The 55,224-nt window shown below is 71.1% G+C and carries 54 protein-coding genes, 1 tRNA gene and 3 pseudogenes (1 of these 58 only partly in view); 24 read left to right on the top strand and 34 right to left on the bottom strand.

The genetic code is table 11. From position 1 onward, the window contains the following. The first annotated feature begins 291 nt into the window (after window positions 1–291). The 4 genes from ACFVYK_RS08200 to ACFVYK_RS08215 all read left to right on the top strand — a co-directional run bounded on the left by ACFVYK_RS08200 (window position 292) and on the right by ACFVYK_RS08215 (window position 3,269). On the top strand, window positions 292–1,320 hold the full coding sequence (locus tag ACFVYK_RS08200) for a Yip1 family protein (RefSeq protein ID WP_389770073.1): 1,029 nt from the start codon (window positions 292–294) through the stop codon (window positions 1,318–1,320). Window positions 1,321–1,582: 262 nt separating this feature from the next. Then, window positions 1,583–2,365, top strand: a complete 783-nt coding sequence (locus tag ACFVYK_RS08205) for a hypothetical protein (protein ID WP_389770076.1) — start codon at window positions 1,583–1,585, stop codon at window positions 2,363–2,365. Between the two features lie 70 nt (window positions 2,366–2,435). Then, entirely contained in the window at window positions 2,436–2,717 is a 282-nt protein-coding gene (locus ACFVYK_RS08210; RefSeq protein ID WP_389770078.1) for a CPCC family cysteine-rich protein, read from the top strand. 333 nt (window positions 2,718–3,050) lie between these two features. Continuing rightward, window positions 3,051–3,269 (top strand): hypothetical protein, encoded by a 219-nt coding sequence (locus ACFVYK_RS08215; RefSeq protein WP_389770081.1) that lies wholly within the window; start codon window positions 3,051–3,053, stop codon window positions 3,267–3,269. 153 nt (window positions 3,270–3,422) lie between these two features. Here ACFVYK_RS08215 and ACFVYK_RS08220 read toward each other — a convergent pair whose 3' ends face one another. The 3 genes from ACFVYK_RS08220 to ACFVYK_RS08230 form a co-directional block, all read right to left on the bottom strand. Next, window positions 3,423–3,962: a phosphoribosyltransferase gene (locus tag ACFVYK_RS08220; protein WP_389770084.1), complete on the bottom strand. Its 540-nt coding sequence runs from the start codon at window positions 3,960–3,962 to the stop codon at window positions 3,423–3,425. Continuing rightward, window positions 3,959–4,534 carry a dCTP deaminase gene (gene dcd, locus ACFVYK_RS08225; protein WP_389770087.1) on the bottom strand — a complete coding sequence of 192 codons (576 nt, stop codon included), beginning with the start codon at window positions 4,532–4,534 and terminating at the stop codon, window positions 3,959–3,961. The genes ACFVYK_RS08220 and dcd overlap by 4 nt, the downstream gene beginning before the upstream one ends. A gap of 92 nt (window positions 4,535–4,626) precedes the next feature. After that, entirely contained in the window at window positions 4,627–4,818 is a 192-nt protein-coding gene (locus tag ACFVYK_RS08230; RefSeq protein ID WP_389770089.1) for a hypothetical protein, read from the bottom strand. A gap of 274 nt (window positions 4,819–5,092) precedes the next feature. Here ACFVYK_RS08230 and ACFVYK_RS08235 point away from each other — a divergent pair. Continuing rightward, window positions 5,093–5,166, top strand: a tRNA-Gly gene (locus tag ACFVYK_RS08235). Between the two features lie 90 nt (window positions 5,167–5,256). On the opposite strand, the gene ACFVYK_RS08240 is transcribed toward ACFVYK_RS08235, so the two are convergent. Both ACFVYK_RS08240 and ACFVYK_RS08245 read right to left on the bottom strand, forming a co-directional pair. Continuing rightward, window positions 5,257–6,087: a tyrosine-type recombinase/integrase gene (locus tag ACFVYK_RS08240; protein ID WP_389770092.1), complete on the bottom strand. Its 831-nt coding sequence runs from the start codon at window positions 6,085–6,087 to the stop codon at window positions 5,257–5,259. Next, the gene (locus tag ACFVYK_RS08245) at window positions 6,080–6,565 is read right to left on the bottom strand and encodes a hypothetical protein (RefSeq protein ID WP_389770094.1); all 486 of its coding nucleotides are present in this window, start codon (window positions 6,563–6,565) and stop codon (window positions 6,080–6,082) included. The genes ACFVYK_RS08240 and ACFVYK_RS08245 overlap by 8 nt, the downstream gene beginning before the upstream one ends. 655 nt (window positions 6,566–7,220) lie before the next feature. On the opposite strand from ACFVYK_RS08245, the gene ACFVYK_RS08250 reads away from it, so the two are divergent. Continuing rightward, window positions 7,221–7,439 carry a hypothetical protein gene (locus tag ACFVYK_RS08250; RefSeq protein ID WP_389770097.1) on the top strand — a complete coding sequence of 73 codons (219 nt, stop codon included), beginning with the start codon at window positions 7,221–7,223 and terminating at the stop codon, window positions 7,437–7,439. Window positions 7,440–7,540: 101 nt separating this feature from the next. Here ACFVYK_RS08250 and ACFVYK_RS08255 read toward each other — a convergent pair whose 3' ends face one another. After that, on the bottom strand, window positions 7,541–8,248 hold the full coding sequence (locus tag ACFVYK_RS08255; RefSeq protein WP_389770098.1) for a cation transporter: 708 nt from the start codon (window positions 8,246–8,248) through the stop codon (window positions 7,541–7,543). Then, the gene (locus tag ACFVYK_RS08260) at window positions 8,248–8,583 is read right to left on the bottom strand and encodes an ArsR/SmtB family transcription factor (protein ID WP_389770100.1); all 336 of its coding nucleotides are present in this window, start codon (window positions 8,581–8,583) and stop codon (window positions 8,248–8,250) included. The genes ACFVYK_RS08255 and ACFVYK_RS08260 overlap by 1 nt, the downstream gene beginning before the upstream one ends. Window positions 8,584–8,938: 355 nt before the next feature. Between ACFVYK_RS08260 and ACFVYK_RS08265 the strand changes: the two genes are divergently transcribed. From ACFVYK_RS08265 to ACFVYK_RS08280, 4 genes are all read left to right on the top strand, one after another. After that, window positions 8,939–9,457, top strand: a complete 519-nt coding sequence (locus tag ACFVYK_RS08265) for a hypothetical protein (RefSeq protein ID WP_389770103.1) — start codon at window positions 8,939–8,941, stop codon at window positions 9,455–9,457. A gap of 80 nt (window positions 9,458–9,537) precedes the next feature. After that, window positions 9,538–10,386: a DUF4097 domain-containing protein gene (locus ACFVYK_RS08270; RefSeq protein ID WP_389770105.1), complete on the top strand. Its 849-nt coding sequence runs from the start codon at window positions 9,538–9,540 to the stop codon at window positions 10,384–10,386. Between the two features lie 75 nt (window positions 10,387–10,461). Further along, window positions 10,462–11,448, top strand: a complete 987-nt coding sequence (locus tag ACFVYK_RS08275) for an ATP-binding cassette domain-containing protein (RefSeq protein WP_389770233.1) — start codon at window positions 10,462–10,464, stop codon at window positions 11,446–11,448. Then, window positions 11,445–12,263, top strand: coding sequence for an ABC transporter permease (locus ACFVYK_RS08280; RefSeq protein WP_389770107.1), 819 nt, complete (start codon window positions 11,445–11,447; stop codon window positions 12,261–12,263). Before ACFVYK_RS08275 ends, ACFVYK_RS08280 begins: the two co-directional genes overlap by 4 nt. 232 nt (window positions 12,264–12,495) lie before the next feature. Here ACFVYK_RS08280 and ACFVYK_RS08285 read toward each other — a convergent pair. From ACFVYK_RS08285 to ACFVYK_RS08360, 16 genes and pseudogenes are all read right to left on the bottom strand, one after another. Beyond that, window positions 12,496–12,570, bottom strand: a pseudogene (locus ACFVYK_RS08285) (DNA-binding response regulator); the annotation flags it as partial. A gap of 132 nt (window positions 12,571–12,702) precedes the next feature. Then, complete coding sequence (locus ACFVYK_RS08290; RefSeq protein WP_389770110.1) at window positions 12,703–13,371, bottom strand: potassium-transporting ATPase subunit C; 669 nt, start codon at window positions 13,369–13,371, stop codon at window positions 12,703–12,705. A 5-nt stretch (window positions 13,372–13,376) separates the two neighbouring features. Next, on the bottom strand, window positions 13,377–15,503 hold the full coding sequence (kdpB, locus tag ACFVYK_RS08295; RefSeq protein WP_389770113.1) for a potassium-transporting ATPase subunit KdpB: 2,127 nt from the start codon (window positions 15,501–15,503) through the stop codon (window positions 13,377–13,379). Then, entirely contained in the window at window positions 15,500–17,164 is a 1,665-nt protein-coding gene (gene kdpA, locus ACFVYK_RS08300) for a potassium-transporting ATPase subunit KdpA (protein ID WP_389770116.1), read from the bottom strand. Before kdpA ends, kdpB begins: the two co-directional genes overlap by 4 nt. A gap of 7 nt (window positions 17,165–17,171) precedes the next feature. Then, entirely contained in the window at window positions 17,172–17,261 is a 90-nt protein-coding gene (gene kdpF / locus ACFVYK_RS08305) for a K(+)-transporting ATPase subunit F (protein WP_389770119.1), read from the bottom strand. Window positions 17,262–18,121: 860 nt separating this feature from the next. After that, window positions 18,122–19,213 (bottom strand): annotated as a pseudogene (locus tag ACFVYK_RS08310) (HTTM domain-containing protein); the annotation flags it as partial. Next, window positions 19,203–19,898, bottom strand: coding sequence for a DUF5819 family protein (locus ACFVYK_RS08315; protein WP_389770121.1), 696 nt, complete (start codon window positions 19,896–19,898; stop codon window positions 19,203–19,205). The pseudogene ACFVYK_RS08310 and the gene ACFVYK_RS08315, both read right to left, overlap by 11 nt. 160 nt (window positions 19,899–20,058) lie before the next feature. Next, window positions 20,059–21,468 (bottom strand): ice-binding family protein, encoded by a 1,410-nt coding sequence (locus ACFVYK_RS08320; protein ID WP_389770124.1) that lies wholly within the window; start codon window positions 21,466–21,468, stop codon window positions 20,059–20,061. Window positions 21,469–21,777: 309 nt separating this feature from the next. After that, window positions 21,778–22,461, bottom strand: a complete 684-nt coding sequence (locus ACFVYK_RS08325) for a hypothetical protein (protein WP_389770127.1) — start codon at window positions 22,459–22,461, stop codon at window positions 21,778–21,780. Next, window positions 22,458–22,826 carry an STAS domain-containing protein gene (locus ACFVYK_RS08330; protein WP_389770129.1) on the bottom strand — a complete coding sequence of 123 codons (369 nt, stop codon included), beginning with the start codon at window positions 22,824–22,826 and terminating at the stop codon, window positions 22,458–22,460. Before ACFVYK_RS08330 ends, ACFVYK_RS08325 begins: the two co-directional genes overlap by 4 nt. Before the next feature lie 294 nt (window positions 22,827–23,120). Then, window positions 23,121–23,549, bottom strand: a complete 429-nt coding sequence (locus tag ACFVYK_RS08335) for a DUF5994 family protein (protein WP_389770236.1) — start codon at window positions 23,547–23,549, stop codon at window positions 23,121–23,123. Between the two features lie 73 nt (window positions 23,550–23,622). Continuing rightward, window positions 23,623–23,955, bottom strand: a pseudogene (locus tag ACFVYK_RS08340) (DUF5994 family protein); the annotation flags it as partial. A 355-nt stretch (window positions 23,956–24,310) separates the two neighbouring features. Further along, the gene (locus ACFVYK_RS08345) at window positions 24,311–25,183 is read right to left on the bottom strand and encodes a helix-turn-helix domain-containing protein (protein ID WP_389770132.1); all 873 of its coding nucleotides are present in this window, start codon (window positions 25,181–25,183) and stop codon (window positions 24,311–24,313) included. A 740-nt stretch (window positions 25,184–25,923) separates the two neighbouring features. Beyond that, entirely contained in the window at window positions 25,924–26,256 is a 333-nt protein-coding gene (locus ACFVYK_RS08350; protein WP_389770134.1) for a MerR family transcriptional regulator, read from the bottom strand. An 833-nt stretch (window positions 26,257–27,089) separates the two neighbouring features. Then, a complete protein-coding gene (locus tag ACFVYK_RS08355; protein ID WP_389770136.1) occupies window positions 27,090–27,860 on the bottom strand; it encodes a hypothetical protein in 771 nt (256 codons plus the stop codon). After that, a complete protein-coding gene (locus ACFVYK_RS08360) occupies window positions 27,850–28,386 on the bottom strand; it encodes a SigE family RNA polymerase sigma factor (protein WP_389770138.1) in 537 nt (178 codons plus the stop codon). The genes ACFVYK_RS08355 and ACFVYK_RS08360 overlap by 11 nt, the downstream gene beginning before the upstream one ends. A 318-nt stretch (window positions 28,387–28,704) precedes the next feature. Between ACFVYK_RS08360 and ACFVYK_RS08365 the strand changes: the two genes are divergently transcribed. The 3 genes from ACFVYK_RS08365 to ACFVYK_RS08375 all read left to right on the top strand — a co-directional run bounded on the left by ACFVYK_RS08365 (window position 28,705) and on the right by ACFVYK_RS08375 (window position 32,317). Beyond that, on the top strand, window positions 28,705–29,775 hold the full coding sequence (locus ACFVYK_RS08365) for a sigma factor-like helix-turn-helix DNA-binding protein (RefSeq protein WP_389770141.1): 1,071 nt from the start codon (window positions 28,705–28,707) through the stop codon (window positions 29,773–29,775). Next, on the top strand, window positions 29,772–31,658 hold the full coding sequence (locus ACFVYK_RS08370) for a transglycosylase domain-containing protein (RefSeq protein WP_389770144.1): 1,887 nt from the start codon (window positions 29,772–29,774) through the stop codon (window positions 31,656–31,658). The genes ACFVYK_RS08365 and ACFVYK_RS08370 overlap by 4 nt, the downstream gene beginning before the upstream one ends. Window positions 31,659–31,849: 191 nt before the next feature. Further along, window positions 31,850–32,317: a DUF5990 family protein gene (locus ACFVYK_RS08375; protein ID WP_389770147.1), complete on the top strand. Its 468-nt coding sequence runs from the start codon at window positions 31,850–31,852 to the stop codon at window positions 32,315–32,317. 236 nt (window positions 32,318–32,553) lie between these two features. Here the strand turns inward: ACFVYK_RS08375 and ACFVYK_RS08380 are convergent, their stop codons facing one another. Continuing rightward, window positions 32,554–32,907, bottom strand: a complete 354-nt coding sequence (locus tag ACFVYK_RS08380; protein ID WP_389770149.1) for an antibiotic biosynthesis monooxygenase family protein — start codon at window positions 32,905–32,907, stop codon at window positions 32,554–32,556. A 110-nt stretch (window positions 32,908–33,017) separates the two neighbouring features. Here ACFVYK_RS08380 and ACFVYK_RS08385 point away from each other — a divergent pair, with 110 nt between their 5' ends. Beyond that, window positions 33,018–33,386 carry a hypothetical protein gene (locus ACFVYK_RS08385; protein ID WP_389770151.1) on the top strand — a complete coding sequence of 123 codons (369 nt, stop codon included), beginning with the start codon at window positions 33,018–33,020 and terminating at the stop codon, window positions 33,384–33,386. Between the two features lie 51 nt (window positions 33,387–33,437). On the opposite strand, the gene ACFVYK_RS08390 is transcribed toward ACFVYK_RS08385, so the two are convergent. The 3 genes from ACFVYK_RS08390 to ACFVYK_RS08400 form a co-directional block, all read right to left on the bottom strand. Continuing rightward, complete coding sequence (locus ACFVYK_RS08390; protein WP_389770153.1) at window positions 33,438–34,844, bottom strand: phosphatase PAP2 family protein; 1,407 nt, start codon at window positions 34,842–34,844, stop codon at window positions 33,438–33,440. A gap of 351 nt (window positions 34,845–35,195) precedes the next feature. Beyond that, the gene (locus tag ACFVYK_RS08395) at window positions 35,196–36,803 is read right to left on the bottom strand and encodes a sensor histidine kinase (protein ID WP_389770155.1); all 1,608 of its coding nucleotides are present in this window, start codon (window positions 36,801–36,803) and stop codon (window positions 35,196–35,198) included. Continuing rightward, a complete protein-coding gene (locus ACFVYK_RS08400; RefSeq protein WP_389770158.1) occupies window positions 36,800–37,555 on the bottom strand; it encodes a response regulator transcription factor in 756 nt (251 codons plus the stop codon). Before ACFVYK_RS08400 ends, ACFVYK_RS08395 begins: the two co-directional genes overlap by 4 nt. 230 nt (window positions 37,556–37,785) lie before the next feature. Here ACFVYK_RS08400 and ACFVYK_RS08405 point away from each other — a divergent pair, with 230 nt between their 5' ends. Then, window positions 37,786–39,138, top strand: a complete 1,353-nt coding sequence (locus ACFVYK_RS08405) for a ferric reductase-like transmembrane domain-containing protein (RefSeq protein WP_389770161.1) — start codon at window positions 37,786–37,788, stop codon at window positions 39,136–39,138. Between the two features lie 7 nt (window positions 39,139–39,145). Next, window positions 39,146–39,637, top strand: coding sequence for an FMN-binding protein (locus ACFVYK_RS08410; RefSeq protein WP_389770164.1), 492 nt, complete (start codon window positions 39,146–39,148; stop codon window positions 39,635–39,637). Between the two features lie 109 nt (window positions 39,638–39,746). Here the strand turns inward: ACFVYK_RS08410 and ACFVYK_RS08415 are convergent, their stop codons facing one another. The 3 genes from ACFVYK_RS08415 to ACFVYK_RS08425 all read right to left on the bottom strand — a co-directional run bounded on the left by ACFVYK_RS08415 (window position 39,747) and on the right by ACFVYK_RS08425 (window position 42,757). After that, on the bottom strand, window positions 39,747–41,204 hold the full coding sequence (locus tag ACFVYK_RS08415; RefSeq protein WP_389770166.1) for a jacalin-like lectin: 1,458 nt from the start codon (window positions 41,202–41,204) through the stop codon (window positions 39,747–39,749). Window positions 41,205–41,553: 349 nt separating this feature from the next. Beyond that, window positions 41,554–42,111, bottom strand: coding sequence for an MSMEG_6728 family protein (locus ACFVYK_RS08420; protein ID WP_389770168.1), 558 nt, complete (start codon window positions 42,109–42,111; stop codon window positions 41,554–41,556). 169 nt (window positions 42,112–42,280) lie between these two features. Next, a complete protein-coding gene (locus tag ACFVYK_RS08425; RefSeq protein ID WP_389770170.1) occupies window positions 42,281–42,757 on the bottom strand; it encodes an SRPBCC family protein in 477 nt (158 codons plus the stop codon). 166 nt (window positions 42,758–42,923) lie between these two features. Between ACFVYK_RS08425 and ACFVYK_RS08430 the strand changes: the two genes are divergently transcribed. Beyond that, the gene (locus tag ACFVYK_RS08430; protein WP_389770173.1) at window positions 42,924–44,171 is read left to right on the top strand and encodes a YihY/virulence factor BrkB family protein; all 1,248 of its coding nucleotides are present in this window, start codon (window positions 42,924–42,926) and stop codon (window positions 44,169–44,171) included. Window positions 44,172–45,287: 1,116 nt separating this feature from the next. Here the strand turns inward: ACFVYK_RS08430 and ACFVYK_RS08435 are convergent. After that, window positions 45,288–46,151, bottom strand: coding sequence for a polysaccharide deacetylase family protein (locus tag ACFVYK_RS08435; protein ID WP_389770176.1), 864 nt, complete (start codon window positions 46,149–46,151; stop codon window positions 45,288–45,290). Between the two features lie 490 nt (window positions 46,152–46,641). On the opposite strand from ACFVYK_RS08435, the gene ACFVYK_RS08440 reads away from it, so the two are divergent. The 4 genes from ACFVYK_RS08440 to ACFVYK_RS08455 all read left to right on the top strand — a co-directional run bounded on the left by ACFVYK_RS08440 (window position 46,642) and on the right by ACFVYK_RS08455 (window position 49,144). Next, window positions 46,642–46,845, top strand: a complete 204-nt coding sequence (locus ACFVYK_RS08440; RefSeq protein WP_030224351.1) for a cold-shock protein — start codon at window positions 46,642–46,644, stop codon at window positions 46,843–46,845. A 201-nt stretch (window positions 46,846–47,046) separates the two neighbouring features. Continuing rightward, a complete protein-coding gene (locus ACFVYK_RS08445) occupies window positions 47,047–48,555 on the top strand; it encodes a DEAD/DEAH box helicase (RefSeq protein WP_389770178.1) in 1,509 nt (502 codons plus the stop codon). A 240-nt stretch (window positions 48,556–48,795) separates the two neighbouring features. Further along, window positions 48,796–48,978, top strand: a complete 183-nt coding sequence (locus ACFVYK_RS08450) for a hypothetical protein (RefSeq protein ID WP_389770181.1) — start codon at window positions 48,796–48,798, stop codon at window positions 48,976–48,978. 37 nt (window positions 48,979–49,015) lie between these two features. After that, window positions 49,016–49,144: a hypothetical protein gene (locus ACFVYK_RS08455; RefSeq protein WP_389770184.1), complete on the top strand. Its 129-nt coding sequence runs from the start codon at window positions 49,016–49,018 to the stop codon at window positions 49,142–49,144. Between the two features lie 46 nt (window positions 49,145–49,190). Here ACFVYK_RS08455 and ACFVYK_RS08460 read toward each other — a convergent pair whose 3' ends face one another. Next, window positions 49,191–50,225, bottom strand: a complete 1,035-nt coding sequence (locus ACFVYK_RS08460; RefSeq protein ID WP_389770186.1) for a medium chain dehydrogenase/reductase family protein — start codon at window positions 50,223–50,225, stop codon at window positions 49,191–49,193. Between the two features lie 173 nt (window positions 50,226–50,398). Here ACFVYK_RS08460 and ACFVYK_RS08465 point away from each other — a divergent pair, with 173 nt between their 5' ends. Further along, window positions 50,399–51,124 (top strand): TetR/AcrR family transcriptional regulator, encoded by a 726-nt coding sequence (locus ACFVYK_RS08465; protein WP_389770189.1) that lies wholly within the window; start codon window positions 50,399–50,401, stop codon window positions 51,122–51,124. A 240-nt stretch (window positions 51,125–51,364) separates the two neighbouring features. Here the strand turns inward: ACFVYK_RS08465 and ACFVYK_RS08470 are convergent, their stop codons facing one another. Further along, window positions 51,365–52,033, bottom strand: coding sequence for a hypothetical protein (locus tag ACFVYK_RS08470; protein ID WP_389770192.1), 669 nt, complete (start codon window positions 52,031–52,033; stop codon window positions 51,365–51,367). A gap of 236 nt (window positions 52,034–52,269) precedes the next feature. On the opposite strand from ACFVYK_RS08470, the gene ACFVYK_RS08475 reads away from it, so the two are divergent. Continuing rightward, window positions 52,270–52,995, top strand: a complete 726-nt coding sequence (locus ACFVYK_RS08475) for a helix-turn-helix domain-containing protein (RefSeq protein WP_389770195.1) — start codon at window positions 52,270–52,272, stop codon at window positions 52,993–52,995. Between the two features lie 72 nt (window positions 52,996–53,067). On the opposite strand, the gene ACFVYK_RS08480 is transcribed toward ACFVYK_RS08475, so the two are convergent. After that, complete coding sequence (locus ACFVYK_RS08480; RefSeq protein WP_389770197.1) at window positions 53,068–54,651, bottom strand: carbohydrate-binding protein; 1,584 nt, start codon at window positions 54,649–54,651, stop codon at window positions 53,068–53,070. A 296-nt stretch (window positions 54,652–54,947) separates the two neighbouring features. Here ACFVYK_RS08480 and ACFVYK_RS08485 point away from each other — a divergent pair, with 296 nt between their 5' ends. Beyond that, a protein-coding gene (locus ACFVYK_RS08485) for a hypothetical protein (protein WP_389770199.1) crosses the window boundary here: on the top strand, window positions 54,948–55,224 show its beginning. It continues 773 nt past the right edge of the window; only the first 277 of its 1,050 coding nucleotides appear in the window; it begins with the start codon at window positions 54,948–54,950; its stop codon lies off the right edge, out of view.

A 55,224-nucleotide genomic window follows, 5' to 3' on the forward strand; every position in this document is an offset into this window, starting at 1 on the left:
GGGGCCGCGCCCCCGCCCTAGGGGCCGGGGGCCCCGCCCGCGTGTCTTCACCCGGGCGGGCCGACCCGCCCCCGCGGCGCCCGCCGGGGCGGGGGGGCCGACGCCGTTCCCGGGCCGCCCCCGCCTCGCCCCTGAGGACAGCCCTGGGACAGGCCCCTAGGTCAGGCCCCTGAACAACCACTGAATCCAGCACCGTTGCACCCCTTAGGGGATGTCACAGCTCGGCAGCAAAGCCGCGCGCGAACGGCGGCCCCGGCACACCACTCGGCAGGACCAGGTACGTTCGAAGGCGTGGCTGGATTCAGGATCGGACGCGGCGGCCGGGACAACCGCGCCCCGCAAACGCGACCGCAACACCCTCCGTACGGGCAGCAGGCGCCCCAGGGCCCGTCGCGGCCCTCGGGCCCGTCGGGCCCCTCGGGCCCGTCGGGCCCCTCAGGACCGTCGGGTCCCTCGGGGCCGTCCTACGGCTACCCGTCGGCCCAGCAGCCGTATCCGCCGCAGCGGCCTCAGTACGGCGGCGCCGGCGGCGGCCAGTGGCCGCAGGCCAACGGCGGCGGTCACGGCGGTCGCAACGGCGACGAGCCGGAGTACTTCGGCGGCGACGCCCCGTACGGGTCGCCCGGCGCCGGCGCTCCGGGCGGCGTCCCGCACGACCCGTACGCCGCGAACAACCCGGGCCACACCCAGGCCTTCTCGATCGACGAGCACCACCAGTACGACCAGTACAACCAGGGCGGTACATACCACGCCGGCTCGGCCCCGGCCGGCCCGGTCGGTCCGCGCCTGCACTGGAAGGAACTGCTGAAGGGCATCGTCCTCGCCCCCCGGCAGACGTTCCTGCAGATGCGGGACTACACGATGTGGGGCCCGGCCCTCGTCGTCACGTTCCTCTACGGACTGCTCGCGGTGTTCGGCTTCGACGGCGCGCGCGAGGACGCGATCCACGCGACGCTCTCCAACGCGATCCCGATCGTCCTGACGACGGCCGTCGCGATGGTGCTGAGCTCCTTCATCCTGGGCGTGGTCACCCACACCCTGGCCCGGCAGCTCGGCGGCGACGGCGCCTGGCAGCCCACGGTCGGCCTCTCCATGCTGATCATGTCCCTGACGGACGCGCCGCGCCTCGTCTTCGCCATGTTCTTCGGCGGCGACGCCTCCTTCGTCCAGCTGCTGGGCTGGGCCACCTGGGTGGCGGCCGGCGCCCTGCTCACCCTGATGGTCAGCCGCTCCCACGACCTGCCGTGGCCGAAGGCCCTGGGCGCGTCGTCGATCCAGCTGATCGCCCTGCTGTCGATCGTGAAGCTGGGCACGTTCTAGCCCCGCCGACAGACAGTCACCCGAGAGGGCCCCGCGGACGACCGCCGGGGCCCTCTCGCACGCCCGGTCCCCTCCCGCGAGGCGACCTGCGCACAGGGCGACGACCGGAACACAGGCGACAACCGGCAACCCGCGCGCACCCGAATAGGTCACATAAGCCGCATGTCGCATCACCGTGACTACCGAGCGTCAGATAACGTGACTGCTCGGTTCGACCTCCAGGACCTCTCCATGACCTCCATGACCTCACCTGGGAGTGCGCGTGAAAGCTCGCTTCGGCCTGCGACGGGGACCGGTGCTCGTGGCCGCCCTGCTCGTCGCCCTCATCTCCGCGATCCTTCCGGGATCGGCCTCCGCCGGCACGGACGACGGCCGGGCCCAGCCGGACCACTGGGGCGTGATCACCCGCAACACGATCGGCTCGCCCGTCGCCGCGCTCCGCAACGGCCCGTACGGCTCGTTCGGCGTGGCAGGCACCTCCGCGAGACCGCCGTACGGCCGCGGCAGCCTCGGCATCGAGGTCGCGGACGACTCCACCGTGCTGCCGACCCCCAGCGAGAAGGTGGACTTCGGCAACGAGGTGGACTTCTACGGCAAGTCGCTGCTCGGGCTGCGGCGGGTCGGTTTCCACGTGTTCCAGACAGGCGAGAACGTCTCCTACGGCGGCCCGACGAACATGCCGAACATCAGGCTCGAGATCGACCCGAACGTGAACTCCACCGACGACTACTCCACGCTGGTGTGGGTGCCGGCCGCGTCCCCCGTGACGAACGCCTGGAGCCCGTTCCTCGACGCCACGACGACCGGCTACTGGTACCTCACCGGCGACACCGGAACCGCGACCGGCTGCACCCAGGCCGCCCGGTGCACCTTCGCCGCGCTGAAGGCGGCGTTCACGTCCCGCAACGCCCGGCCGACCGTCTACACGGTCGCCGTGGGCAAGGGCCGCGACTTCATGTGGATCGGCGCGGTCGACGGCCTCCGTCTCAACGACTACGTCTACGACTTCGAGCCGGACGGCGTCAAAGCACTCAAGGCCAGGTGAAGCGGCCGTCCAGGGGAAGCGGCCTGTCTGTTCGGTCGCTTCTGGAGGCGCTGCCGGGCAGGATGGCGTGATGGTCGCTGACACCCAGGGGAACGCCGAGCCCGGTCCCTGCCGCTGTCCGTGCTGCGGCTTCCTGACGCTCGACCAGCGGGCGGGCTTCGATATCTGCCCGGTGTGCTTCTGGGAAGACGACGGCCAGGACGACGACGACGCCGACCGGGTGCGAGGCGGTCCCAACGGCCGGCTGAGCCTCACGGAAGCTCGCAGGAACTTCCGCCTTCTGGGGGCATGCGACGAACGGCGCGCCGCATACGTACGAGCGCCGCTGCCGCACGAACGCCCCGAGGCCTGACACCCCCAGCCGATGTCCAGGGCTTCCCCGGTTCAGGGCATCGGCCACCGGATATCCGGTGGCCACGCGACACGCGGGTTCTGTAGCGTGCCCGCATGAACGACGACCGAAGGGGCAGTGCCGCGTAGGCGCCCGTCAGCCCTGCGGGGCGACCTCCCTGTCCGCTTGAGGAGCCGGCGACGGCACCCGCCCATCGACCGCCTCTCAGGTTCCTGCACAGCCGACCTGCGCCGGCTGGAGCGGACCCGCTTCTGGCCCGAAGCCACCGAAGAAGCGTTCTGGCACTGGCAGGCCTATGCCCATGGCCCCCTCAGACAACTGGTGGACCCACTGATGGATCCACTCGCAGGTCTCGATTGCGGCATTTCCGAGTGCGGGTGCTACGGGTCCGGCTTCCGCGAGCACCTCGAAGCCGTGCTGCACGCGCTGCCCAGGAAGAGCGCGCGTGAGTTGCGCACCCTCGTGCGGGCCCTCGACAGGAAGATCCTGACCAGGGCCAGGGTCATCCAGGCTGACAGCCTTGACGTGCCATGGTGGCGAGGCCAGCTCTAGGCGCCGCAACGGAGAAGGCCCTGTGCCGTGCGGGGAGGTGATCGGCGTCCCACCTCCCCGGCGCAGGAGCCTTGTCGGTTCCACGCCCGTGAGACGGCGCCGGCACTGCCGCCACCAGTGCCCTCGTCCTGCCGGACGCAGACGGATCAGAGGTCAGAGTGCCTCGGTGGACGGCGTGACCGGCTCCCCCGACCGACGCACCACCGGCAGGACGCTCCACGGGAAGTTGATCCAGTCGCCGGTCCGCTTCCACACGTACTCGCACTTCACCAGCGACTGCGGCTTCTCGTAGACGACGGCGCTGCGCACCTCCGCGACGGCGTCCAGGCAGAAGTCGCGGACCAGCTTCAGCGTCTTGCCCGTGTCGGCGACGTCGTCGGTGATCAGGACCTTCTTGTCGGAGAAGTCGACCACGTCGGGGACGGGCGCGAGCATGACGGGCATGTCCAGCGTGGTCCCGACGCCGGTGTAGAACTCGACGTTCACCAGATGGATGTTTTTGCAGTCGAGGGCGTAGGCGAGCCCGCCGGCGACGAAGACTCCGCCGCGGGCGATGCTGAGGATGACGTCAGGGACGTAGCCGTCGTCGGCGATGGTCTGCGCGAGCTCGCGCACGGCCGTCCCGAACTGCTCGTACGTGAGGTTCTCCCGCGCCGGCTCCGAAGCGCCGCTGCCGTGAGCGCCAGCGCTCACACCTGGGTCCGGTGGAAGTTCAGGAAGGACCGCGAGGCCGTCGGCCCGCGCTGGTCCTGGTACCTGGAGCCGTACCGCTCACTGCCGTAGGGGGACTCGGCCGGCGAGGTCAGCCGGAACATGCACAGCTGGCCGATCTTCATCCCCGGCCAGAGCTTGATCGGCAGGGTGGCGACGTTGGACAGTTCGAGGGTCACGTGCCCGGAGAACCCCGGGTCGATGAACCCGGCGGTGGAGTGGGTGACCAGTCCGAGCCGCCCGAGCGAACTCTTGCCCTCCAGCCGGGAGGCGAGGTCGTCGGGAAGCGAGATGACCTCGTACGTGCTGGCGAGCACGAACTCCCCGGGATGGAGGATGAACGGCTCGTCGCCCTCGGGCTCGATGAGCCGCGTCAGATCGACCTGCTCGACGGAGGGGTCGATGTGCGGGTACCGGTGGTTCTCGAACACCCGGAAGTACCGGTCGAGCCGGACGTCGATGCTCGACGGCTGCACCATGGATTCGTCGTAGGGATCGATCCGTACCCGTCCGGCGTCGATCTCGGCCCGGATGTCCTTGTCTGAGAGAAGCACGTCCCGAGGATACGCAAGGCGCGCGGAGCGACCACCACCGGACGACTCCACGCGCCGAACTCCGGGCGCCTCTTACCGCCCGACCACCGCTCCTACCGCTCTCCCACGGCCACCGCTCCCTCGCGGTACCGTCCGCCCGAAGTCACCGGGACGACGTTGCGCAACCGGGTGCAACGAGGACACCGGACGAGCCGTCCGGGACCGAGCCGCTCGGCCTGCTGCATCGGGAACGAAGCGGTGCTGAACACGTGCCCATCGGCACAACGGACGACGGTGCGCTCCATCAAGTCCTGTAGTCCCTTCCCCAAGAGCCGCGTCCGGCTGCTGCTCGCCGGACACTGAAAGCCACATTACGGGATGAACAGGACGGTCCGACAGGCGGCACTCCGACCCCGCCCGACCCCACTTCCGCCGCACCACCGTACGCCCCAACTCCAGTCCCGGGTAGCCGGATCCCTCCCCTTGAAACGCCCACAGGCCCCGGGGCTTCAGCGCCCGAGGCCTGGCATGAGGTAGAGTTACGGAGCGTTCGGACACCGGTCCAGACCGGCGTCTTACGCGGGTGTAGTTTAATGGTAGAACATCAGCTTCCCAAGCTGAGAGCGCGAGTTCGATTCTCGTCACCCGCTCCATGCGAAACCCCCAGGTCGATGACCCGGGGGTTCTTTGTTGTCCGGAACGGTCAGCTGGGCGCGCACCACATCCGCACCACACGGGCGTGGCTAGCTGCCCGTGGGCTTCTCGTTGTGGTGCGCGGGGTCGTGATCCTTGCCCTTGTGGTGCTTCGCACGCTCGGCGCGGACCAGGTCGCCGAGGCCGGCCGCGAGGTCCCGCCGCCGCCCCTCGTCGGAGTGCTGATAGATCAGCGCGGCTTTTTCGGAGGACTGGCCGGCGCGGACCATCGTGTCCTTGAGAGTGGCGCCCGAACGGGTCGAGAGCGTGTGTCCGGTGTGCCGAAGGTCGTAGAAGCGGAAGCCATCCGGGAGCCCGGCCACGGTGCGAGCGCGACGCCACTTCCGGCCGAACGAGGTACGCCGGAAGGGGGCACCCTTCTCGCCGACGAAGGCCAACCCGTCGGGCCCCTTCTCGGCGAACCAGGCGAGGTGCTGCCGTACCTCCTTGTGGAGGAACGCGGGGAGGACGACGGCCCGGACACCCGCGTCGAATTTGGTCTCCCCGGGGGCGCGCTTGCCGTTGGTCCGCTCCGGTTCGGCGACGCGGACCCGGATCACCATGTGGTCGAGGTCGACGTCCCGGCGACGAAGGCCGGCCAGCTCCTCAGGACGCATCGGGCCGTACGAGCCGAGGTAGACCATGAACCGCCAACGGATGCCGATCGCGTCGGCGAGAGCGTCCACCTGGCAGCGGGTTGCGCGCCGGTTGTTGCAGCGGACGAGGAGTTGGCCGGCCGGGAGGGCTGTCGAGTCGAGGTGATGCAGGACGCGGCCGAACTCACCGGTTGCCGTATGGACGCGACGAGTTGGTCCGCCACTTGGAGCCGACGTCGGTCGACCTCCTGGACGTCGGGGACGACATGCGCCCCCGTCAATCACCTTCCGTTGTCAAGTTTTTCAGACTGAAGGAGACGTTGGCCCAATCATCTGCCCCGATGGCGACGTGGTTTACCAATGGCACCTCCCACGTGGTCGCGTGCCCTCCACCGCGAAATCGCGGAACGTTGAATTCGAAATTCTTCCAATCCGCCAGGTCAGTGGTGTCCTCCGATGTGCCCTCGTAGAACCGCGTCTGACCCCAGATCTGAATGTTCTGCTCATTACCTGGAGGCGGCCCCATGGGCGCGAGCTGGGCGTGCATGTCGACCTCCACCCTGCACTCCCCACCCCACCTGTAGTCGTGGACGAAGGGAATCAGAGTGTCTTGGTTTTCGAGGAGGATCCTGTCGCCTGCTTCTTCTCCGTTCGGGTCGCTCAGGTTTCGAGCCTCGTGGATAAATTGGTCATGACCGAAGTCTTCAGCATCCTTGCCGTCAACTCTGACGAACCCTGAGAGAGTGCGGGTTACAAGTGCCATGGCTTCCATCCTTACTCAGAGACCGCGTTTTGTGCCTTCAAGTCTCCTACTGCCCATAGCGATCCGCAAACGGGTGAATCACATCTCTCATCGCATGAACCGTCAATAGTTGACGGTTCAGCCGCGGAAAAATCCAAGGGAGTTGGGCATCATCCTGGAAATGCTGGGGCGAGAACACGGCCCGCAGCATGGCCCCCCTGGCGGAGGCCATTGCCCGATGGCCCATCAAAACGCGGCGCCGTGGCGTCCGCGCCGCAGGTATCCCGGAGCGAGCAGAGCCGGCGATCAGATCAGTCAAGTCCAGCCGGTCCACGAAGAACTTGACGGCTGATGGTCGAACGAGTTCCCACAAAGGACGGCGCTGAGAGTCTCCGCGCCGTCGTAACGGAAGGCGATTGGGCCCGCGCCTGAGCGATCGGGCGTCTCGAGACCGGCCGTCGACAACCCTCGGCGGTTCCGTGGCTGTTGTCGTTCCGATCTTGAGCGGTGTTGGCCGAACAGGAGTCTCGATCGGGCGACTTCGGTGAGTGCCGGGCAGAGCGCCGACGACAGTGCCGCCGCTGAGTCCGATGCCCGGCACCCCGTCGGTCACGCGTGCACCCAGCAGCGTCGCCCCGGCGGCGTCGGCTAACAGGCCGCACTGGTGTGCCCAGTCGTGCCGGTCCTCATCGGCGGCACCCCCACCGGCCGTACGGCCTTCGGTCTCATCGCCCGCGCCGGTCTCGTCGCGCATCTCGTCGAGCAGCCGGCGGTCGCCTCCGACGCGGCACGGTTCCGCATGCAGGCCATGGCGGATCACAGCGACGACGACGTCGACACCGCGGTCGACATCCTCGACACCTGCATCCGCGAGGCCCGGCAGACCGCCCGCTGAAACCTGCCCCCTGGTGCGAGAGGTTCCGGGAGGGTCGGCCTCCTCGCTTCGGCCCTCCCCGACAGGCCCCCCGCCCTCGTCCCCGTCCCCGCCTGCGCGGGTCAGCCGCAGCAGGTGCAGCCGGGGCGGCAGCCGCACTTGTCCGCTTCGGTCCCGGTCGGCGGCGCTGCGGCGGTGGGCGCGCAGCAGCCCTTGCCCTGCCAGGCGTCACGGCCTTCCTTGACCGCGATGGCGGCGATGACGAGGGCAGCGATCGGGTCGGCCCAGGACCAACCGAGCGTGGCGTTGAGAACCAGGCCCACCAGGAGCACGGCGGAGAGATAGGTGCACAGCAGGGTCTGTTTGGAGTCCGCTACCGCGCTGGCGGAGCCGAGCTCGCGCCCAGCCTTGCGCTGAGCCGCGGACAGGAACGGCATCACCAGCAGGGACAGAGCCACGATCACGATGCCGGGGATCGAGCGTTCGGCCTCGCCGGTGCCGGCCAGCGCGCGGACGGCGTCGACGCCGACGTACGCGGCGAGCGCGAAGAAGGAGACGGCGATGATCCGCAGCGTGGTCTTCTCGCGGGCTTCCCGTGCGTCGTGATCGCGTGCGGAGAACTGCCAGGCGACCGCCGCGGCGGAGGAGACCTCGATGACGGAGTCCAGGCCGAAGCCGATGAGGGCGGTGGACGACGCGAGCGTCCCGGCGGTGAGGGCGACCGCCGCCTCGGCGACGTTGTAGGTGATGGTCGCGGCGACCAGGAAGCGTATCCGCCGGGCGAGCACGTCGCGTCGGGCCGGGGACGGCCCGAGGGATATCGCGCTCATCAGCAGCACCCCTCCTCGTCGGCGTCGGCGCACGTCCGGTCGGTCTCGACGGCGACCACGGCGGTGCGCAGGTCGTCCAGCGCGTGGCCGAGGCGCTCGTCGGCCAGTTCGTAGCGGGTCCGGCGGCCGTCGGGCACGGTGACGACCAGGCCGCAGTCGCGCAGGCACGCGAGATGGTTGGAGAGCCGGGTACGGGAGATCCCGAGCGCGTCGGCGAGGTCGGAGGGATAGGCCGGGGCTTCGCGCAGGGCGAGCAGCAGGCGGCAGCGGATCGGGTCGGCGAGCGCGCGGCCGAACCGGGCCAGCACCTCGATGTCGGGGGCAACAGTCAGCACATCACGACAGTACAAGTTCACCTGAATTCAAGAAATCGTGGACTATCGGTTCGAGCCATGGGCCTGCAGCCGACAGGGAGGGCGGGGGCAGCTCACCTTCACGGCACGGCACGGCACGGCACGGCACGGCGTGGCGTGGCATGACATGGCGCCGAGTGGCACCGCTTGGCACTACTTGGCGCCATCCGGCATCATTCCGCGCCCTCCACATACACGTGAGCACGCATGGCCACCACCATCACCCGGGTCGCCTCCGTGACGTTTTCGCAGGTGAGATGCCCTATCAGCTCACCTCCTCCCCACAAGGCACCACCCGGACTTGCGCATGGCACCACACCGGTGCCATTATGGCGTCATGGACCTCACCCCGTATGTCGACTCTCTCCGCCGCGAACTCGCGGTGGCCGCCGAGGCCGGCGGCGACGAAGCCCGCGAGCTGGCCGAGAGGCTCACCTCTCCCCTGGAGTCGGCGACCCGGCTGACCATGCTCAACGTGCTGTCCGCCGCCATGGACGAGATCACCCGTGAACTCGCCCCCGGCTCGGTCGACGTGCGGCTGCGCGGGCTCGACCCCGACTTCGTGGTGACACCGCCGCCCACCTACGGCGGCGCCCCCGCCGAACCGGCCGCGCCCCTCGAACCGCTCAGGACCCCGGCCCCGGCCGACGGCGACGAAGGCGGAACCGCCCGCGTCAACCTACGTCTGCCGGCCCACCTCAAGACTCGCGCCGAGGAGGCCGCGACCCGCGAGGGCCTGTCGGTCAACGCGTGGCTGGTGCGCGCGGTGTCGGCAGCGGTCGACGGCGGCACCCGGCCGCGTACGCCGGAGAAGGCCCAGACCGTCGGACAGAGCTTCACGGGCTGGGTGCGCTAGCCGCGCCAGCCAACACCACGTCACCCACACCACGTCCCACCAGCGGGGACGACTCAAAGACCCAAGAGGACGGGACAGCCATGCCTTCTTTCGACACTCCCGAAGCGATCTCGGTCACGGCGCGCGTGGAGGCCGGTTCCATCCAGTTCACCGCGGGCGACCGCCTCGACACGGTCGTCGATGTGCGGCCCCGCGACCCGAAGAAGGACCTGGACGTAAGGGCGACCGAGCAGACCGAGGTCACGTACGCGGGCGGCGTCCTGACCGTAAGGACGCCCAAGGGCAATCTGCTCGGGCTCGGCCGCACCGGCACCGTCGACGTGACGGTCGAACTGCCCGCGAACTCGCGCATCGACATGACAGGTGCCTGGGCCCAGGTACTGGGCGAGGGCCGGCTGGGCGAGGTCCACGTGAAGACCTCGTCCGGCGACGTCCGCCTCGACACGACGGGCCCGCTCCAGCTGACCGCGTCGCACGGCTCGATCACCGTGGACCGGGTCGAGGGCCGGGCCGAGATCACCACCAGCTCGGGCAGCCTGCGCGTCGGCCTCCTCGACGGCCCCGCCGTCCTGAAGAACTCGCACGGCACCACGACGGTCGACGCCGCGATCGGCGAGCTGCGGGTGAGCGGCGCCAACGGCGACATCGAGATCCGGCGGGCCGAGGACTCGGTCACCGCCACCACCGCCCACGGCACCCTGCGGGTGGGCGAAGTGGCCCGCGGCACCGTCCAGTTGGAGACCAACCACGGCGCCATCGACATCGGCGTCCGCGAGGGCACGGCCGCCTGGCTCGACGTCAGCTCGGGCTCCGGCCAGGTGCGCAACACGCTCACCGCGTCCGAGACCCCGGAGCCGGCCGAGGACACCGTCAAGGTCCGCGCCCGCACCAAGTACGGCAACATCGACGTCCGCCGCGCCAGGGCCTGAGCACCACCTCGTCAACCGGCCCCTTCCTCCACTCGCTTCAGCCTTCGATCGGAGGGCCCCATGCCTTCATCTGTCATGCCCACGTCCAGGCGGAGCGACGGTCCGCAGTCGCCGGCCGCCGTCTCCACCGTCGCTCTGCGCAAGTCGTACGGCGACAGGACCGTCCTCGACGGCATCGACCTGCGCATCCCTGCCGGGTCCGTGTTCGCGCTGCTCGGACCGAACGGCGCCGGCAAGACCACCGCCGTGAAGATCCTCTCCACCCTTATCACCGCTGACGGCGGGCAGGCCCAGGTCGCAGGCCACGACGTCGCCACGTCACCGGGCGGGGTGCGCGCCGCGATCGGTGTCACCGGGCAGTTCTCCGCCGTCGACGGCCTCATCACCGGCGAGGAGAACATGCTCCTCATGGCAGACCTGCACCACCTGTCCAAGCGCGAGGGGCGGCGGGTCGCCGCCGAACTGCTGGACCGGTTCGACCTCACCGAGGCCGCGAAGAAGCCCGCCTCCACCTACTCCGGCGGCATGAAGCGCCGCCTGGACATCGCCATGACCCTGGTCGGCAAGCCGCGGATCATCTTCCTCGACGAGCCGACCACCGGCCTCGACCCGCGCTCCCGCCACAACATGTGGCAGATCATCCGCGAACTCGTCTCCGGCGGCGTCACCGTCTTCCTCACCACCCAGTACCTGGAGGAGGCCGACGAGCTCGCCGACCGCATCGCGGTACTCCACGACGGCAAGATCGCAGCCGAGGGCACCGCCGACGAGCTGAAGCGGCTGATCCCCGGCGGGCACGTCCGGCTCCGCTTCACCGACCCTTCCGCGTACCGGAGAGCCGCCTCCGCGCTACGCGAGGCCACCCGGGACGACGAGGCGCTCGCGCTGCAGATCCCCAGCGACGGCAGCCAGCGCGAGCTGCGCTCCATCCTCGACTGGCTGGACTCCGCCGGTGTGGAGGCCGACGAGCTGGCCATGCACTCTCCCGACCTCGACGACGTGTTCTTCGCCCTGACCGGCGGCACCGACCGAACCGACAAGAAAGGTGAGGCTGTCCGATGAGCTCCCCCCTGGCCCCCGCCCGCCCGACCCGGCTCTCCCTCGCCGTACGCGACTCGAACACGATGCTGCGCCGCAACCTCCTGCACGCACGGCGCTACCCGTCCCTCACCCTGAACCTGCTGCTGACGCCGATCGTCCTGCTGCTGCTGTTCGTCTACGTCTTCGGCGACGTGATGAGCGCGGGCATCGGCGGAGGCGGCGCCGACCGCTCGGAATACATCGCGTATCTCGTCCCGGGCATCCTGCTGATGACCATCGGCGGCACCTTGGTCGGCACCGCGGTGTCCGTTTCCATGGACATGACCGAGGGCATCATCGCCCGCTTCCGCACGATGGCGATCCACCGTGGCTCCGTGCTCATCGGGCACGTCATCAGCAGCGTGCTGCAGTCGGTCGTCAGCGTGGTTCTCGTCGGCGCCGTCGGCGTGGCCATCGGCTTCCGCTCCACGGACGCCACGGCCCTGGAGTGGCTGGCGGCGTTCGGGCTGCTCACGCTGTTCGCCCTGGCGTTCACCTGGATCGCGGTCGGGATGGGCATGGTCAGCCCCAGCGCCGAGGCAGCCAGCAACAACGCACTGCCGCTGGTCTTCCTGCCGCTCATCTCCAGCGCCTTCGTCCCGGTCGACTCGATGCCGGGCTGGTTCCAGCCGATCGCCCAGTACCAGCCGTTCACGCCCGCCATCGAGACGCTGCGCGGACTGCTGCTCGGCACGGAGATCGGCAACAACTGGTGGATCACCATCGTCTGGTGCCTGGGCCTCGCGGCACTCGGCTACCGCTGGTCGAAGGCGGTGTTCAACCGCGACCCGAAGTGACCGCGCGGACTGCCTCTCCCCAGTTCGTCCCGTCCGAGGGCGGCGTACTCCGACACCCCTTCGGAGTACGCCGCCCCGTCGGCGTTCTGCATCAGCCCTTGCCCCTCGACAGTCCTACGCGATCGCCCTTGCGAACGCGTTCGGTTCCGGTTCCGGCACCCGGGCCGAAGACGTGCTGCCGGCCCTCGAGCCGGAGCGCGCCGGCGCCGTCGGAGGCCGCGTCGACCCCTTACTGGCGTGCCTGGAGATTGATGATGAAGGCCCGTACGAGTCGCAGGTCGTCCTCCACCACCAGCACCCGTGTCATGGGCGTGCGCCTTTCCTGTCGTACGTCGGACTGTCAGCGCCGGGGCCGTGCAGCGGGCCTTATGGCTGCGGGAGTTGGCGGAACCCGGTTCTCCCCGGACCCGCCGACTCCCCTGTGGTTCGCGTAACGCCATCAGCTCTTCGAAACGAGTTCCTTGAGCGCGATGTTGAGTTCGAGGACGTTCACCCGCGGCTCACCGATGAAGCCGAAGGTGCGACTCTCGGTGTGGTCGTCGACCAGCTTCTGCACCTGGGCCACGGAGAGACCGTTCTTCTCGGCGATCCGGTGGACCTGGAGGTCCGCGTACTGCGGGGAGATGTCCGGGTCGAGGCCGGAGCCGGAGGAGGTGACCGCGTCGGCGGGAACGTCGGAGGGCTTGACCGTGTAGCCGTTCACCGAGTTGTCCTCGATGACGGCCTTCTTGGCGGCGGTCACCCAGTCGATGAGGTCCTTGTTGTCGGCGGACCGGTTGGTGGCGCCGGACAGGATCAGCTTGTACCGGGTGTTGACGCTGTTGCTGCCGAGGCCGTTCCGCGGACGGCCCTGGAACCACTTCAGGTCGGGCTCCGGGGTCTCCTGGCCCTTCTTCAGCGGCAGGTTGTACGACTGCCCGATCAGGGACGAGCCGACGACCTTGCCGTCCGACGTGATCTCGGAGCCGTTGGCCCTGCCGGGGAAGATCCCCTGGGCGATGCCGGTGACGACCAGCGGGTAGATGACGCCCGTTACCAGGGTCAGCACGAGCAGCGCTCGCAGGCCGGCCCAGAGCAACCGGGCAGTGTTCGATACCGAGTTGTTCATGGGGATCAGCCGATTCCGGGGATGAGGGAGATGAGCAGGTCGATGAGCTTGATGCCGACGAAGGGGGCTACCAGGCCGCCGACGCCGTAGATCGCGAGGTTGCGCCGCAGCATCTTGTCCGCGCTGACGGGCCGGTACTGCACGCCCTTCAGCGACAGCGGCACCAGCGCGATGATGATCAGCGCGTTGAAGACGACCGCGGACAGGATCGCGGAGTCCGGCGAGGCCAGGCCCATGATGTTGAGCTTGTCCAGGCCCGGGTAGACCGCCGCGAACAGCGCCGGGATGATCGCGAAGTACTTCGCGACGTCGTTGGCGATCGAGAAGGTCGTCAACGCGCCCCGGGTGATGAGCAGTTGCTTGCCGATCTCGACGACCTCGATCAGCTTGGTCGGGTTGGAGTCGAGGTCGACCATGTTGCCGGCCTCCTTGGCGGCCGACGTACCCGTGTTCATCGCGACGCCGACGTCCGCCTGGGCGAGGGCCGGGGCGTCGTTCGTGCCGTCGCCTGTCATCGCGACGAGCTTGCCGCCGGCCTGCTCCCGCTTGATGAGCGCCATCTTGTCCTCGGGGGTGGCCTCCGCGAGGAAGTCGTCGACGCCGGCCTCCTCGGCGATCGCCTTGGCCGTCAGCGGGTTGTCGCCCGTGATCATGATGGTCTTGATGCCCATGCGGCGCAGCTCGTCGAACCGCTCCCGCATCCCTTCCTTGACGACGTCCTTGAGGTGGATGACGCCCAACACCCTTGCGCCGTCGGTGTCCTCGACCGCCACGAGCAGCGGAGTGCCGCCCGCCTCGGAGATCCGGTCGGTGAGCGCGCATGCGTCCTCGGACACCTCGCCACCCTGCTCCCGGACCCAGGCGACGACCGAACCAGCCGCACCCTTGCGGATCTTCCTGCCGTCGACGTCCACACCCGACATCCGGGTCTGCGCGGTGAACGCGATCCACTCGGCGCCGGTGAGTTCGCCTTGGCGGCGCTCGCGCAGTCCGTGGTTCTCCTTCGCCAGGACGACGATGGAGCGGCCCTCGGGCGTCTCGTCGGCCAGCGACGACAGGTGGGCGGCGTCGGCGAGATCGGCCTCGGTCGTCCCGCTCAGCGGCACGAACTCGGACGCCTGACGGTTGCCGAGCGTGATGGTGCCGGTCTTGTCGAGCAGCAGGGTGGAGACGTCACCGGCGGCCTCGACCGCCCGCCCCGACATGGCGAGCACGTTGCGCTGGACCAGACGGTCCATGCCCGCGATACCGATCGCGGAGAGCAGCGCGCCGATGGTGGTGGGGATGAGGCAGACCAGCAGCGCGACCAGCACGACCATCGTGAGACGGGTGCCCGCGTAGTCCGCGAACGGCGGCAGGGTGGCCACCGCCAGCAGGAACACGATCGTCAGCGAGGCGAGCAGGATGTTCAGCGCGATCTCGTTCGGCGTCTTCTGCCGGGCCGCGCCCTCGACGAGGTTGATCATCCGGTCGATGAAGGTCTCGCCCGGCTTCGTCGTGATCTTGATGACGATCCGGTCGGACAGGACCTTCGTGCCGCCGGTCACCGCAGACCGGTCGCCGCCGGACTCCCGGATGACGGGCGCCGACTCGCCGGTGATCGCCGACTCGTCGACGCTCGCGACGCCCTCGACGACGTCACCGTCGCCGGGGATGATCTCGCCGGCCTCGCACACGACCAGGTCGCCGATCTTCAACTCGGTGCCGGGGACGCTCTCTTCGGAGTCCCCGACGAGCCGCCGGGCCACGGTGTCGGTCTTGGCCTTGCGCAGGGTGTCGGCCTGCGCCTTGCCACGGCCCTCGGCGACCGCCTCCGCCAGGTTGGCGAAGACCACCGTCAGCCACAGCCAGGCGCTGATGGTCCAGCCGAACCAGTCGCCGGGCTCCTTGACAGAGAAGACGGTGGTCAGCACCGAGCCGATCCACACCACGAACATCACGGGCGACTTGACCATCACCCGCGGGTCGAGCTTGCGGCAGGCGTCCGGCAGGGACGTCACCAGCTGCTTGGGGTCGAAGAGGCCCGCGCCGACGCGGCTGTCCTTGTGACCGGTCGGGACGTCCTCGTGTGGTGCCCGGGTCGGGGTGGCTGTGGACATCGAGTCCTCTTGCTTCTGCGTGTCGGTCGTCATGACGCCAGCCCCTCGGCGAGCGGACCCAGCGCGAGGGCCGGGAAATAGGTCAGACCGGTGATGATCAGGATCGCGCCCACCAACAGCCCGGTGAACAGGGGCTTCTCGGTGCGGAGCGTGCCAGCGGTGGCCGGCACCGGCTTCTGCTCGGCGAGCGAGCCCGCCAGCGCCAGCACGAACACCATCGGCAGGAAACGGCCCAGCACCATGGCCAGCCCCAGCGTGCTGTTGAACCACTGCGTGTCGGCGTTCAGACCGGCGAAGGCCGAACCGTTGTTGTTCGCGGCCGAGCTGTAGGCGTACAGGATCTCGGAGAATCCGTGTGCGCCGCTGTCGGTCATCGAGTGGCCCGGGGTGGGCAGGGCCATCGCGGCGGCGGTGAAGACGAGCACCAGCGCCGGGGTGATGAGGATGTAACAGGCCGCGAACTTGATCTCGCGGGTGCCGATCTTCTTGCCCAGGTACTCGGGGGTACGGCCGACCATGAGACCGGCGATGAACACCGCGATGATCGCCATGACCAGCATGCCGTAGAGACCGGAGCCGGTGCCGCCGGGCGCGATCTCGCCCAGCTGCATGCCGAGCATGGTGATGCCGCCGCCCAGGCCGGTGAAGGAGGAGTGGAAGGAGTCCACCGCGCCGGTCGAGGTGAGCGTGGTCGAGACCGCGAAGATCGACGAGGCGCCGACTCCGACGCGCTGCTCCTTGCCTTCCATCGCCCCGCCCGCGATGTCGAGCGCAGGGCCGTGGTGGGCGAACTCGGTCCACATCATCAGCGCGGTGAAGCCGACCCAGATGGTGGCCATGGTGGCGAGGATCGCGTAGCCCTGCTTGATGGAGCCGACCATGATGCCGAAGGTGCGGGTCAGCGCGAACGGGATGACCAGCAGCAGGAAGATCTCGAAGAGGTTCGTGAACGGGGTCGGGTTCTCGAAGGGGTGGGCGGAGTTGGCGTTGAAGTAGCCGCCGCCGTTGGTGCCGACCTCCTTGATGGCCTCCTGCGAGGCCACCGCGCCGCCGTTCCACTGCTGGTTGCCACCCAAGAACTGGCCGACCTCGTGGATGCCGGAGAAGTTCTGGACGGCGCCGCAGGCGACCAGGACGATCGCGGCGACGACGGAGAGCGGCAGCAGGATGCGGGTCACACCACGCACCAGGTCCGACCAGAAGTTGCCCAGCTCACCGGTACGCGAGCGCGCGAACCCTCGTACGAGCGCCACCGCCACCGCGATGCCGACGGCCGCCGAGACGAAGTTCTGCACCGCCAGACCCGCCGTCTGCACGACGTGGCCCATGGCCTGCTCGCCGTAGTACGACTGCCAGTCGGTGTTCGTGACGAAGGACGTGGCGGTGTTGAACGCCTGGTCCGGGTCGATCGCCTTGAAGCCGAGCGAGCCGGGCAGGTGGCCCTGGAGCCGCTGGAGCAGGTAGAGAAAGAGGACGCCCACTGCCGAGAAACCAAGGACACCGCGCAGGTACGCGGGCCAGCGCATCTCGGTGTCGGGGTTGGCGCCGATGCCCTTGTAGATCCACTCCTCCACCCGCCAGTGCTTCGTGGAGGAGTAGACCCTGGCCATGTAGGTGCCCAGAGGGACGTAGGCGAGTGCCAGCGCCGCTATGAGCGCGAGCAGCTGGAGCACGCCGGCGAGTACGGGACCCATCTGTTTCTCAGAACCTCTCTGGGAAGATCAGCGCGAGGACGAGATAACCCAGCAGGCCGACGGCCACGAGCAGGCCGACTACGTTTTCGACGGTCACAGCTTCGTCACCCCCTTGGCGACGAGGGCCACCAGCGCGAACACCGCGACCGTGGTGACGACGAAGGCCAGATCGGCCATCGCGAACTCCTGGTGAGGTTCGGGTGGAACGGACGATTAGAGGAAACCGCCCTTCTGACCGGACGCCGTGGTCGTTGACGCCTCTCTTACGGCCACCGCCGCACCGTTGACGGGACTCATACGCCGCCGGAGGCGAGGGTCACAGCAGCCGGAAGCGCAGGCGGCAGACAACGGCGTCGGTCTCCCGCTCAGTCCGCCGGTGCGGTCAAGCTGCTGAAGAACCACGGGATGGCCCAGCGCACCCGCGCCGCCGGTGAGCGCATGGACCGGGTCAGCCTGAACCCGGACAGCCGACAGCCGCAGAACTTCGACGCCGCCCTCCACCACGAACATGCCGCGCTGTTCCGAGAGGGCTTGGCGACAACAAAACGGCATCCATGCAGGTCAACGACCATGCGGCCGCCCAAGCGCCGTCGCTTCCCAAGCTGAGAGCGCGAGTTCGATTCTCGTCACCCGCTCCATGCAGAAGGCCCAGGTCGTCGACCCGGGCCTTTTCGCTGTGCTCGACGATCACTCGTCGCGTGCCGGATTCGTGCCAGAAGGCTCGCCCGACGCTCCCTTCGCTGCGGCGGCCCTCGCCTTCCGTACGGTGGCGTCGAGGCCGGCTGCGACTTCCTGCTGTCGGTCGTCGTCGGAGGGCTGGTGGATCAGCGCGGCCTTCTCGCAGGACTGGCCAGAGTGGCCTGCCGTGGACGCCGAGCCGCACGGGGACGCGGAGGCGGACGCGGTGTCCTTACGCCCTGCCGGGAGGACGACTCGGTGCTTCGTGCCGGGTGTGCCGCCCGGTCCGCCTTGCGCAGGCACGGCTCCGGGGCCCGCCGCCCGTGAGGGCGCCGGGCGACCGCTGTCCGTCCGCCGCAGCACGCGTCGGCAGAGGCGGGGCAGGAAGGCGTAGAAGCGGTCGGGAAGGAACACGGCGTCCGCGACGATCATCGCGCCGGAGAAGAGGGGCAGCCCCATCAGCACGGCGATGCCGGTGTGCATGCCCAACAGCATGGTCAGGACGGGATATTTGAGCCTGCCGAAGAGCACGAACGGGAAGGCCACCTGCAAGAGCACGGTCAGGTAGCCGGCGACGGCGACCAGGAGCGTGTGCTCGTCCACGAAGTGGGAGAGGGCGGGCCAGGGCCGGAAGAGTTCGAGGTTCAGCACGTAGTGGAGCGCGGTGCCGCCGCCCCAGGAAGCTCCCTGGACCTTGTACAGGCCGGCTGAACCGTAGAGAAAGCAGACCTGTGCCGCGATCAGGAACATGCCGCAGTTGTGCACCACCGTGATCAACGTGGTGCGGGCATCGTGGAGTCGCCACGCGAAGTGGCCCCTCGCCGAGGCAGGCGCGTCGGCCGCACGAATCATCGTCTTCAGCCGGTCTCTGCGCGCGTCCAGGGACCAGCGTCGGCCGCAGGCCGTGAGGACGAGGTAGAGGGACATCAGCAGGATCAGGTTGTCGCCCCCGTCCGTCATGAAGATCGCCCGGCTGTGGAACGAGGTCACCACGACGGCGAAGAGGACCGACAGGACACGAGTACGCCATCCCAGCAGGAACAGCGCGGCCGTGACCAGCGCCAGCACATAGCAGAGTTCGAAGTAGACGCGGCTGTCGGACAGGACCAGGATGCTGAACCAGCCCGTCTGCTGGAAGAGCTGGTGTGCCAGGGCGGGCGTCCACGGAGAACCGGGACCCCAGATCTCGTCACGGTGCGGGAACTCGCGCAGCAGAAAGACCAGATAGAGCAGTCCGTAGCCGATGCGCAGCACCGCCGCCCCGTACAGGGACAGCGGGCGGCCCGTCAGGAGGTCCCACACGGCGGTGATCCGCTCGGCGAGCCGCGGGACGACGCCGAGGGACGGGGCCGTCTGTGCCTCATTTTCCATGGCGGGTCACCTTCCACCAGGGCAGGAGCCGGCTCTCCACCGGCGTCGGCGGGCGATTGCCGGCGGCCGGTCCGGGCACGGGGATGGGGATGGGCAGCGTCACGACGCGGAGCTGAATGAAGTCGAAGGCGCCGTCCTGGCGTGTGGCGGCCCGGTCCGCGGCGATGTTGCTCAGGTACTTCTGCATCATCAGCGCGCGCTCCGTGCGCGCCTTGTCGTCTGCTCCGTGCGAGTCGACGTAGCCGGCCCAGGCACGACGCAGCATGTTCTGTGCGGTGTGGCTCGGGAACGGATGATGCTCGACCGCTGAACGGTCCACGGCGGTGAGGTCGAACCAGGGACTCACCTGAACCGATCCGTCGGAGCCGGTGTGCGCGGTTCTCGCCAGAATCTGCCGGTTGACGGATTCGGGATCCGGAGCGAAAAGCCGCCAATTCTGTTCGAAGAAGGGATACACCCACGCATTGATCAGCGGGCTGTAGCGTTTCGAGACGGTGTTGGCCGGCGCCACGTGGAGGAACACCAGAATCACGTGGATGCAACTCGCCGCCAGACACAATGCCACGGCGGTGTACAGCCCTGCTTTCAGTGCACGGGCGCTTATCGGCAGCCCGGGAGGAGCGGCCATGGCATCAGGGGATTCCTGCGTGGCCGGACCGGAGTCGGACTGCTGGATTTCCTCCACGTCCGCTGAGTCGATTCCGCTCGACACCGCCTACCTGTCTTTCTCTATCAGCTGTTCGCGCCTGGCTTCTCGCTGACTGCCACCGACGGCGCGCGGCGGACTCGATGAGAATTCCGCCGCGCGCCGTCATCCGGTGTGCGGACCGACCGCCGGTCGCTGCCTAGCCCTCGTAGCCCTTCGGCGCCCCGTCGTAGCCGTAGTTCTCGTCGGACTGCGGACCGTGGTCGTCCTTGCCGTGGTCGTCCTTGCCGTGGTCGTCCTGACCCTTGCCGTGGTCGTCCTTGCCGTAGTCGTCCTGACCCTTGCCGTGGTCCTCCTGGCCCTGGCCGTGGTCGTACTTGCCGTGGTCCTCCTGACCCTTGCCGTGGTCCTCCTGACCCTGGCCGTGGTCGTACTTGCCGTGGTCCTCCTGACCCTGACCGTGGTCCTCCTGGCCCTGACCGTGGTCGTACTTGCCGTGGTCGTGCTTGCCGGGGCCGCCCTCGTGGTTCGGTCCGCCCGGTGCATGGTCGTGCCCGCCGGCGCCCTGTCCGCCATTGGTGTTCCCGGCGGTGTTGCCCGCGGTGTTGCCGGTGTTCCCGGCGGTGTTGCCCGCGGTGTTTCCGGACGAGTTACCGGCGGTGTTCCCGGCTGTGTTGCCGGCCACGTTGCCCGAGGTGCCGCCGGTCCCGACGATCGGCCCGCCCAGGAGGCCGCCGCTGACGAGGCCACCGGTGACGAGGCCACCGCCGAGAAGGCCGCCGCTGGTGGACGGGGCGTTGGGCCCGGTCGTGGTACCGGTGGTCGTTCCCGCGGTGGTGCCGGTGGTCGTTCCCGTGGTGGTGCCGGTGGTGGTGCCGGTGGTCGTTCCCGTCGTCGTTCCGCCGGTGGTGGAGGTCGCACACCCGCCGAGGAAGATCCGGTTGTTGTCCAGCGTCACGGAGCCGTTGCGCGCCAGCGCCCGCCCCTCGATGTTCGTCCCCGTCGTCACGGTGATCGAGGTCAGAGCCATGATGGTGCCCACGAACGTGGACGTGGTGCCGAGGGTGGCGGAACTCCCGATCTGCCAGAACACGTTGCACGCCGAAGCCCCGTTGGTGAGGAGCACTCGGCTGGAGGTCGCCGTCGTCAGAGCTTCGGGGATCTGGAACACCCAGACGGCGTTCGGGTCGCCCGCGGCGTCCAGGGTCAGGTCACCGGTGAGTCCGACGCCGGAGACAGCGGTGTGGACGCCCGGAAGCAGTGTCTGTCCGTTGCCGATGGCTGCCGGAAGGGCGAAGTTGGTGGCCTGGCTGGCCGCGTTGTTGTACGCCGTGACCAGGTCGGCCTTGGCCTGCAGGGCGACCGCGTCCGCGGCGTGCACGGCGCCGAGTACCTGGCCGGGCGGGAATCCGGAGATGGCCGGGTTCGGGTGCGTGCCGAGGTCGTGGCTGATCACCGAGGGGCCGGTGTTGGTGACTCCCTGGCCCGACAGAACGGAGAAGCTCGCGGCCGTGGCCAGCGGCACCGGCGTGGCGATGGCGAGTGCCTGCGTTGGCGTCAGGACGACCAGCACGGCGGCGATGGTTGCGGCGAGGGCGGAAGCCAGCACGCCGGACAAGGTACGGCGGTCAGCCGCCTGAGGGATCTTCAGCTTCATCAAAAGGCCATTTCCTGTGGGGGCCGTGGCGTACCGGGCCCTGCCGATCACCCGGGATGCCATGTCGCTGCCGCCGCATATTACGCAGCAATATCCCTGCCTCGGCATGGACAGGCAGGGGAAAATTGACGCTCATTCAGACAGCGGACAGTGCTGTGTAAATAATGAGATTCGTCATTTCGACTACGCCTCGGTCTCGAACGGACGGCGCCCCGGGAACCAAATGCCCCACGCCAGGCGCCGCACGGCCGGTGTTTTCTCTCAGCCGGGCCGCTGGGTGCGGTTCTCGTGGGCGAGCCCGTCCGGGTGGGCGACCGTACGCGGCCCGAGCCCGAGGGGAAGGACGAGTGCTCGTAGCACCACGGGGTCCGACGGCCGGAGAGACCGCTGGTCGGACGGCCGACGAACCAGCCCGATGTCCTGCCAGCCCCACGACATGAAGGCGTCGCAGACCGCCGAGTCGGCTTGGTCCACCAACGTCGCCCCGAGCGAGGCGTGATGGTCAGCGAGCAGGCGTCGCTGAAGGCGACGGGCGAGGTCCTTGTCGTCCGTGTGGGGGTGAACGAGGGTCTCGGTGATCGCGAAGACGTGACCGGACGCCGTGAGCTGTTCGACGCTCCGCGGAAGGGGGCCGTCGAAACCTCGCCACCACGTCCCCTCGCGTCGTACCGGGAATCCGTAGACACACCCGGCGAAAGCGGTGCTCTCCGCGATCAGCAGGGCGAAGCCGGGCCGTCGGACGGCGCCGGTGAACCGCCGCAGGAACGCCTCCCGGCCCCGGTACCCCTCACCGGGGCGTGCCCGGGAGCACTCCACGTACAGATCGGCCAGGTCCTCCTTGAGGGTCTCGGCCTGCCAGCGGTTCAGCCGCCGCAGGCGTAGAGCGTCCGCGGTGGACGAGGTGTTTCCGTCCCCGTGCGGCTGCTGCCCGGGCGGGGGCGTCACAGCACACCGCCCGGGGCGACGGGAATCCGACCCGATCCCGCGCCGGCGGGTGACGAGTGGAGCAGGAATCCGGAGCCGGTGATCTCGATGACGCGGGCCATGCTCTGCGGCGGGTAGTGCAGTCGCAGTGTCCTGCCGGCCTCCGTGGCGAACCGGGACGCCAGCAGGAAGGCGTTGAGCCCGGCGGCGTCGCAGAAGGTGACTGCCGTGAGGTCGACGTCGATGCTGCGGACGCCCTCGCTCAGACACTCGGCCAGCGCCTGCCTCACCTGCGGAGCCGTGGTCAGATCGATCTCTCCCGCGAGGGTCACCAGGGCACGGGTGCCGCGTTCGTACCGGTAGACGTTCAGTTGTGGAAAGGCCATGGCTCCTCTGTCCGGACGCATGGGGACGCTGACGGGCGTGCGCGGTGACGGACGGGATGAATCTCCGGTCCGGCGAACCGAGTTCCTGTCTCGGTTCCTGAGCTCGGCGCCTGAGCTCGGTTCCTGAGCCCGGCACCTGAGCCCGGTTCCTGAACGGGGCTCGGCGCCTGAGCTCGGTTCCTGAGCCCGGCGCCTGAGCCCGGCACCTGAGCCCGGTTCCTGAACGGCGGTGTCGAACTCGCTGTCTGAACTCGGCCTCCGACACCGGAGGGGCGCGCCGTACGGTCCGGACTGCTACCAGTCGGGGGCACCGGGCAGTACGCGCGTCCGGTCGGTGGGGGTGAGGTCGCCGCCGGCGGAAATCCGTTCGGCCGAGGCGACGGTGTCGTCCCGTACGGCCAGGGCCATCGCGGCGCGAGGGGGCGAAGGGGCGGTCTGTGGACGGATCATCAGGAACACGCAGTGGCCCTGGTGACGCAGAGCGACGATCACGGTGTCGTCACCGACGGCCGACCGGTAGACGCGGACGGCACGACCGTCGACGACCAGACGGCCCGGCCTCTCGTCCCAGGCGCCCGTGTCGAGGCCGACACGGGCGAGCGAACCTGGCCGGGCGGCCAACGCGACGGGCGGGCCGAACAGTTGGCGGTCGAGGTCGCGGGACTGCGGCCACCACGTGCCGTCGAACGTCCCCGTGCGCTTGGGAGTCGTCTCCCTCCGCAGTGCCGCGGTACCGGGAGGCGGCCGAGGCGGGGTCCGTCCGAGGCGGGATCACCGGCAGGTTCCAGCGACCCGTGCGGTAGGAGAGCAGCAGCGGTTCGTGGGGATACTGCTCGGCCGGGAACCAGCCCGCCTTCACGACGTGTCCGGCGACGGGCACCTTGCGCGGCACGACCGGCCAGTGCGTGGGGTTCACCGTGACCCGGGTGATCCGGCCCCACAGCGGGTCCAGTACCGCTGCCAGGATCGGGAGTTCCACCCTGAGATCTCGGGATCGGGGCCACCACGCGCCGTCCAGCAGAGCCGGTGCGGCGCGGTCGGGAGCCAGCGACAGGCGGAGAGGGGAAGAAGTGGGGGGAGGACGGCGAGAACCGGTCTTCGAGTGTCGGCGAGAGGGAAATGGTCGCAGCCATGAAGCGGACCCTGCCCCCGGTCCGACCGCGGTCGGACCGGCCTATGCGATCGCCGAAAACGACACGGGCGTGGAAGCCCGTGCGCGAAATATCCTCGGTCCCTTTCAGCGTACGCCTCGGCCGAGGAATACGGCCCGTGCCGTCGGCTCGTACTCTTCGGTCGAGGAGTACGAGCCCGTGCCGTCGGCTCACGACCTTCCTAGGGCCCTCCGGCCGAAGGAGGTGAGGCCGTGGCGACCGTCGTCACCGCGGCACTGATCAACGCCGCGATCGCCAGGGGAATCGCAGCACCGCGGCGGACGCGCGCCCCACGGAGGGCGTTCGACAGGGGCCGGCTCCCGCGACCCGCACTCAGTGCGGGACCGCCGCGTCGATGTACGTCCTGGCGGTCCCGACGATGAAGTCGCGGCTGCTGTCCGGGGTGAGGGCCTGGGCCTGGAGGTGTTCGTACATCACGCTGTAGTGCTGCACGTCCGACGGCTTCTCCAGGTAGAGGTCGCTGGTGAACCGCTCCAGGTACACCACCCCTGCCTCCGGACCGTCGGCGAACCGCAGGAGGGAGAACTGTCCTGACAGGCCCGGGTGAGCGCCCACCCCGTAGGGAAGGACCTGCACCGTGATGTGCGGCTCGGCGCCGAGGGCGTTCAGGTGCTCCAGTTGTTCCCGCATGACGTCGGGGCCCCCGACGACGCGGTGCAGCGCCGATTCGTCGAGGACGACCCACAGGCGCAGCGGGCGGGCCGGGTCGTAGATCCGGTGCTGTCGGCGGAGCCGCACCTTGAGGTGCGCGGCGGCCTGTTCGACAGTGGGCGGAGGGATCGTTTCCCCAATGACAGCCTGGGCGTAGGCAGGGGTCTGCAGCAGCCCGGGGACCACCATCGGTGCGTAGGCGTGCAGGGAAGCGGCGTCTGTCTCCAGGCCGATGTAGACGCTGTCGGAGAGACCGCCGTAGGGGTGCCACCAGCCCCGCTGACCGGATTCCCTGGCCATCTCCATCAGGGAGTCGATGAGCTGCTGGTCCGTCACTTCGTAGATCGCGCACAGGTCGCGTACATCGCGGGGGCTGACGGCACGGTTGCCGTTCTCCAGATGGCTGATCTTGGGCTGGGAGACCATGAGCCGCTCGGCCACTTCTGTGCTCTTCAGCCCACGGGCCACGCGGAGCCGGCGAAGCTCCGCGCCGAGACGTCGTCTCCTGACAGTCGGATTGTTCTTCGCCGCCACGGGCGGTGTACCTCCGGATCCAAATGGCTGTGTCAGCACGCAGGTTGCCATGGCGCAACGCTGTTGATCACGCGCAATGCCGCCCTCGGCGCCGGCATCCGAAACGGACTCTTACCTTGGCAATTGCCTTGGAGCGGGGACGACGGCGACGGTGGCCGCACGCTGACCAGCCGACCGGGGGACGACGGCGACGGTGGCCGCACGCTGACCAGCCGACCGCAGGAAGGGTGTACCGAGCGGAGAAGGGTGTACCGAGCGGGGAAACGGCGAGTCGTGCGAAGCCGTCGGCCTGGAACCGGAACGAGGAGCCAGCGTGTGGTGCGCGGGGTCGTGATCCTGGCCCTTCTGGTGCTTCGCACGCTCGGCGCGGACCAGGTCGTCCAGGCCGGCCGCGAGGTCCCGCTGTCGTCCCGCGTCGGAGTGACCGCTCCTCGCGTCCGTGAAGTGGCCGTCGTCCACGGCGAGGGTTCCGCTTACGCCGCGCCACCCGCTCTCCGCCGGCGTACAGGGTGACGGGTGCGCGGTCGGCGCTGGCGGGTCTCGCACTTGGCCATCGGCTGAGCCCGACCCGTCGGTTAGGTCCCGGGTTGCTCCCGGGCCGCCCCCGGACAGAGTCGGGGATGCAGCTGCTCTCCAGAGCTGGACACCCCGGAAGCCGACCGCGCGTCCGAGACTCTAGCCGGGGCCACTGACAGTCGGCGTTGTGCCGACCGGCGTTCTCCGTCGCCGCCGGCCGGGCGTCAGGTGTCGGCGGGGTGCGGGGAGGCGGCGCGGTGGTGTTCGGCGTTGATGCGCTGGGCCTCCTCGAGTTGGTCCTCGAGGACGATGATGCGGCAGGCTGCTTCGACGGGCGTGCCCTGGTCGACGAGTTCGCGGGCGCGGGCGGCGATGCGCAGCTGGTAGCGGGAGTAGCGGCGATGTCCGCCCGCGGAGCGCAGCGGGGTGATGAGGCGGGCCTCACCGATGGCGCGCAGGAAGCCCTGGGTGGTGCCGAGCATCTCGGCGGCACGGCCCATGGTGAAGGCGGGGTAGTCGTCGTCGTCGAGGCGGCCGAAGGAATCGCCTGCTGTCATTGACACCTCTCTGTAGAACACGTCTGCACAACACGTGGAGGGGCCCTGGCGCCGTACGGCGCCAGGGGCCCAATGAACAGCTACCCCAACAGCCCGCCGCCATCTGGCCCCGCCTTGAGGGTCCGCCGACCCGGCCGTCTAGCTGCCGGGAATGCAGGGATCGCGGTTGCTTGACCGGAGACCACCTCACTATCGATGTCCTGCGGTACCCGGGTTCAAGGCTTCGGCCCGGGCGATCCTGATGGCGTTCGGCTCCTCCGTTCTTCCCTGGGCGATCAACTGCTTTTCCAACGGGGGACTGCGTACTGCTGGTCATGCGTACTGCTCGGTGGCCTGTTCCAGCGCCACCCTTTCGGCAGCCAGCCCCGTCGCCCGTCCTGCGTCTGCTCTGGCTTGGAACCCCACTGCCGAACCTCCCGGTGCGCGCGCCCGCAGCCGACGCCTTCACCGAGGTGCTGCTCACTGCCTTCACTGCTGGGTACTGCGGTGATGCGGTACTGCACTTGCGGGTACTGCACTGCGGTACTGCTGACGGCGGCCCCTGATCACTGCGGGCCACCCGGTCCGGTCGTCAGTCTCGTCGCCGCCCTGCTATGACACTGGCTTCGAAACTCCACCACCGCACCGTCCTGCCAACTGCAACTTCGGTACTGCAACTTCGGCACTGCTCCCGGCAGTTCGTGTCTGCCGGCCCGGTGTTTCTCTGGGCTACGAGAGAAACCATAACCGCCGCACCACCCAATGTCTACTCCAGCCGACATAGATTTTTGCGTGTTCGACGGTGAGGTAATCGGCGTCGAACAGCGCGGGGCTCGGACCGGCGAGGCCGTGCTCTAGTCCGTGTGCTCCCCGACCGGCGCCGAGGCGCGGGAGGGGGGTGCGACGCGGGCCTCGCCGGACGGGGACGCTGTGGCACCGGACGCCGGGTCGGCTGCCGAGGGGGTGGCTTCCGGCGCCGCGCCGGCCGTGACCACGATGCTGTCGCCGAGGCGGATCCGGGCGTAGAGCCACCGGGCGTCCTCGGCGCCGAGGGTGATCACGGCGCCTTCGGCGTCGTAATCGCCGGCGGCCTTGACGTCCGGGGCGACGACGCCGACGTAGAGCGGGCCGCCCTCCCCGCCGCGCAGCTCGACCGCGCTCGCGACGTTCACCACGGCGTAGCCCTTGGGGAGCATGTCGACGGTCAGCGCCACCCGGCTCTTCTTCGCGACCACCCTCATCGACGGCGTGCCCGTGGGCCCGGACGAGAGGTCGAACTTCGAGACGATCGGCATCACCCGGCCGCCGAAAGTGAGCTCGCCTCCGGGCAGGTCGAGCGCGCCGGAGACGGGCGCCGGGGTGGCCGTCCTCGGCAGGGCGGAACCCGGCGGCGGCACGGCGGAGGAGCCGGGCCCGGCCGACCGGTCGGGGCCCTCGCCGAGTCGCAGGGTCAGCGCGAAGCCCAGCAGCGCGAGGGCCGCGGTCCCCGCGGCCAGGGTCGCGGCGGCACGGCGGCGGCGTCTGCGGCGCATCGCCCGGGCACGGGTCGCGGGGCCGCCGACGATCGGAGCCGTCGCCCGGTCCGCGGCCAACTCGCGCAGCGCGGCGGACAGTTCATCGGACACGGCGGCTCTCCTTCCGGACCGGCCCGTCGGCCTCGTCGACGCGCTCGTCGGCCTCGTCCCCCGCGAGACGCCTCGCCAGCTCCGCCCGCCCCCGGGCCAGCCTCGCCTTGACCGTCCCCACCGGCGCGCCGGTCTCGGAGGCTACCTGCTCCACGCTGAGGTCGCACAAATGGTGCAGGACGATCGCCATTCGCTGAGCCTGGGGCAGTTCGCGCAAGGCGGCCACGAGTGCGGTGTGCTCCGGTCCCGGTCCCGGAGTGGAGTCGGGCGGCGGAGTGCGCCGTACGAGTTCCAGCCAGCGCCTCGCGCGCCGCCAGCGGCTCACCGCCAACCGCATGGCCACCGTGCGGATCCACGCCTCGGGAGCGCTGTCCGACAGGAAGTGCTGCCTCCGGTCCCAGGCCCGTACGAACGCTTCCTGGACGACGTCCTGGGCCTCGCCGTGGTCTCCGGTGAAGGCGTAGAGCTGTCCGGTCAGCCGGGGGAACGCGGTCGCGTAGAAAGCGTCGAACTCGTCCTCGGTCATGCCTCCACCGGAATCTCTGCCCTTTCCGTGCAACCTGACCACCTCCGCCGTGCGTACAGGTCGCGTAGTGCGCGTAGGCCGCATCCAGCGAGGCGCGACCCCACCGGGAAGACGGCGCAGACGGGTTCCCGGCTCCTTCTTCCTCAACGGTGTCTGCTCGCCGCCTGCTCAACCTACGTGCACGACCCCACGGTTGCCCGACCAGGCCGGACGCCCTCCATGCGTCCGGCCACGACCGAGTTCCCGAGCCGAAGGACCGCCCACGTGCCACCGACCCCCGACGCAGTTCCCGCGCTTCCCGCTTCCTCCGTTCTCCCCGTGCTCCCCGCACTCCCCGCACTCCCCGTGCTCCCGGCGGGCCACGACTTCGCCGCCTACGCCCGGACGCACTGGTCCGAGCTGGTCGTGACCGCCCGGCTGCTCACCGACGATCCCGGGGCCGCGGAGGAACTGGCCCGGAGAACGCTGACGCGGATCTGCGCGCGGTGGCGACGCGTTCCGCGCAACGACGTGGACTTCCATGTGCGGCGCTGTCTGGTGCGCGACCATCTGCGCCGGCCGCGCGGACGGAGGGCCGCGCGCCGACGGGCCGTCGTGGTGCTGCGGGTCTGGGCGGGGCTGGCGGACGCGGAGATCGCCCAGCTGCTGGGCTGCTCGGTGGGGGCGGTGCGCGCCCACGCCCGGCACGGTCTGAAGGAGGCCGGCGCCGAACCGGGGGAACTGCGCGAGGCGTTCGGCCGTGCCGCCCGGGACGTCGTCCCGTCCGAGGCGCCGCTGGCCGACCTCCGGGCAGGGGGCCGGATCCGGCGGCGGCGCCGCCTTGCCGTGACCTCGGTCGCCTGCGCGGCGCTGCTGGCGCCCGTCGCCCTCGTCGCCGTCGGCCGTCTCGGAGGCGACGGTGGGCGGGACGGGGCGTCCGGAGTCCGGGCCGGGGACGGCAGCCGGCAGGCCATGAGCCCGGTCCGGGTCGTGGCGCCGGGCGAGCGGGTGACCGCCGGTCCGGGGGTGCGGATGTGGCTGACGTCCGACGGCGGGCACTGGTCGGCCTCCCTCCCCGGTGACGACGGCGACCGCCCGGTCGGCGAGCCGGGCGTGTCCCTCCGGGTGGACAGCGTGAACGGCGGGTTCTTCCTGTCGGGCCTCTTCCACGGTCTGCGCGGCGACCCGGGCCGCGTCGAGGTGAGAACCGGCGACGGCGGCAGGACCACGGCGAAGGTCCTCGTCCTGGCGGGCAGTCCGGGGTGGGGCATCTGGTACGCGAGCACGCCGCTGCCCGGCAAGGACGTGAAGGCGCTGCTCTCGGCGGGCGGGGACGACCGGATCGTCACGGTGTACGACGCCTCGGGCAGGGTCGCCGCACGGTCGGACCGCGAGTGGTGGCGGATATGAACGTGATCGGGGACTTGGACGGGGACACGGACAGGGACGGGACGGGCCCGCTGCCTCGACCGGTGCGCACGGCGTGGCGGCCGAGGAAGAGGAAGGCGCCGTCGGAGCGCCGGCGCCGGGGGCGCACGCCGCTGCGGATCCGGCTCCGGCGCAACCGGGGCCGGCGGCTTCGCCGGCTGTTCTACGCCTTCCTCGTGCTGCTCGCGACGGTGTGCGCGGCGGCCGTCGTGGCCTACCGCCTGACGTCCATTCCGAAGCCGCACCCCGAAACCGTCAGCCAGAGCACCGTGTTCCTCGACGCGGACGGCGCCTATCTGGGCCGGCGCGGACCGGTCGACCGGCAGGAGGTCCCGTTGTCCGCGGTGCCCCGGCATGTCCAGGACGCGGTGATCGCCGCGGAGAACCGCTCCTTCCGCACGGACAGCGGGGTCTCGCCGCGGGCCATCACCCGGGCCGTGCTGGCGACGCTGACGGGCGGCGACCCGCAGGGCGGCTCCACCATCACCCAGCAGTACGTGAAGAACGCGCTGCTGAGCCCGGAACACTCGTTGACCCGCAAGGCGCGCGAGGCGCTCATCGCGATCAAGCTGGACCGCACCCGCACCAAGGACGAGATCCTCGAGGGCTATCTCGACACCGTGTACTTCGGGCGGGGCGCCGCCGGGATCCAGTCCGCCGCGCGCAACTACTTCGGCGTGGACGCGAAGGCGCTGACGGTCGCCCAGGGCGCCGCGCTGGCGGCCATCCTCAACATCCCCTCGTACTACGAGCGGGCGGGCTCCGATCCGAAGGTGACCGCGAAGCTGGAGAACCGCTGGGAGTGGGTGCTCGACGCGATGGCCGCGAGCGGCAGCATCACGGCGAAGCAGCGGGCCGCGGTGCGCTTCCCCGCGTTCCGGTTCTATCCGCCGGGCGAGACGGAGGGCCAGCGGCAGTACCTGATCGACGTCGCCGCGAAGGAGGCCGCCGACCGGCTCGGCATCACCGAGGACCGGCTCGCGAGCGGCGGCTACAGCGTGACGACCACCTTCGACCTGGCGCTGCAGGACAGGGCCACCCAGCTGGTGCAGGAGCATCCGGGGGGCAAGAGCGTGCGGGTGCACACGGCCGTCGTCGGCATGGTGCCCGGCGACGGAGCGGTGCGGCTGCTGTACGGGGGTTCGGACTACGCGCGGCAGTCGTTCAACGACGCGGTGAGCGGGGCGGTGGAGGCGGGGACGGCCCTGGAACCGTTCAGCGAGGCGGGTGACGCGGGCGAACCCCTGGGCAAGCTGCTGAGGACGGCGGCGCCGACCCCGCTGAACCTGGCGTCGGCGTATGCGACGGTGGCGGCGGACGGCAGATACGCCACCCCGTACACCGTCGCCCGCATCACGCAGGAGGGCCGCACCGTCTACCGGGCACGCCCTGACGTGCGGCGGGTCCTGGACGAGGAGGAGGCGCTGACGGCGGGCGGTCGGTCGGGGGCCGGACCGGCGCCTGCCGTGGCCGACGACGCCGCGGACCCGGCGGGGGTGCGGGCTTTCGCCGTCGCGGGGGCGGGTGGGGGGATCGCCCGGCGGACCGTGTGGGCCACCGGATACGACGGCCGACTCGTCCTGACGGTGGCGCTGTTCGCCGACCGGGCGGGCAGCCGGAAGGGCACGGTGGCGCCCGCGCGGCTGCCGAACGAGCCGTCCCCGACGGGGTTCGCGAGGAGGGTGGCGGGGAAGATCTGGGAGGCCGCCACGCAGGACGGGTCGACGAGTCCCCCGCAGGGCGGGTCGAAAGGCCCCACGCCGGGCGGGGCGAAGGGACCTGCGCAGGGCGGGGCGAAGGGACCTGCGCAGGGCGGGGCGAAAGAGATCCTCGGAGAGAGCCGCGGAAGGCGGCACGGAACCTGACGCGGTGAAGCCGCGGGGCGAGTGACGGCAGGCGGTGTTCGGCGCGTGGTCGTCGTCCGGGGCGGCCGGGGCGGCCGGAGCTGCCGGAGCTGCCGGCGGGGCTCGGCGGGCCGTGCCGCCCGGCGCCGGACTTCTCCGCGCGGACGACGACGGGATGACGGAACGGGACGACGGAAGGGGATGATGGCCGTATGCGCATCCGCATCGACGCCGTCGACCTGCCCGGACCCGCCCGCCCCGGCTCCGCCGACGGCCGGGAGCCCGCCTACACCGGCATCCACGTCGGCGTGCAACGCCGTGACCGTCCGGCCGAGGTCCTGGAACCGCAGCCCGGTGACGCGCCGTCCGCGACATGGACCCTCGAGTGCACGGCGCGCGTCTCGCCGACCGGCGCGGAGGTCGAAGGGCCCTATGTGCAGCACCGTCTGGGCCGGCGGTTCATCTACCTGTCCTGGGGCACGGTCGACGGGTCGGGCGTCTTCACCATGTTCCGCCGCGCCAAGCTCATGCTCGACGCCGTCCCGGCCGACGTGGTGGCCGCGGCCGCTCGCGCGGGCCTGCTGGTCGGGCGTCTGGGTCTGACCGACGCGCAGGGCGGCCCCCTGTGCGCACGGGTCGAGCCCCCGCACATCACCTGGACCGCCGAACGCGCCGATTAGGGCCGCCCGGCGGGCGGTTCCGGGTCCCGGGCGGTTCCGGGTCCCGGGCGGTTCCGGGTCCCGGGCGGTTCCGGGTCCCGGGCGGTTCCGGGCCCCGGGCGGTTCCGGGCCCCGGGCGGTTTCGCGGGTCGTCCGCCCGTGCCTCGGCCTCCTCCATGGTCGTCGCCGCGGCCCTCTCCTGGTAGCCGTCCACGCGTCCCCCGCGCCACAACAGCGGTGGCGGCAGGCACGGGCGCTCAGGCGCGCTTGAACCCGTGGCTGCGCTCCACCTTCGCGACATGGAGGGTGTAGCTCTCGTACCACTCGGCTCGCCCGCGGCTTTGCGCCGCGCGGTGCTCGGTGTTGCTCCGCCACTGTGTGAGGGCGTCGGCGTCGCGGAAGTACCCGACCGTGATGGAGAGCCCGCCGGGAGTCTGCGCGGTGTCCATCCCCAGGTACCCGGGGACGTCCTTCACCAGTTCCTCCATGCGTGCGGCGGTCTCGCCGTAGCCGCTCCGTTCCTCGGCGTGGACCGACGTGAAGACGGCGACGTAGTAGGGGGGTTCGAAGGCTTCGACGGGTGTGACGGACGCTCCGGAGTGATCGCTCATGTGGCCACTCTGGGGCAGGTCGGGGCCCGGGATCCAGTGCTGTCCGGGGAACCGGGGCCGGCGCGTATGCGGAGCCGTCTGCTCCGGCGGGACAGGGGCACGAGGTGCTCATGACACTTGCGCGCTCTTTACCGGACGACCCCACCGGGTGGTGGATCTTCCTCGGGACCTTCGTCGTCTACGCCCTCGCCCGCTGGTTCCTCGCCTGGCGGCAGGCCCGGCGCGAGGGCGACGAGCACCCCGTGCGGGCCGCGTTCGCCGAGGAGGACGATCCCGGCACGACGGCGGCGGGCGGATTCCGCTCCTACCGCCAGTTCTTCGGCGTCGTGGGCAGCGCCGTCCTGGTGCTGCTGGTCGCCGGACTGACGACGGGCCCGCTGCGCCTCGCCCTGCTGTGGACCATCGTCCCGCTGCTGGTCGCCGCGCTGGCGTACCTCGACTTCCGGCAGGCCCGAAAGGAGCGCGCGCGCGTTCGGTGACGGGCCGGCGGCCTCAGGCCGAGGCGTGCTCGGGCGTGAGTGCGGCGGGGGTCAGACCGGTTCGGGAAGCGGTTCCGGCTGCCGGGCCGGTGCGGTGCTCGGCTCCCAGTCCGCCGTGGTCCGCAGGTAGGCGTAGACGACGGAGGCCATCGCCAGGACGAGGAGGGGGCCGGAGAACCACGGGTGCCGGGCCAGCTCCAGGGGCAGGAAGCGGTACGACAGCAGGAGCGCGCCGAAGACCGTGGCGCCGTGGGCGACGAGCCGGACGCCCGAGCGGTCCCAGCCGCGGTCGTAGGCGCGTAGCGCGCCCTCGATCGTCAGGGTGAAGACGACGCCGGCTATCAGGTCCGCTCCGTAGTGGTAGCCGAATCCCAGCGTCGCGGCGAGGGTCGCGACCAGCCAGAACGCGCCCGCGAACCGCAGGACCCTCGGGCCCTTGCGGGAGTGGATGAAGATCGCGACGGCCCACGCCGTGTGCAGGCTTGGCATGCAGTTGCGCGGGGTGATCCCGTCGAACGGCATGGGGTGCGGGACGCCGACGGGCGACGGCGTGTTCGGCCACAGATCGCCCACCGCCCACTGCAGGCTGTGGTGCGACTCCGCCCACAGGCTGACGTCCGCCCAGTGCTCCGAGCCGGTGCCGTAGGCGAAGACCGGCCCCACCACCGGGAAGAGCATGTAGAAGACCGGCCCGACGACACCGATGGCCAGGAAGGTGCGCACCAGGTGATGCGTCGGGAAGCGGCGCTCGGCCGCCACGTTGCGCAGTTGGTACAGCGCGACGACGACGGCGGCGACCGGGAGCTGGCCGTAGACGAAGTCGAGGACGTTGAAGCCGATCGGGCCGGTGGCCGTGACGATCCGGCCGACCAGCCAGGACGGGTTGCCCAGGGCGTGGTCGGCGGTCGCGACGTACTGGTCGAGCACCATGGGCCGGGTCTTGGAGGTGATGAGCAGCCAGGTGTCCCCGGTCTTGCGGCCGGCCATCAGCAGCAGGGCCAGTCCGACGCCCTTCAGCAGCAGGACGCGCTCGCTGCCGGTGCGGCGCGTGACGGCGACGACCGCGCAGCCGAGCGTGACCAGCAGGGCTCCGTTGCCGAAGGGGTGGCCTTCGGTCACCTTGATGTCCGCCGCCCACCGGACGACGAGGAAAGCAAGGTCGACGCCGATCGCCGCGCCGAGCGCGATGAACCGCTGCCGCCAGTCCATCACCACCAGCAGCAACGCCATGCTGGCGTACAGCAGGCCGCCCGACTTGGGCGGGAAGATCACCTCTCGCGCCTGCGCGGTCAGCGGGCCCGGCAGGCCCAGGTGGCGGGCGACGAGCTCCAGCGCGACGAGGAATCCGAGGACCACCACGCCCGCCGCGACCGTGAGCAGGACTCGTGGCCGACGCCGCTCGGGGAACGCACTGCTGCTTTTCGTTCGCGAGGACGTCCGCGGCGGCATCGATATCAATTCTCTGACCAGTTTGTGAGTTTTGACGGAATGGTGCGCTTGTCTCGCTGAAGGGCGGTATTTCCCGGTGAAGTCGGCAAGGGATGTTCGTCGCGAGATCGAACATGCTATCGGAGCGGTGCACGGCTTTCGCCGAAATCCACAGCATAGAAGAAACCCCCTGGTCAATGGCCTGGGGGTGAGGGTCCTCCAGGTCAATGACCTGGGGGTGAGGGTGCGGGTGAGGGCGTCAGGCGGACGGGGTGACGACCACCTCGGCCGCGTCGTTCCCGCTCTTCCCGCCGGCCTGGCCCGTCGTGTCGGCCACGATCCGGTCGACGGGCAGCCGGACTCGCGAGGGCGCGGCGCCGATCACTCGCCGCCGGCCGGGAGACGGACGGTGAACGTGGTCGAACCGGGGGCGCTGACGAGGCCGACGCTGCCGCCGTGGGCCTCCGCCACCGCCGCGACGATCGACAGCCCGAGACCGGTGCCGGTGCCGCCGCCCATGTCCTCCGTGCGGCGGCGGTCCGCACGCGTGAAGCGTTCGAAGACCTGGGACCGGATGTCCGCGGCGACGCCCGGTCCGTCGTCGTGCACCTCCAGCACCACGGTCCCGCCCGCCGAGCTGCCCGCCGCGCCGTTCCCGGCTTCGTCCGGCGTGGGGGCGCTGCCCGCCGCGTCGGTCCTCAGCGAGACGGTCACCCTGCTGCCCACGGGGGTGTGCGAACGCGCGTTGGCCAGCAGGTTGGCCAGCACCTGATGGAGCCGGTGGGCGTCGCCCGTCACCGTCACCGGCTCCTCGGACAGCTCCAGCGCCCAGCGGTGTCCGGGGCCGGCGGCCTGCGCGTCCGTCACCGCGTCCAGGACCAGACGCGTCAGGTCGACGGGACGGCGCTCCAGGGGGCGGCCGGCGTCGAGGCGGGCGAGCAGCAGCAGATCGTCGACCACCTCGCCCATGCGGGCCGCCTCGGCCCCGATGCGCTCCAGGGCCCGCAGCACCTTCGGCGGCACCGGGTCGGGGTGCAGCAGCGCCAGTTCCGCGTGACCGCGGATCGACGCGACGGGCGTGCGCAGTTCGTGACTGGCGTCGGCGGCGAAGCTGCGCAGCCGTTCCTCGCTGGCGTGCCGTTTGGTCAGGGCGTCCTCGACATGGCCGAGCATCGCGTCGAACGCAGCCGCGACGCGTCCCACCTCGCTGCGCGGGTCGCTCGCCGGCACGCGGGGCGGAAGCGCCACCTCGCCGCTGGAGAGCGGGAGTTCGCTGACCCGGGTGGCGGTCGCGGCCACCCTGCTGAGCGGTCGCAGCGACCAGCGCACCCACAGCGCCCCGGCGACCCCGGCGACGGCGAGCACCGCGCCGAACACCACCGCGGCGACCCCCTCCAGCCGGTGGACGGCGGCCTCCACGGACTCCGTGGGCAGGCCGGTGACCAGCACGTCGCCGTCCCTGCCCGGGATCGCCATCATGCGGTAGCCGCCCAGTGAGGAGAGCTCGGTCGTCCGGCCCTCGCCGTCGGTCGGCAGCGCGGCGAGGCTCCTCGCGTCCCGTGCGCTCAGCGAGACGGTCACCGTGCCCGCGCCCGGGCCGGACGACACCACCGCGGCGTCGGTGACGGCGCCGCCGACCAGCCGCGCGCCGAAGGTCCCGGCCGCCTGGCGGCGGGTGTCGCCGTCCGCGTCGCCGTCCTCGTCGCCGACGGGGGTCCGCCCGGTCGCGTCCTTTCGCGACCGGGCGGTGTCGGAAGGCAGCGGCCCGCCGTGCTCCAGGCTGGCCGGGAATTGCACGCCCGCGGCGCGCAGCTGCTGGTCGAGACGGCCGGTGAGGAAGCCGTTCAGCTCCACCACCGCCGCCACCCCGACGGCCGCGCAGCCGGCCGCGAGCAGCACGACGAGACCGGCGGTGAGCCGTGCGCGCAGCGTGTGCGGCAGGGGCACGCGCGACAGCCACCGCCGCGCCCCCCGCACGAGCGCCCTCATCGGGCGGCCGTCGCCGGCTTGAGCACGTATCCGGCGCCCCGCACCGTATGGATCATGGGCGCGCGTCCCGCGTCCACCTTCTTGCGCAGGTAGGAGATGTACAGCTCGACCACATGGGCCTGTCCGCCGAAGTCGTAGGACCACACCCGGTCCAGGATCTGCGCCTTGCTGAGCACCCGCCGCGGGTTGCGCATGAGCAGGCGCAGCAGTTCGAACTCCGTCGGGGACAGCTCGACGAGTTCACCGCCGCGGGCGACCTCGCGGGCCTCCTCGTCCATGGTCAGGTCGCCGACGGTGAGCCGCGGGCCGTCCGCCGGCTGCCGGGCCATGCCCGCGCGGCGCAGCAGTCCGCGCAGCCGGGCAACGACCTCCTCCAGGCTGAACGGTTTCGTCACGTAGTCGTCGCCGCCCGCCGTGATGCCCGCGATGCGGTCCTCGACCGCGTCCCGTGCGGTCAGGAACAGCACGCACACGTCGGGCCGCACGGCGTGCAGCGAGCGCAGCACGGCGAAGCCGTCGGTGTCCGGGAGCATGACGTCGAGGACGACGGCGTCGGGCTGCAGCTCACGCGCCTCGGCGAGGGCCGAGACGCCGTCGCCCGCCGTGCGCACCTCCCAGCCCTCGTAGCGCAGGGCCCCGGAGAGGACCTCGGCGAGGTCGGGGTCGTCGTCGACGACGAGGACGCGGATCGGCGCGCCGTCGGTCCGGGTCAGGGCGGGGCGGCCGGGGCCGCGCGGACGGGAAGTGTTCATCTCGGCTACCAGGATGCGGTCTCGCCGGCCCCGCGGACGCCTCCCGCACCTCTGAGTTCTCTGTGAGTGCGCTCTGCCGCCGGTCGGCTCCGACCGGCCGCGCACCCCTTCCCACCTGCGGCGCGGCCGTCCCGGCCCGGTGCGCGCTGAGAGCGGGCTCAGAGGTTGCGTCGGCACAGTGGCGTCCGGGACGGCCGAGCGGACGTACCGGCAGCCGAAGGGACACGCAGATGACGACGGTGTACGAGCGACGAAGGGTCGCGCCCGCGCCTCCCGCGCCCGGGCGCTCCCCCGCCGGGCCGGTGCTCGCCAGCCTGTGGGCCGGGGCCGCCGCCGTCGTCGCCCTGTGGTGGCACGACACGGGGTCGGTCGTGGGCACGGCGGGCGCGCTGACCGGCGCCGGGCGGATCGCGGGGCTGCTGTGCGGGTACGCGTGCGCGGTCCTCGTCGCCCTGATGGCACGCGTCCCGCTCCTGGAGCAGCGGATCGGGTCGGACCGGGTGGCGCGCTGGCACGCGAGCGCGGGCCGCTACACGGTCTGTCTCCTGGTGGCGCACATCCTGCTGATCCTGTCCGGGTACGCCGCCCAGGACCGCTCCTCGGTCGTGCGCGAGGCGGTCACGGTGGTCCTGGACTACCCGGAGATGCTCAAGGCCACCGCCGGCACGGTCGTGCTGTTCGCGGTCGGGCTGGTCTCGGCCCGCGCCGTGCGCCGTCGGGTCGGCCACGAGTTCTGGTACTACGTGCACCTGCTCACCTACGCCGCGGTCTTCCTCGCCTTCGGCCACCAGCTCGCCCTCGGGTCCGACTTCGTCGGCAGCGGCCCCGCGCAGGCCGCCTGGTACGCCCTGTACCTGGGCGCCGCGGCGCTGGTGGTGTGGTTCCGCGTCCTGGCTCCGGTGCGGCTCAACCTGCGCCACCGGCTGCGGGTGGAGTCCGTGCACCGGGAGGCGCGGGGCGTGTACTCCGTCGTGATCCGTGGCCGCCGACTGGACGAGTCGGGCGCGCGGCCGGGCCAGTTCCTGCGCTGGCGGTTCCTCACCGAGGGCCTGCGCTGGACGTCCACCCCGTACTCGCTGTCCGCGCCGCCGCGTGCCGACCTGCTGCGCATCACCGTCAAGGCGCTCGGCGACCACAGTGCCGCCGTCGCCCTGCTGCGGCCCGGCACCCGGGTGTGGGCGGAAGGCCCCTACGGGGCGCTGACGGCCGACCGGCGCACCGCGCACAAGTCCCTGCTGATCGCGGGCGGCGTCGGCGTCACCCCGCTGCGCGCCCTGTTCGAGACGCTGCCCGGCGACGTCACCCTCCTCTACCGCGCGCGGACCGCGGAGGATCTCGCCCTGGGCGGGGAGCTGGAGGCGATCGCCCGGTGGCGCGGGGCGCGGGTGCTCTACGCGCTCAACGGTCCGCACGGCCGGCGGCCGGACCTCACGGCGGCCGCCCTGCGCGCGACCGTGCCCGACCTGGACGCCCACGACGTGTTCCTGTGCGGCCCGCACGGGTTCGCACGGGACGTGTACGAGGCGCTGCGCGCCGCCGGGGTCGCGGACCGCCGCATCCACCACGAGTCCTTCGAGCTGTGAGGTCGTCTTGCACACGTTGAGGAAGAACCGTCCGCTGCGCCGCGTCGTGCTGGCGAGCGCCGCCACCGTCTCCGGGATGGTGCTGCTGCTGTCGCTGAAGCCGCACACCACGCCCGCCGTCGCGGGGCTGACGGCGTCCGCCGCGCCCTCGGGCGGTTCGAGCGCGTCGAGCGGAACGACCGGGTCGGCGGGAACCGGCGGGTCCGGCCGGTCGGCCGCGGGGACCCGGACCCTCACCGGGGACTCGGTGCAGACCCGGTACGGTCCAGTCCAGGTCCGCGTCACCCTGACGGACGGGAAGATCACGGACGTCACGGCGGTCGAGTACCCCCAGGAGAACCCGCGGGACCAGCAGATCAACGCCTACGCCGTCCCGCAGCTGACCCGAGAGGCCCTGACCGCCCAGAGCGCCGACATCGACACCGTCTCGGGCGCCACCTACACCAGCGACGGCTACCGCTCGTCGCTCCAGTCGGCGCTGGACTCCGCGAGCGGCTGACGGCCGCGGCGGCCGGGGCGGCGGGAGCGGGCTCGCTCCCCCAGGCCCCGGACGCCGGGTCGCCGGGTCGCCGGGTCGCCCGGCGCCGGGTCCGTCAGCGCCGGGTCCGTCAGCGCCGGGTGTAGACGAAGCCGATCTTGTCGACCTCCTCGCCGCCCCGGCCGTGGAATCCGGCGAGCTGCCATCCCGCCGGCGCGGTGCGCGTCACGCAGTCGGACGTGGCCGTCCCGCCCGCCAGGCTCCGCCCCAGGCTGGTGGTGAACCTGGCGTAGAAGATCCTGGTGCGGCCGTCCTTCGAGCCCTGGCAGAGCTGAGCGGCCGTCACGTACTCGTCGGCGCCGAGGACCAGCGAGGACGCTGTGCCGCCCGAGCCGCCGTGGGCGAGCGTGACGCCGTTGGCCAGGGTGAGGCTCATCCCGTCGACGCGGGAGCCGGAACGCAGGCCGACGACCGTGGCGCGAGCCGCGGCCGGGACGCTGTCGACGTCGGTGTAGTAATCGCCGTGCGGGCCGCCGAACTGGTCGCTGAGCTGGAGGGCGGGGTTGCGGGACCAGGTGAAGCCGACAGCGACCGGGTCGTGGTCGGAGAGCATCAGGCCGGTGTCGGTGAGGAACCCGGCGTGCTCGTTGGCGTAGGCGGTGGCGTGGAGTGAGAGGAGGGTGCTGCCGCGGTAGAGGACCTTGTCGACCACTTCGCAGGTGTCGGGGACGGTGGGTCCGCTCTGGTCGCAGAGGAGGGGGTCGCTCCCCTTGGCGGGCGGGGTGCCGCCGCGGACGAGCTGGACCCAGGCGTCGGTGAGGCCGTTGGCCGCGGCGAACTCGGCGATGGTGTCGCCGGTGCGGGTGTAGCGGGTGTTGGTGTCTCCCATGACGACGACGGCGTTGCCGGCGGAGTGGGTCTTGATGAAGGCGGTGAGCTGGTTGAGGTTGTCGGCGCGGGAGGCGAGGTCGCCGGGGTTGGTGCCGGCGTTGGTGTGCAGGTTGTAGAAGTCGACGTAGACGCCTTCGGCGAGGCGCTGGCGCGCGAACGTGAAGCCCTTGGGGGTGAGGCAGTCGCCGGAGTCGGTCTGGCAGGAGTTCCAGTGGACGCGTTCGAAGTCGTCGGTGTCGTAGGGGAGTTTGGAGAGGGTGTTGAGTCCGCTGCCGATGCCCGCGCCGCCGCTGGTGGGGGTGCGGTAGGGGTGTGCGGTGTCGCCGGCGTAGAGGTAGGAGTGGTAGTTGAAGTCCTCTTCGACGTGCACGATGTCGTAGGGGGCGATCCGCCGGCCGATGGCCGTGGTGCTGGTGTCGCGCGGCGTGGACGCGCTGGAGATGATCGCCGGCAGGCCCGCCACGTTGTAGGTGAGGGTGCTGAAGGTCCCGGCGGCCGGGTCCGCCGCGGCGGTGGTGGCCGTTGAGCCGGCGGTGGCCGTTGAGGCGGTGCTCGTGGGGATTGCCGTGCTCGTGGTGGCGGCGGTGCTCGTGGTCGAGGCGGTGCTCGTGGTGGTGGTCGCCGCGCCCGCGGTGGGCGCGGCCGCGGCGAGCCCGCCGAGGGTGGCCGCCGCCAGGCAGGCGAGGAGTCTGCGCATGCGGGAGTGTCTCCTGGGGAGTGGGGGTGAAAGCGGTTGCTAGGGAAGCGGCTCCGAAGTTACCGCCGGTTACCCCACTTGTCGTGCTCCCGGCAAAATTTTCGCCCACTCTTGTCCGGCCCGTCGACGCGGCGCCCGCGCTCGTTCCCTCACGACACACGGAGACGGCGAGGACGACGAGGCCACGAGGCGGCGAGGCGGCGAGGCCACGAGGCGGCGAGGCCACGAGGCCACGAGGCGGCGAGGCGGCGAGGCGGCGAGGCGGCGAGGCCACGAGGCGGCGAGGCCACGAGGCGGCGAGGCGGCGAGGTGGCGAGGCGGCGACAGAGGCCTGTCGCGGGGCGATGCGCTAACCGGCGCGGCGGCCGGATCCGTCGGCGGGGGAGGCGGCGTCGCTCTCCCGGTCGGAGGCCGGCCAGACATAGGGCAGATCGTCCGGCACCTCGGGGAAGAGCGGTGCGTAGACGGCCGGGTCCTTGCGCACCAGCGCCGAGCGGTGGCTGCGGTGGAAGGCCTCCTCGCCGAGCCATGGCGGGAGCTCCCCGGCCGCCGCCAGTCCGGCCTGGTCGCGTGCCGCCGTCGTCGGCACGGCGGTCGACGCGGTCGACGCGGGCGACCCGGGCGGCGCGTCGGCGCGGTGGGCCGTGAAGTCCGCGACCAGCGTCGCCGCGCAGGTGTCCCGGTGCCCCAGGTCGCACCAGGCCCGGCAGACCTCCAGCCCGTACCGCACCAGCGCCTCGTCATACCCCGCCCACATGCGCACGGCCGGGTGCCGGCGCCAGCCGTAGCCCGGCCGGACGAGGCCGCGAAGGACCTGCAGCGCCTCGACCCGCTGCTTGCCGAGCCGACGGCGGTCGAGGACGAGCGCCGAGGCCCTGAAATCGGGATAGGGCAAGAAGGTCTGCATGCCGCCGCCCCTTTCAGAGCCCCTGGCGTCCTCGCCCGCAGCTCGTGGCGTCGTCTGCGCTGATCGGTTCGCCCTTGCGGATCGGGGCGCCCTTGCGGATCGGGGCGCCCTTGCGGATCGGTTCGCCCTTGCGGATCGGGTCGTCTTCGCGGATCGGGTCGTCTTCGGGTCAGAGGGTCGAGCCGGGGTCACCGGGGCGGATGCGCCCGCGCCAGGCGCCGGTCTCGCCGGCCCGGCCCTCGATGTAGTCCTTGAAGCGGTGCAGGTCTCCCTTCACCCGGCGGTCGATCATGCCGAGCATGTCCGCGCCCTTCTCCGCCATGCCGGAGGGCTCGACGTCCATCACGAGCTCCACCCGGGTGTGGGTGTCGTCCAGTCGCTCGAACCTGACCGACCCGCGCTGCTGGGTCTCGCCGCCGACGACCCGCCAGGTGATGCGGTCGTCCGGGAGCTGGTCGACGATCTCGGTGTCGAACTCGCGTCGCACTCCGCCGATCTTGGTGGTCCAGTGGTTGTGCCGCGCGTCGAGCTGGCGCACCTCCTCGACGCCCTCCATGAAGTTCGGGAACTCCTCGAACTGCGTCCACTGGTTGTATGCCGTGTGGACGGGCACCTCGACGTCCACCGCGTCCTTCACCGTGCTCATGGGCACCTCCTGACAGCCGGTCCTGCTTACGGTCGTCGTGCACGTCGCCGGGTACCCGCGCGGCGGCGAGTGAAGACACACCGGGACGGGCGGCCCCGAATCGAAGAAAAGTCCTATATGTCGGCTTTTCACGTATGGATGGCATTCAGTCGGATACCCGGACGGCATGACACGGACAGTGAGGCGGCGCGGGTGGCACGGACGGCACGACGAGGGCGTCGCCGCCGCGCGCGAGGACGAGACGATGGACCAGCAGCCGGTGCGGGGTCCGGCGTCCGCGGGGCCCGCGGACGAGGACCGGCGGGGCGGTGAACCCGAGGACCAGGACCCGCGGGGCGGTGAACCCGCGGACCAGGACCCGCGGGGCGGTGACGGCCTGGCCGACGGCGAGGCCCGGGGCGGCGAACGCGGCCGAGGCGAGCGGGACGCGGCGACCGCCGGGCCGGACGAGCAGGTCGAGCGGCGGGCTCCGGACAGCCCGACGGAGCTGCCCCGGCGCTCGTGGTCGGCCGTGCTGAAGGGAACGCTGAAGGAGTTCAAGAAGGACGAGCTGAGCGACAGGGCGGCCGCCCTGACCTACTACTCGATCCTGGCGCTGTTCCCCGCGCTGCTGGCGCTGGTGTCCCTGTTGGGCATCGCCGGGCGGTCGGCCACGCAGACGGTCCTGGACAACATCCAGAAGCTGGCCCCGGGCCCGGCTCAGGACGTCCTGCGCAGCGCGGTGCAGCAGATGCAGGGCAAGGGCGGCGTCGGCTCGGTCATGGCGATCGTGGGCCTGGTGCTGGCGGTGTGGTCGGCGTCCGGCTACGTCGCCGCCTTCATCCGCAGCGCCAACGCGGTCTATGACGTCCCCGAGGGCCGTCCGGTGTGGAAGGTGCTGCCGGTGCGGGTCGGCGTGACGGTGGCGCTGATGGTGATGGCCGTGATCAGCGCGCTCATCGTCGTGTTCACCGGCGGACTGGCACGGCAGGCGGGGACGGCGCTGGGGGTCGGCGACGCGGGTCTGACTGCCTGGTCGATCGCCAAGTGGCCGGTGCTGGTGGTCCTGGTCACCGCCATGATCGCGCTGCTGTACTGGGCGACCCCGAACGCCAAGGTCCGCGGCTTCCGGTGGATCACGCCGGGCAGCTTCCTCGCCCTGGTGATCTGGATGATCGCCTCGGCCGGGTTCGCGCTGTACGTGGCGAACTTCGCGTCGTACAACAAGACGTACGGAACCCTCGCCGGCGTGATCGTCTTCCTGGTGTGGCTGTGGATCACGAACCTGGCGATCCTGCTGGGCCTGGAGTTCGACGCGGAGATGGTGCGCCAGCGCGCCGTCGCCGGCGGCCACCCGGCCCACGAGGAGCCCTACGTCCAGCCGCGCGACACCCGCGCGTGGGACGAGGAGGACCGCCGCCGCCTGGAGTCCTGACCCCGGCCCCGTACCCGCCCCTCGTGAGGGGCCGTGAGGGGCAGGGGATGACGCCTTCGGGTGACGGGTGACCCCTTCCGGTGACGGGTGACACCTGACACCTTCCGGTGCCGGCGCTCCGGCGGGTGATAGGGCCGGCCCGTCGGGGGTACTGGGGTGTCCGACCGGTATGGACGCCGCACGGGCGCCCGCGCGACCGCGCGCCCGGAGGAAAGGGACCTTGTGAGCGCTCATCCCTCTCTCGCCCTCGCGGCGGCGGCCGTCGTCGCCTTCGTGCTGCTGTTGCGCTGGGGAGCGACCTCTCGCCCCCGGCAGGGCCGGCGCCGCTTCCCGGTCCCGGGAACAGGCCGGCCCGAGCGCCGCCCCGGCTCCCGGCCCGCCCCCATCGTGCCCGGGGCGGTCGCCGCCGCACCCGGGCCCGCGCCCGTGGTGGCCGCCCCCGTCGCCACGGGGGCCGAGCCTGTTCGGGGCCACGGCCGACGGCGTCCCGTCGCCCTGGACCCGGGCGTCCTGGACCCGGGCGCCCGCAGGGCGTCGTCCGAGCCGAGCGGCATCTCAGCCTTCACTGGGAGCGCCTTCGGCTCCTTTATCCGCAGGTCTGCGACGCGGCCCGGCGGGACGCCGACCGGTGCTGAACGGTGCGGGCCTTACGGGTCTTAGGGGTCTGAGGGGCCTCAGGGGTCTCAGGGGCCTCAGGGTCTTACGGGGTCTGCTTGATCCCGAATCCCGTCGACGACGGCGCGGTCCAGGGCTGCCCTGGTGAAGACGACCGTGCCGGGCTTGATCAGGCCGACCTCTCCCCGGCGCCACGGACCTGGACCGTGCGCGCCAGGGCGGCGGCGAGGTGTCCGGCGGGGGCGGTGGGGTTGGGGCCGACGACGCCACCCGGGGGGTGGTGGTGACGAGAACACAGGGCGGAGCACAGCCGCGCCGGTGGGTAGTTCTCGCCGAGCAGGTCGCCGATGGTGGTGAAGGCCTCCTGGTCCGGGGTGTTGCCGTGGCCCGCCGTCTCGTCGTGGATCTTGGCCGGCAGGGCGTCGGGGTCGGTGGTCAGTTCGGCCGGGTAGTCGTACGACGGGGCGTTGAGGTACGCCTCGGGCGTGTCGGCCCGCTGGTCTACAGGTAGTCCTCCAGGCGGGCGACCGTGTAGCCCTGTTCCTGGATGTGGCGCAGCAGGTTGGCCGTCATCTCCGTCATCGTCGTGCCCTTGAGCTCGGACGGTCCGCGGAAGTGGGCCAGGATGATGTCGCCCGGGTGCAGCTTCTTGTCGCCGCGCTGGTACTGCATGTTGGTGATCTGCATGGACTCGCGCCACAGGACGATGCTCTGCACGCCGCAGGACGCGGCGGCCGCCCGCGTGTCCTCGTTGTAGTTGCCGTAGGGCGGGCGGAACAGCCGCGGCGTGGAGCCGTAGTGCTCCTTGAGCTTGTGCTGCTGGCCGCAGATCTCCTGCTTCTGGGCGGACGCGCTCAGGGTGCGGAGGTTCGGATGCGTCAGCGTGTGGTTCTGCACGCCCGCGCCGAGGCGCTGGAGCGGCTTGAAGTAGCCGTAGTCGGCGCTGATCGCGGCGTCCGTCAGGAACATGGTGAAGGGGATCTTCAGCTCGCGCATCATCGTCACGAACCGCGGGTCCTTCTCGGCGCCGTCGTCGAACGTGAGGAAGACGATCTTCCGCTCGGTGGGTATCTCGCTGATCACCGGCACCCCGCCGCCGGCCGTGCGCCCCGCCGGCTTGGTCGCGGGCGGGGCCGGCGGCGCGGCCAGCGGCTTGAGCCCCCACTTGCGGTACGCCGCCCGGACGGCCTCCCGTGCCGCTGCCGCGCCCGCCTCGCCCCGCGCCGCCCGGGTGGCGGACGCGGAGCGGTCCGGGGTGGCGGAGGCGGAGTCCGCCGCCGAGGAGGAGGGAGCCGTGCAGCCCGTGGCCAGTCCCGTCGCGAGAAGCAGACAGGCCAGTGCCGCCGTCTTGATCCGCCTGTCCACCGCGTGCCACCCCGAGTCGTCCGTACGCCGTCTGTTCGACTTGCTTGACGCCGAACTGGTGTCCGAGGTTCCACCCTCTGGCCTGCGGGTCCGCCCCTGGGACCGCCGCCGTCCGGTGATGTGTCCTTCGTCTCGAAGCCGGACGGCGCGGCGCTCGCCGACGTTCGGTCCGCCGCGGGCGACACGGGCCGGGACAAGAGCATCCGGGCAGGTCACGGCTCTGCAACGGGAAACGTCCGCCGACGACGCCGCCTCCGCGGGGAGGGAATATCTGCGGTCGCGACAGGAGAAATAGTCGTCGCGCGCGACGGTTATTCCTTCCGGCCGGAAGTGGGCCGCTTTTGCTTCCGGCGCGGGCCGAATGACGCCGTGCTAGTGTCGATCTCAGTTGCAGTTGTGGTTGCCTTGAGGTTTTCCGACGGGTTGATCATCACGGCGACCGGAGTCCGCACAGGGCGGAACTCCGAGCACCGTCCCGAAGGAGATAGTTATGGCAACCGGCACCGTGAAGTGGTTCAACGCGGAAAAGGGCTTCGGCTTCATCGAGCAGGACGGCGGCGGCGCCGACGTCTTCGCCCACTACTCGAACATCGCCGCCCAGGGCTTCCGTGAGCTCCAGGAAGGCCAGAAGGTGTCGTTCGACATCGCGCAGGGCCAGAAGGGCCCGACGGCCGAGAACATCGTCCCCGCCTGACACCAGGCGCTGACGCGTACTTCTGCAGCTGGGGCCCGCACCTTGGGGTGCGGGCCCCAGCTCGCGCATTTTCCGGGTGATTTCCTCCCCGTCCGCCGGTACTCCGGCCCCCGTCTTTCGGCTCGTTCCCGCGACTTTCTGCGCTGTTCATCTCGCTGCGGAATTCCTTGGCACGCGCCCCGTATCAAGGAAGGTTCCTTCATGAATCGTGCGCAGAAAACCCGTACTTATGACCGTTCCGCAGGCTCGTCCGGCGGTCGTTCGTCCGGCGGTCGTTTCGGATCCCCGCGCCGCGCCTCCGGTCCCAGCCGTCGGCCGTCCGCGCCGCAGGGTGAATTCGCGCTGCCGAAGACGGTCACCCCGTCGCTGCCCGCCGTCGAGTCGTTCGCCGAGCTCGCCCTGCCGGCCCCGCTGCTGGCCGCGCTCGGCCAACAGGGCGTGACCGTGCCGTTCCCGATCCAGGCGGCCACCCTGCCGAACTCGCTGGCCGGCCGGGACGTGCTCGGCCGCGGCCGAACCGGCTCGGGCAAGACCCTCGCCTTCGGCCTCGCCGTGCTGGCCCGCACCGAGGGCCTGCGCGCCGAGCCCCGTCGGCCGCTCGCGCTCGTCCTCGTGCCCACCCGCGAGCTCGCCCAGCAGGTGACCGACGCGCTGACCCCGTACGCCCGCTCCGTGCGGCTGCGGCTGGCCACCGTGGTCGGCGGGATGCCGATCGGCCGGCAGGCCAACGCGCTGCGCGCCGGGTCCGAGATCGTCGTCGCGACGCCGGGGCGCCTCAAGGACCTCATCGACCGCGGCGACTGCGTGCTGGACGACGTCGCCGTCACCGTCCTGGACGAAGCCGACCAGATGGCCGACATGGGCTTCATGCCGCAGGTCACCGCACTGCTCGACCAGGTGCGCCCGCAGGGGCAGCGGATGCTGTTCTCCGCCACCCTGGACCGCAACGTCGACCGGCTGGTGCGCAACTACCTGAGCGACCCCGTCGTCCACTCCGTCGACCCCTCGGCGGGCGCCGTCACCACGATGGAGCACCACGTGCTGCACGTGCACGACGCCGACAAGCACCGCACCACCACCGAGATCGCGGCGCGGGACGGCCGCGTCATCATGTTCCTGGACACCAAGCACGCGGTGGACCGGCTGACCACGCACCTGCTGAACAGCGGCGTGCGCGCGGCGGCCCTGCACGGAGGCAAGTCCCAGCCGCAGCGCACCCGCACCCTCACCCAGTTCAAGAGCGGTCATGTGACGGTGCTGGTGGCGACCAACGTGGCCGCGCGCGGCATCCACGTCGACAACCTCGACCTGGTCGTCAACGTCGATCCGCCGACCGACCACAAGGACTACCTGCACCGCGGCGGACGCACCGCCCGTGCCGGCGAGTCCGGCAGCGTCGTCACCCTGGTCACACCGAACCAGCGCCGCAGCATGACCCGGCTGATGGCCACCGCCGGCATCTCCCCGCGCGTCACCCCGGTGCGTTCGGGCGAGGCCGAGCTGAACCGCATCACCGGCGCGCAGGCGCCTTCCGGCGTCCCGGTCGTCATCACCGCGCCGGCGGCCGCGAAGCGTCCCCGCCGCGCGGCGTCCTCCTCGTCATCGGCGTCGTCCCCGGCCTACCGGGGCCGGCGCGGCACGGGCCGCGCCGAGCGGGAGTCGGCGCAGCGCGAAGGCCGGCGGCGCCCCGTCGTCGACCCGGCGGCCTGACCCGTCGTCACCCCGGCCGCCGCGACGCACGCGGCGGCGCGCCGTGTCCGTCCCGTCCGTCCCGTCAGCCGCGACGCACGCGGCGGACGGGACGGACACGGCGCTCATGGCCGGCCAGCTCATCCACTTCGGCAGGAGGCATCTTTGACACCGGTTCGCACGCGACAGCACCGGGCGGATTGCGCGCTCTCGACCAGGGTCCAGGACCGGGAGAAGTCCGGACCCCGGGTCCTCGACGACATGACCGTCGAAGTGGCCCTCTCCCTGATGGCCGGCGCCGGAGTCGAGTACCTCGTGCTGTGCGACGGGGACGACCAGTACACGGGCGCCGTCAGCCGCGCCCGGCTCGCCGTCTTCCGGGACACTCCCGCGTACACGGACCGGGTCCGCCTGCGCGACGTCCCCGGGACGCAGCCCGCCTGAGACGCGACGGACCGGGGCCCACCTGGACGGCATGCGGATGACGAGGCGCTCGCCGCGGATGCGGATCGCGGACATCGCCGCACTGGCCACGTTCCTGGCCTCCGACGCAGGCGCCGCCGTCACGGGCACCTGGGTCAACGCCACCGCGGGCATGTTCCCGAGCTGACCGGGGCGGGCCGCTCTCCCCACTGGCCGGTGCCGGATCCGACGGGCTACGGGTTGAGGACGACCTTGCCCGCGACCGTGCCGGACTCGGCCAGGCGCAGGGCGTCGGCGACCTCGGCGAGCGGGTAGCGGGCCGCGATCCGGGGGGTGACGTCACCGCGCTGCAGGGCCGCGAAGAGTTCGGTGAGGTCGGCGCGCAGCCGGGCCCGGAAGCGGTTCTTGGAAAGGGCGCGGCCGGCCCAGACGTTGAAGAAGAGGGCTCGTCGGCGGTTGGGCAGCGCGTTCCACAGCCAGAGCCTGCCGAGCAGCTTGAGCACGGGCCACTGCCGGGAACCCTCGTCGTCCCGCGTGGAGGCGGTGCCGTACGAGACGAGCGTGCCGCCGGGGGCGAGCAGGTTCCAGGAGTCGACGATGCCGCGGCCGCCGACGTGGTCGAAGACGGCGTCCACGCCCCGGGGGGCGAGTTCGCGGACGCGCGCGGCGACGTCCCCGGTGCGGTAGTCGACGGGGGTGACCCCCTGCTCGCGCAGGGCGTCGTGATGGCGGACCGACGCCGTGCCGATCACCCGCACGCCGGCCGCCCGGGCGAGCTGGACCAGGATCGACCCGACGCCGCTGTTGGCGCCGTGCACCAGGACGGTCTGCCCCGCGCGGACCCGCGCCTTGCGGTTCAGCATCTGCCAGGCGGTGATGCCGCTGACGACCAGCGTCTCCGCCTCGGCCGGGTCGATCCCGTCGGGCACCGGGACGGCGTCGGCGGCGTCGACGACCACATGGCTGGCCCAGGCGCCGACCTTGACCAGCGCGGCCACCCGGGCGCCGGCCAGCTCCGCGGCGACGCCCTCACCCGTGGCCAGCACCGTGCCGACCAGGTCGTAGCCGGGCACGAAGGGGAACGGCGGCTGGTCGTAGTACCGGCCGCGGCGCATCTGCTGTTCGGCGAAGGAGACCCCGGTGGCCTCCATCCGGATCAGGACCTGGCCGGGGCCGGCCGCGGGAACGGCTCCGTGCCGGACGCGCAGTCCCTCCGGCTCGACCTTGCCCGGCAGGACGATCTCGACGAGTTCTTCGGCGGCGTTCATGACGACCTCCAGCGGTCTGCGATGCGTTCCCGGTGGGCCGGGCGTGGGTTAGGCGCCTTCGTGTTCGTTAGAAGTTGTAACGCATCGCCGCAGCCAGTGTCAATAACGTTCGTGATAGCCTCTAACTGTTCCTGTTGGAGCGCGTGACTGGGAGTGAGAGGCGGCCGCGGCACATGGCGGAGACGAGCACGACGAGCCCGCGCGAGCGCTACCGCGCCCAGGTCCGCGCGGAGGTCAAGCAGCGCGCATGGGAGCAGATCGCCACGGCGGGCGCCTCCGGGCTCTCACTGAACGCGATCGCCAAGCAGATGGGGCTGAGCGGGCCCGCGCTGTACCGGTACTTCGCGGGCCGGGACGAGCTGATCACCGAGCTCATCCGGGACGCGTACCGCAGTCTCGCCGACGCCTTCCGCGCGGCCTCGGCCGCCGGCGCCGGTCTCACCGGACTGGCGCACACGCTGCGCGCCTGGGCCCTGGACGATCCCCAGCGCTACTTCCTCGTCTACGGCACGCCGGTCCCGGGCTACCACGCGCCGGACGACGTCACCACGGTCGCGTCGGAGATCATGACGAGCCTGCTCGACGCGAGCGCCGAGACGTCGTCCGGCGGCCCGACGAGCCCGTTCGCCGCGCGGCTCGAGGGCCTCGGCGACCGGTGGGCGGACGGCCACCCCGCCCCGCCCGCCGCCCTCCACCGGGCACTGGCCTTCTGGACCCGCCTGCACGGCGTCCTGTCCCTCGAACTCGCGGGCCACTTCCGGGACATGGGCTTCGACCCCGCCCACTTCTTCACCGCAGAACTCGCCACCCTGACGGACGCCCCGGCCGACCCGGAGACCCTGGAGACCCCGGCCGACCCGACGGCCCCGGCCCACCCGTCCGACGGTCGGTCCGGCTGACCCGCGCTCCCGGCGTCCCACGGCATCCGGGCCGGGCCCGACCGGGCAGCCCGGGACGCGGACAGGGCGGCGTACCGCCGACTCGGTGTCGGGATACGCCGCCCTCGGAGCGAGCGGTCACGGGCCCCGCGGGGGTTACTTCAAGTCGCGGGCGAACAGAGCCGTCGACCAGCGGTAGCCGAGCATCGGTGGCCACGGACACCGCGACCCCGATCTTCTGCGGGCCGGAGGCCGCGGGCGTCAGAGGCTGCGGGCGGTGATGTCGCCGTGGGCGGTGGTCGCGTGGATGTTCAGGGCGGCGGCGCCGTCGGTGTTCCGCAGCGCGTTGTGGACGCGGCCGAAACCGGTGCCGGCGTCCAGGGAGGCGGAGACACCGCGAGCGGCGCCGACCTCGATCCCGCCGGCCTCGGTGCGCAGGGTGACGGTGCCGCGCACGGCCTCGACGACGTGGATGTCGCCCTTCTGCGTGCTGATCTCGGCGGGGCCGCCCAGTCGGCCGACCGTGACGTCGCCGGCCGCGAGGACGAGGCGGGCGCTCGCGGTCTCGTCGAGCTTGACGGAGGCCTGCGCGCCCTCGAACACGACGTCGCCGAGCCGTCCCACGCCCCGGAACTCGGCGCTCGCCGCCTTCGCCTCGACGCGGGAGCCGGCGGGCAGCCGGACCGTCACTTCGACGGACCCGGAGGAGCCGAGGATCCGGCTCTTCGCCGGGGCGGCGCCGACGCGCAGGACGCCGTCGGCGTAGTCGACCTCGATCCGTTCCGCCGCCTTCACGTCACTGCTCCTGGAGGCGTCCGCGGGCAGGACCTCGACCACGGTGTCGGCCCGGTCGGCGGCGATGAGCCTGATGCGTCCAGCGGGGATGTCGAGGACGGCGGACACCAGGGCGGGGGTGGCGAACTTCTGCATCGTTGTCTCCTTTGACGGCCGGCTTTTCCGACTATGTTTCCGACAGAGGAAAAGCTACGTTGCGTTCACTGATCACTCAACCCTTTTGTTGCGCTGACACTCAATAATGCCAGTTCAAGGCAGGTAAATCGTTGCAACGGATCCGAATTTAACGCAACGCTGAATCCGGTTGCGTTGCAATGGACTGTAGGCGAACGCTATGCTGACGGCTCCACGGAGCACGAAGGAGACCCGCGATGCCGGGAGGCAGGCTCACCCAGCAGGAACGTCAGCAGATCGCCCTGGGACTGGCCGACGGCCTCGCCTACGCCGAGATCGCCAGGCGTCTCGACCGGCCGACCTCGACGATCACGCGCGAGGTGATGCGCAACGGCGGACCCGCCTCCTACCGCGCCGACCTGGCCCACCGCGCCACCGAGCGCCGCACCCACCGGCGCAGGCCGGCCGCGCCCAGGGGAGCGGAGGCGCCCCCGCAGACCCACGGACGCGACCCCGAGGCCATGCGCGAGTACGAGGAACTGTTCACCACGGTCGTCATGGCCTCGGGCATGCCCACGATGATGGCCCGCGTGCTGGCCTGCCTCACCCTCACCGACTCGGGCAGCCTCACCGCGTCGGAACTCGTCCAGCGCCTCCAGGTGAGCCCGGCGTCCGTCTCCAAGGCGATCGCGTTCCTGGAGGGGCAGGGCATGGTCCGCCGCGAACGGGACGACCGCCGACGCGAGCGTTACGTCGTCGACGACGACGTCTACTACCAGGCGATGATGTCCAGCGCCCGCTCCATCGCCCAGGTCGTCGAGATCGCGCGGCAGGGCGTCGGCGTCCTCGGCCGGAGCACCCCGGCCGCCGCGCGCCTCGAGAACATCGCCCGCTTCCTCGACTTCGTCAGCGAGAGCACCGCCCGCGCCGCGGAACAGGCCCGCGAGATCCTCCACACCAAGGCCCCGGCGCCCCCGACGTGAGCACGGCGAAGGCCCGGGTCACCAGGGACCCGGGCCTTCGCCGTTCGTCGGCTCACCTGCCGTCGGAGCCGGTCACAACGTCACCTGCCTGCCTCCCAGCGTCACGACGAGGCGGCCGTCCGAGGCGAAGGACCAGCCGAGGGCGCCCGAGTACGAGGCGCACCGGGAGCCGTTCGCGCCGGTCCAGAACTGGTTGGTGGCGTCGGCGTCGCCGACCGTCTTGTCGTTCGACCCGCTCACACCGAACCGGCACGAGGTGTTGCCGCGGAACACCGAGGTCCCGGCGTCCCAGGAGTAGTTGCGCTGGGCGTTGTCGATGCTGAGGTTGTTCGACACCGCCATCGAGCCGGGATTGCTGTTGTAGGTGAACCCGTGCTTGCCGTTGTGGAAGGCGATGCTGCGCCGCACGACGTGGTTCACGGCGATGTCGTCCCCGCCGAGCTTGTAGCCGTTGCGGTCGCCGTTGGAGTTCACGGTGCCGTCGGAGAGGGTGCCGTTGTCGTAGGAGAGGGAGTCCTCGACGGTCACCGGGCCGATGGCGCCGGTGTCCGTCTTGGTGTAGAGGTCCCAGCCGTCGTCGATGTTGTTGTGCGAGACGGCGTAGCGGAAGACGTTGCCCGTGCCGGTGGTGAGCTTGGCGGCGAAGCCGTCGGCGTCCTCTCCGTCGGAGTCGGCGTTGTCGTGCGACTCGGCGCTCAGGATCAGGTTGTCCGACGGCCACTGGCCGCTCGGCGTGGTGGAGGCGATCCGCCCGAGCTGCAGTCCGGTGTCGCGGTTGTACGCCGTCACCGTGCGCTCGACGACGTTGTGGCTGCCGCCCACGTAGATCCCGTTGTCGCCGGCGTGCTGCACGGTGATGCCGTAGACGTGCCAGTACGACCCGAAGAGCTGCAGCCCGCGGTTCGTCGAGCTCTCGCTCTGCGCCGAGAAGTCGAGGACCGGCTTCTCGCCCGGGTAGGCGGACAGGGTGGTGCGGGCGCCGGACGTGCCGTTGCTGGTCTGCGGGACGGTGACCGTCGAGGACTGGTTGTAGGTTCCGCCGCGCAGGTAGATCGTGCCGCCCGCGGAGACGCGGCCGATCGCCGAGGCGAGGGTGGTCGGCGCGGACTGGGTGCCGGCCGCGCCGTCGACGCCGGCCGGCGAGACGTAGATCGCGCCGCCGGCCGGGGGGGTGGTGCCGCCGCCGTCGGCGGTCACCGCGTCGACGTAGTCCACGTTGGGCAGCCCGGTGGAGCCGGTCGGGTTGAGCCGGATCGTGTTGGCGCCGGCGTTCAGGGTGACGGTGAGGGTCTTGGTGACCCAGGTCGACCAGGCGCCGGTGGCCTCGAAGGACGGCGTCTGGACGGCGGCGCCGTTGACCACGAGCGAGGCCGGGCGGGCGGCGGCGCTCCCGTTGGCGAAGCGGACGCTCAGGGTGGCCGTGCCGGCCGTGGCCGCGTTCACCGTGAACTGGGCGTAGCCGCCGGTCGAGTTGGCGCCGTTGCAGAATCCGCTGCCGGAATAGCCGGTCCAGTCGGAGTCGATGGTGCCGGTGCAGACGGCCGGGGACGCCTCGGCCTCGTAGCGGGTGGTGGCGGCCTGCGCCGTGGGACCGGACAGCGCGACGAGCGCGCCGGACACCAGACTGACGCACGCCATGACGGATCTCAGCTGCATGTTCATCTCCAGGAACGGGGCGAGTGCGGTCGGCCGAACTGGAAAGCGCTTTCTCCGGGAAGCTAGGGGGCTGGTATGGGCACGTCAAGAGTCGGGTACTTGATTTCTGTTCACATGAGTGGACGGACAGGGGGACGTCCCCCAGCCCCTCAAGGGATCCGCGCAGGAGCCTCACAGAGACTGCACACCGTCTCGCGCATGACTCGTTAGCGTGACGGACATTCGATCCCCCGTGCGAACGTGACCAGGTCACGGCCCCCGGCGGGGTGTCGGCACGTCAACCCAGGAAGACCGCAATGGACTACTGCTCCTCGTGTCGTCGGCACCTCAACGGCGCCCTGGTGTGTCCCGGGTGCGGGGCCTACGCCCCGGACATCGCTCCGGTCACGGCCCACGGCCGCACCGTCCCGGCCCGGATCGCGCAGCCGACGTACACGACGGTGTACGCGGAGCCCGCCCCACACGCGGAGCCCACGCCGTACGCGGAGCCCGCCCCACACGCGGAGCCCGCCCCACACGCGGAGCCCGCCCCACACGCGGAACTCACGCCGTACGCGGACGCCGTGTTCGCGG

The sequence above is a fragment of the Streptomyces sp. NPDC058291 genome (assembly GCF_042880855.1).
Lineage (GTDB): Bacteria > Actinomycetota > Actinomycetes > Streptomycetales > Streptomycetaceae > Streptomyces.

Excerpts from the sequence above, each read along its gene's own strand:
- ACFVYK_RS08210 (WP_389770078.1), top strand. The coding sequence starts at position 2,436 with ATGGTCGCTGACACCCAGGGGAACGCCGAGCCCGGTCCCTGCCGCTGT.
- ACFVYK_RS08215 (WP_389770081.1), top strand. The coding sequence starts at position 3,051 with ATGGATCCACTCGCAGGTCTCGATTGCGGCATTTCCGAGTGCGGGTGC.
- ACFVYK_RS08230 (WP_389770089.1), bottom strand. The coding sequence starts at position 4,818 with ATGGAGCGCACCGTCGTCCGTTGTGCCGATGGGCACGTGTTCAGCACC.
- ACFVYK_RS08245 (WP_389770094.1), bottom strand. The coding sequence starts at position 6,565 with ATGGCACTTGTAACCCGCACTCTCTCAGGGTTCGTCAGAGTTGACGGC.
- ACFVYK_RS08255 (WP_389770098.1), bottom strand. The coding sequence starts at position 8,248 with ATGAGCGCGATATCCCTCGGGCCGTCCCCGGCCCGACGCGACGTGCTC.
- ACFVYK_RS08265 (WP_389770103.1), top strand. The coding sequence starts at position 8,939 with ATGGACCTCACCCCGTATGTCGACTCTCTCCGCCGCGAACTCGCGGTG.
- ACFVYK_RS08270 (WP_389770105.1), top strand. The coding sequence starts at position 9,538 with ATGCCTTCTTTCGACACTCCCGAAGCGATCTCGGTCACGGCGCGCGTG.
- ACFVYK_RS08275 (WP_389770233.1), top strand. The coding sequence starts at position 10,462 with ATGCCCACGTCCAGGCGGAGCGACGGTCCGCAGTCGCCGGCCGCCGTC.
- ACFVYK_RS08280 (WP_389770107.1), top strand. The coding sequence starts at position 11,445 with ATGAGCTCCCCCCTGGCCCCCGCCCGCCCGACCCGGCTCTCCCTCGCC.
- ACFVYK_RS08290 (WP_389770110.1), bottom strand. The coding sequence starts at position 13,371 with ATGAACAACTCGGTATCGAACACTGCCCGGTTGCTCTGGGCCGGCCTG.
- kdpB (WP_389770113.1), bottom strand. The coding sequence starts at position 15,503 with ATGACGACCGACACGCAGAAGCAAGAGGACTCGATGTCCACAGCCACC.
- kdpA (WP_389770116.1), bottom strand. The coding sequence starts at position 17,164 with ATGGGTCCCGTACTCGCCGGCGTGCTCCAGCTGCTCGCGCTCATAGCG.
- ACFVYK_RS08330 (WP_389770129.1), bottom strand. The coding sequence starts at position 22,826 with ATGGCCTTTCCACAACTGAACGTCTACCGGTACGAACGCGGCACCCGT.
- ACFVYK_RS08350 (WP_389770134.1), bottom strand. The coding sequence starts at position 26,256 with ATGACAGCAGGCGATTCCTTCGGCCGCCTCGACGACGACGACTACCCC.
- ACFVYK_RS08360 (WP_389770138.1), bottom strand. The coding sequence starts at position 28,386 with ATGACCGAGGACGAGTTCGACGCTTTCTACGCGACCGCGTTCCCCCGG.
- ACFVYK_RS08370 (WP_389770144.1), top strand. The coding sequence starts at position 29,772 with ATGAACGTGATCGGGGACTTGGACGGGGACACGGACAGGGACGGGACG.
- ACFVYK_RS08375 (WP_389770147.1), top strand. The coding sequence starts at position 31,850 with ATGCGCATCCGCATCGACGCCGTCGACCTGCCCGGACCCGCCCGCCCC.
- ACFVYK_RS08380 (WP_389770149.1), bottom strand. The coding sequence starts at position 32,907 with ATGAGCGATCACTCCGGAGCGTCCGTCACACCCGTCGAAGCCTTCGAA.
- ACFVYK_RS08385 (WP_389770151.1), top strand. The coding sequence starts at position 33,018 with ATGACACTTGCGCGCTCTTTACCGGACGACCCCACCGGGTGGTGGATC.
- ACFVYK_RS08395 (WP_389770155.1), bottom strand. The coding sequence starts at position 36,803 with ATGAGGGCGCTCGTGCGGGGGGCGCGGCGGTGGCTGTCGCGCGTGCCC.
- ACFVYK_RS08400 (WP_389770158.1), bottom strand. The coding sequence starts at position 37,555 with ATGAACACTTCCCGTCCGCGCGGCCCCGGCCGCCCCGCCCTGACCCGG.
- ACFVYK_RS08405 (WP_389770161.1), top strand. The coding sequence starts at position 37,786 with ATGACGACGGTGTACGAGCGACGAAGGGTCGCGCCCGCGCCTCCCGCG.
- ACFVYK_RS08415 (WP_389770166.1), bottom strand. The coding sequence starts at position 41,204 with ATGCGCAGACTCCTCGCCTGCCTGGCGGCGGCCACCCTCGGCGGGCTC.
- ACFVYK_RS08420 (WP_389770168.1), bottom strand. The coding sequence starts at position 42,111 with ATGCAGACCTTCTTGCCCTATCCCGATTTCAGGGCCTCGGCGCTCGTC.
- ACFVYK_RS08425 (WP_389770170.1), bottom strand. The coding sequence starts at position 42,757 with ATGAGCACGGTGAAGGACGCGGTGGACGTCGAGGTGCCCGTCCACACG.
- ACFVYK_RS08430 (WP_389770173.1), top strand. The coding sequence starts at position 42,924 with ATGACACGGACAGTGAGGCGGCGCGGGTGGCACGGACGGCACGACGAG.
- ACFVYK_RS08440 (WP_030224351.1), top strand. The coding sequence starts at position 46,642 with ATGGCAACCGGCACCGTGAAGTGGTTCAACGCGGAAAAGGGCTTCGGC.
- ACFVYK_RS08445 (WP_389770178.1), top strand. The coding sequence starts at position 47,047 with ATGAATCGTGCGCAGAAAACCCGTACTTATGACCGTTCCGCAGGCTCG.
- ACFVYK_RS08450 (WP_389770181.1), top strand. The coding sequence starts at position 48,796 with ATGACCGTCGAAGTGGCCCTCTCCCTGATGGCCGGCGCCGGAGTCGAG.
- ACFVYK_RS08455 (WP_389770184.1), top strand. The coding sequence starts at position 49,016 with ATGACGAGGCGCTCGCCGCGGATGCGGATCGCGGACATCGCCGCACTG.
- ACFVYK_RS08460 (WP_389770186.1), bottom strand. The coding sequence starts at position 50,225 with ATGAACGCCGCCGAAGAACTCGTCGAGATCGTCCTGCCGGGCAAGGTC.
- ACFVYK_RS08465 (WP_389770189.1), top strand. The coding sequence starts at position 50,399 with ATGGCGGAGACGAGCACGACGAGCCCGCGCGAGCGCTACCGCGCCCAG.
- ACFVYK_RS08470 (WP_389770192.1), bottom strand. The coding sequence starts at position 52,033 with ATGCAGAAGTTCGCCACCCCCGCCCTGGTGTCCGCCGTCCTCGACATC.
- ACFVYK_RS08475 (WP_389770195.1), top strand. The coding sequence starts at position 52,270 with ATGCCGGGAGGCAGGCTCACCCAGCAGGAACGTCAGCAGATCGCCCTG.
- ACFVYK_RS08480 (WP_389770197.1), bottom strand. The coding sequence starts at position 54,651 with ATGCAGCTGAGATCCGTCATGGCGTGCGTCAGTCTGGTGTCCGGCGCG.